The sequence below is a fragment of the Luteibacter sp. OK325 genome (assembly GCF_003050935.1).
Taxonomy (GTDB): domain Bacteria; phylum Pseudomonadota; class Gammaproteobacteria; order Xanthomonadales; family Rhodanobacteraceae; genus Luteibacter.
This window is the reverse complement of sequence record NZ_QAOX01000003.1, coordinates 340,964-398,008: the sequence shown is the minus strand read 5'-3', so window position 1 is coordinate 398,008 and position 57,045 is coordinate 340,964. Positions and strand designations below refer to the sequence as shown.

Here is a 57,045-nt window from a genome sequence, read left to right as displayed (position 1 = left end):
CCCGATGTGCGCGCGCTGCTGGACCATCCCTACTTCCAGGTGCGGTGGGAAGCTGCGCGCTGCCTGGGTGCGCTGGACACCGCCGTGGCGCGCGAAGCGCTGCACCTTCTGGCCAACGATCGTCATCCCCACGTCGCCGCCGTCGCAGTGGATACGCTGCGGCGCATGAACGCCTGAGGTTACTGCCCTTGGTTATGTCAGCACGTCACGAGCATGGTTCTTCCATCGACTTGCAGGAGTTCCGCCGCCGTGTGCTTGCGCACGTGGATCCGTTGCGGCCCGAAACACTGATGAATGTTGCCGGTGATATCGCGTCGTTGGCACGGCATCCTTCGCTGCTGGCCGAGACGCTGCGCGAGGACCTTTCGCGTGATGGTGGCCCGGTGCGGATGCATTCGCGGCAGACCTGCGTGCTGGACGCCTTCGGCCCCTTCGTGGTGCGGATCAATCTCTGGCCCGAGGAGGCTGACACCCGCGAGGACAACGAGAACCTCAGTTTCTTCGCTTACCACGATCATGGGTTCTCGTTCCTCACCACGAACTACTACGGGCCCGGGTACCGGACACGTACCTATACCTACGACAGGGCAGGCGTGCGCGGCGACATTGGCGAGCATGTGCCGCTGACCTTCGCTGGCGAGGCCACGCTTTCGCCCGGCACGGTGTTGATGTTTCTCGAGGGGCGGGATGTCCACGCGCAGTTTCCTCCTTCAGCGCCTACCGCCTCTTTGAATCTGCTGTTGAGCCAGGACGGTTCGGGGGTTCTGTCGGACCAGTATTACTTCGACATCGATACGTCGACGATTTGCGGGAAACCGGCGAACGACCTCATGCGGCGGAGGATGGCGCTGTCGCTGGCGGATTTCTTTCGTAATGAGGCGACTGATGAGCTTCTGCGGTCGATTGCGGATGGGCATGTTTGTCCGCGGACGCGGGTGGAGGCTGGGCGTGTGCTTGAGAGATTGGGTGGTGGGGTCTTCACCGGGTAGCACCAGTCCTTCCGAGGATGACATCGGAGACGACTGGCTGGGTCGAGGCATCGCGCGCCGGAATCTATCCATCACCAATCGTTATTTGTTCATAACTATATGAATATAAAGGTTCTTGACGTAATAAATCTATTCATGTATCTATTCAATAATGTCAGATCCTTCTAGCCATGCTGCGCGACTGATCGACGCCCTGCGCCTGCGGGGCCCGTCCACCTCACGCGAGTTGAGCTCGGCACTGGAGATCAGCCAGCCGAGTGTCTCGCGCGCACTCGCGGCCACTGGTGATCGTGTGGCACACATCGGTCGGGCGCGTCGTACCCGGTACGCTGCGATACGCGATGTCCGCGGCCTCGGCACGACATGGCCGGTGTTTCGCATCGACATACACGGCCGTCCGCATGAATTCGGCTTGCTGACAGCGCTTTATGGGGCTGGGACGCTGGTCTCGCCAACGGAGTCCACCGACTGGCTGCGCGACGACTTCCTTGACGGCCTCTTTCCCGGTGTGCCCTGGTTTCTGGATGACCAGCGCCCTCAAGGATTTCTTGGCCGCCAGTTCGCGCAGCGCTGGTCACGAGAGCCTGGCTTGCCCTCCGACATCCTTCGTTGGAGCGACGATGCTGTCCTTACGGCCCTTTTACTGCACGGCGAAGACGCGCCGGGAGATTTCGTACTGGGTAAGGGCGGACTCGAACGTGCCCTACAGTCGGAGCTCGATATCATTCCAGTCGCGGGTCGAGACAATCGCTACGGAGAGTTGGCGATCGCGGCACTCACCGGAGAATCAGTGGGTTCGTCGGCGGCGGGCGAGCAACCGAAGTTCACCGCCACGGTAGATCATGGCAATGGTGATATTTGCCATGTCATCGTCAAGTTCAGCGAACCAGTCAACAACCATCCAGCCGCACGTCGATGGGCCGACCTGCTCATCTGCGAACACCTCGCAAGCCAGGTGCTCGCCGAGAACGGTAACGCCAGTGCCCGCACCGAGCTGATCTGGTCACAAGGTCGGCTATGTCTGGAGGTCACGCGTTTCGATCGCGTGGGTGCCCACGGCAGGCGAGGGTGCGTGACGTTGGCTGCATGGAGCGATGCGCACGATGGCGAACGCGACGAATGGCCGAACGCGACGGAGCGTATGCGTCAGGGCAGCTGGATTAGCGCCAGCGCGGCGGAGCAGGTCAGGCTCCGTTGGTGGTTCGGGCGCATGATCGCGAATACCGACATGCACTTCGGCAATCTTTGTTTCTTTCTTGACGAGTCGCTTCCGCTGGAGCTTACCCCGAGCTACGACATGTTACCGATGTTGTATCGACCGGCCAGTAGTGGAGAACTCGTCGCGCGTGAATTTCGTGTGCCCACGCCCACGCCGGCCGACTCGTTCTACTGGAATGCTGCCGCCGCATGGGCCGAGGTGTACTGGCAGCGCGTGGCCGAGCACGACGAGATCAGCGCTGACTTCCGTCAAATAGCTGAATTCAACAGCGAGGCGATATCCCGTATGCGTCGGCGCTTCGATCCAGAAGGCGTTTCGTAGGGCCGGGTTTCCAAAACCCGCCGTTTCTCATTGAAGCGACGGCGTTGTCTTCTCCAGAATCCGCATCGACTCGGCGTTCTTTTTGTCCCACGCTTCGGCTTCTTTCTTGCTGAGGTTCGTGAAAGCGGACTGAGCTGATGACGTTGGGTTGGCGGGCTGGTTGCCACTTGCCGTTGGCTGGCCCGCTGTCGCGGGATCGCCGGCGATAGCCGGCTCCCACAGGGGATGGGCTTCCGGCTCCCACAGGGGGTGGGCTTCCTTCTCCCCGTCGTCTGCCCCAGGTGCGCGGAGATTGGTTTCTGCGTCGACGCGTGTCGGCCAACGAAGCGAGGATGTCGTCCGTCCAATGCGCGGTGGGTAAGTCGCCCGTTTCCGCGAGCATGCGCCGCAGCTTCAGACCGTCGATAAGCTCGATCTGCGGAAACTCCGCCGCCGCGACGATGGCGGCGGCGCTGAACTCGCCCGTGTTCACGACGATCGCGCGAGTAGCGTGCTGCGTGTGCATGACGCCGATCAGCTCATGGACGACGTTGTGCGTAACCTCGAAGACGTTCTCGCGCTTGCACTGCACGACGATGTACTCGCCGTCACGGAAGAGCTTGAGGTCGATACCGCCATCGAAGTGGCGCCTCGATGTCTGCGCGCCCGTGCCGACATGTTCCACCTGGTAGCCGCGCGACGCGTAGTGCCTCGCCATCAGCCGTTCGAATTCATCCCAGGGCATGTTGGCCAGCGCGTCCGCGTGGCGGAATGTGACCTTCCTGTATCCCATGGTCTGGCTTACTGGTCTTTCAGTGCGGCGGCTACCGGAGGCTTGTCGTTCCACTCCGCGATGACGTCGCGCCCGGCCGGCGCGCCGTGGACGATCGCCGGTTTTGCCGGTGCGCCTTCGGCCGGTCTTAGAGTGGAAGTCAGCCCGGGAAGCACCGAGGGCAATGACGCTTCTGTTCTTTGTTGCGTCGCCGCCGGCACCGGTGCTTCGCGCAGCTTCGCCATCTGTGCCTGTTGAATCTCACGTATGTATACGGTGTAAAGCATCACCAGTGCACCGGACATCACCACCACGGCCGCGACGGCCGCGATGGCGGCTGCTCGGTCGGTGCGTTGCTGGCGCGTGTGCCTTATGGGTGGCCTCGCTGCGCCCGTCCAGGTGGGAAGATCCGGCAGCGTCGGCGCGTCGACCACAGGCTCGGCGATCGGTCCGAGCATGGCCCGGATGGTCTTGCCGTCGATCAGCCGGATATGCCGGAACTTGGCCGCCGCCTCCATGGCCGAGGTGGTGAATTCACCCGAGGTAATGACGATGGCGCCGGTGGCACCGACGGTGTGCATCACACCGATGAGTTGGTGGACGTCGTTATGCGGCACCTGGAAGGAGTTCCAGTGTTTGCACTGGACGACGACGAGCTCCTGTTCGCGATGGAGCTTGAGGTCGATGCCGCCGCCGGTGAGGTTGGGTCCTTCGCCGGTGCCGGTGTGCTCGACGCGGTAGCCCTGTCGGCGGAAATGTTCCGCGACCATGTGCTCGAAAGCGCCCCAGGTAACCCGGCTCAGCGCATCGTCATGACGATGGCGAACGGACGTCATGCCGGGCCTCATCGGCGCGGCTCCGCCAGGTACGGTATCGAACGGCGCGCGTCGGCGCCGGATAAGACTTCCATGACTATCCCCCCAATGGTTGCCCGTTCGACGGCCGCCAGCCCCCCGGCAGCGCGATTGGGCTGTTGGAATATAGCGGTTTTCCTTGTGGATTCCTGTAGGCCGATTCCTACAACGCACCTTGCTGCTATAGCAACCTGGTTCGCGTGGCGTCTTGGAAGAGAGGTGGTGTGCGATACGCGCGGTGCCCTTGGCGTTACCCCCGGTTTTGTTCAAAGATGCAGGCATTGCCGTCCCCGCCGGCAAGACGAAGGATCGCCTGTGTTCAAGAATTTACGAGTCGCCAGTGCCGCGCTGCTGCTTGCCGCGCCGCTGATGGCCCACGCCGCCAGCTTTGATTGCGCCAGGGCGGGCACGCCGAGCGAGAAGGCCGTGTGCGCCTCGCCCAGGATCTCGGCCCTGGACGGCAAGCTGGCCGACGCGTTCCGCGCGGCCCTGAAGAACCACCCCGACAAGGCGGACGCCCTGAAGCTCGACCAGCGTCACTGGCTGGCCAGCCGTGATGACACGGCCTGGACGTACATCAGCGGTGACTTGGCCAAGGAACTGGTCAACGTCATGGCGGGGCAATACCAGCGGCGCATCGAGTTCCTGGCGGGTCTGGACGCGGGTAAGCCGGCTCGGCCGTTGGCGGTTATCGCCGATGCGCTGCCGAAGCTTCCGGCCGGTTCGCGGGACATCCTCAATGACCTGAAGGCCCAGGGCGCGCCGATCGTGCTGGCTAAAGAGATTGAGATGAAGGACGCCTCTGCGCTTCCCTTCCAGCCGGATGAAGCGCTCAAGAAGGCCATCGCCGAGCTCGACGACAACCTCACCAACCGCTTGCTCGCTGGTTCGCCCTTCAGCTCGGCGTATTCGATGGGTGGCACGGCGCATTGCCTTTCCGAGGCGCCTTATCGCATCGACGGCAAGAAGGCCGTCGCCATCGACGGGCCACCCGTCTGGGGCGATGACTGCATGACGAATCACCTTGTCGCGAAGCTGGGTGACGATTACGCCGCGATGAATGTCGATATCGGGGATCCCAATCAGCAATCCATCGAAGCGAGCCGGTGGACAGGGAAGGATTTCGGTCCCGCTCTGGAACTGGTTTTGCGTTTCGACCACGCGCTGAAGCTCGACAGCGCCGTCTGCGCGCCGAAGCAGTCGCCTTGCGACGAGTTCGGCACGACGGCGATGACGTATGCGGTCCGATACGACCGCAACCCGCAGGGCGGTACGCTGGACCGCGCCCTGAAGGGCGGAGAAAAAGTGGCCTATGACGCTGCTGTCGCTCAAGCGAAGGCGCCCGGTGGTATCGCGTCGAAGGGCGAGACACCGACCTTGCCTGACTTCGGTAGCGACGACTTAGCCGTCGGCTCGATGACTGGCTACGACAGTGAGGCCACGATGTTCCCGCTCACTTTCCGCGGGGAGACGTTGCTCGGCTACATCGGCCATGGCCACGTGGGCTGGCGCGCCAACGACGACTGGATGGTGTCGGCATGGCGCCTGAAGAGCGGCAAGCTGGAGGCGGTGGCCTCGGCGTATGTCAACGTGGTGCGCGGTAGCCTGCTGTTGTCGGCACCCGTACCGGCACCGCCGCCCGAGTCGCACTGAGCGAGGTTCCCCATGACGACCTATTCCACGAGCATGTCCGCCAACGTCCGTTGGCTCGGGATGACGACCGTGGCGATTCTCGTTGTCGCCCTGGTCATTCTTTTCGGACGCGATGCGGGGCGTTCGGTCGGTCCAGCGCTCGGCAGTGTGCTGGTGCTGATCCTGCTGGTGACCTACCTCGTCTCCACGCGTGAGTACGCGATGGGTGAAGGCACGCTGGTCGTGCGGAAGGTGATGGGCAGCAAGTCGTTCGAGCTGCGTGGTGCGTCGGTGGGGCGCGACACCCTGGCGTTCCAGGGCATGACGCGCGTGTTCGGCAACGGCGGCTTCTTCGCGTTCGACGGGCTGTTCTACTCCGGTCGCCTTGGCTTTGTACGCAGCTATGCGCGCAATCGCGAGCACGGCGTGGTGGTGTACCTGGCCGGCGGGCGCAAGCTGGTGCTGTCGCCCGACGAGCCGGATGCCTTCGTCACCGCGGCGCTGGCGCAGGGTGCCGTACTAGCCGCACCCTGATGCTGTGGGTGTGTGGGTGCGTGGGTGCGTGGGTGTGTGGGTGCGTGGGAATGTGGGTGTGTGGAAATGTGGAAATGTGGAAATGTGGAAATGTGGAAATGTGGGAGCCGCTTCAGCGGCGATAGGGTGCTAGCGGCAGCCCGGCCCGCTGCCGCGGGATCGCCGGCATAGCCGGCTCCCACATTGCCGGCATAGCCGGCTCCCACATTGCCGGCATAGCCGGCTCCCACAAGTTAAGCCTTGCGGCGACGCAGTGCGTAACCAATCCCCAGAATCGCAAACCACACCGGGCTCGCAATCAACGCTTTGCGCGTGTCGTCTTCCAACGCCAGCAGCACCAGCACGAAGGCGAAGAACACCAGGCACGCCCAGCACATGAATACGCCGCCGGGCATCTTGTAGCTGGAGACGGCATGCAGCTCGGGGCGCTTGCGACGATAGGCGATGTACGCGGCGAGGATCAGCGACCACACGAACATGAAGAGGATGGCGGCCAGCGTCGTCACCAGCGTGAATGCGGTGACGAGGTCGGGAATGACGTAGACCAGCGTGGCGCCGCCGAGCAGGCAGATGCACGAGAACAGCAGGCCGCGCGAAGGTACCGCCTGCTTTGACAGGCGCTTGAACGCGGACGGCGCATGGTCTTCCTCGGCAAGGCCGTAAAGCATGCGGCTGGTCGAGAAGATGCCGCTGTTGGCGGACGAGGTGGCCGAGGTGAGCACTACGAAGTTGATCAGGCTCGCCGCCGCCGGAATACCGGCGAGTACGAACAGTTCCACGAACGGGCTCTTGCCTGGCAGCACCTGGCGCCACGGCGTCACCGACATGATGACGACCAGCGCCAAGACGTAGAACAGGATGATGCGCACGGGAATCGAGTTGATCGCCTTGGGCAGATTGCGCTCCGGGTCGGCCGTCTCAGCGGCCGTGGTGCCGACCAGCTCGATGCCGACGAAGGCGAACACGGCGATCTGGAATCCGGCGAAGAAGCCGCCGATCCCCGTGGGGAACATGCCGCCGTCATTCCACAGGTTGTGCAGCGAGGCGACGTGGCCGTCCGGTGAATGGAAGCTCCAGGCCACCATGCCGAAGCCGGTGACGATGAGCGCGCAGATGGCGACGATCTTGATCAGCGCGAACCAGAATTCCAGCTCGCCGAAGAGCTTGACCGTGGTGAGGTTGAGCACCAGCAGCAGAACCACGCAGAGCAGGGCCGGTATCCACGGCGCGAGGCCGGGAAACCAGAATTGCGCGTACGAAGAGATGGCGATTACGTCCGCGATGGCCGTGATGATCCAGCAGAACCAGTACGTCCAGCCGCAGAAGAACCCGGCCCATGGCCCGAGCAGGTCGGTGGAGAAGTCGATAAACGACTTGTAGTCGAGGTTGGAGAGCAGCAGCTCGCCCATCGCGCGCATGACGAAGAACAGCATCACGCCGATGATCAGGTACACGAAGAGGATGGACGGCCCGGCGAGGCTGATGGTCTTGCCCGAGCCCATGAACAACCCGGTGCCGATGGCCCCACCGATCGCGATCAGCTGCAGGTGTCGGTTCGACAGGCTACGCCTGAGGTGCTGTTCGGGTGGCGATTCCTGCGGGTGCGACATCGGCGGTAGCTCGATCGGGACGGAAGCACGGAACATACGGGGGTGGCCGCCATACGGCAAGGCAATGAGCCTCGGTAGGGCTGCTGTGGCTCGGTAGGAGCCGATTCATCGGCGATGCTCTGTGTGGGAGCCGCTTCAGCGGCGAATGGCGTCGCGACCGGGTTTCGCCGATGAATCGGCTCCTACAAGGGCGGGGCGGTCGCACTGGCTCTGTGGCTTGGCGAAGACGTGCTGGACTTGCCAGCCGTAGTCGTAGACGACGGTGCCGATGGCAAAGCACGGCCCCAGCGTATCGGCCGGAAGCTGGAGCAACTCGCCGTCTACGATGTAGCGCTGGTAGAGCGGGCTGATATCGCCGCCGCCTTCGGCCACCACGGCGGCGATCAGGGCGGGGCCCGGGTCCGGACTTGATCCGTCCATCCTTCCAAGCGCATCGGACAGGTGTTTGCGCCCCCGGGTTGCCTCGCGGATCCGTGCATCGATCAGCCAGGCGAAGAGCTCGCCCCTTGCCGCAGGCAGGTCGTGCATCTCGCGGATACGGTCGTAATCTTCTGCGACAGCCGCATTGGACGCGCGACGCAGAGGTGATCCGCCATAGGCATTGAGCGTCTGATCCACGTGGCGAGCGAATGCGGTGCGATCGAATACACCATGGGCGACGAGCGCATTGGCGACGCGGTAGCCGGTGAAGCCCCGGGTGAACCACGCGGTGTTCGCCTTGCCTGGCGTGTCGTTGCTGCTGCCAAGGTCCTCGGCCAGGCCGAACAGCCACGGGTGCGACGGGTCGTATCGCGACAGCAGCAGTGTCGCCGAGGGTCCTCCTATGCTGTATCCGTAGCCATCTCCGTTATTGAAGATGAGCAGGTTGAGGGTCACGTCCTCAGGCACATCGCCGAGGGCACTCAGCGTGGTAGCGAGAAGGGTGGCGATGGCGTCGACGTCCTGCGCCCGGCCACCCATCGATGCCACGTGGAGCGCGTTGGTCGCACCGATGGGACGAGTAACCGTAGAGAGGTCGCGGGATGCAACGAACGAGGTATACGGAAGCTTCTCGAGCGTCGACGGCCGGTTTCCCATGCTGCTTGCTCCTTGCCAGCCGGGCGGTAGCGACATCGTCTCCGTGACAAGTCGCGTGGCTGGGCCCTTCGGAATGGCGAGCAAGACGCTACCGAACGCAAACACGTTGCCAGGCTGCGCGATGACCTTCTGCCACGCGGACCAGCCGACCGAGGGCGACGGATCCGGCTTGGGGCTACGCCAGGTCAGCACGATCTCGGCGCCGGGTGCGCCGGTCACATGCCAATGGTCGCCTATTGAGGTGTCGAGGTGGCCACTTTCGGCACGCACCTCGACAGGGGGTTGCGAGGGCGGTTTGAAGTCGACGACGCCATCGTCGCCGGTCCGTACCATTGCTCGCACGGTGATGGCTTCGACTTCGTTGTTCCGCACATCGAGCCCGATGTCGTAGTGCACGGGTGGTGGTGGTTCGCTCGCATGGACGATGGGTGCGATCGCACTCGTCGCAACGAGGAGCATCCAGATCCGCTTCGATATGCCTGCCATAGCTGCTCCTTGTGTTCGGGAGCGGCATTGCAAGTGGCGAGCCAGGCGTGAGGCGTTATACTACGCGGTCGAGCGTCGTTTCCGGTGTGTCCGCGGACGTATTGCGTGGACACATCGGACGAACGCGCACTCGTAATTCTGTAGGAGCCGATTTATCGGCGATCCTGCGGCAGCGGGCGAGGTTGCATTGAGCACCCATTCGCCGATGAATCGGCTCCCACAGAGATGAATCGGCTCCCACAGAGATGAATCGGCTCCCACAGAGATGAGTCGGCTCCCACGGAAACTAGGGGCGGGTGACGCTGGCGCCGCCGCGGACGGTGTCGTGCACGCGGGGCAGGAACGAGTGCGGGAAGATCGGGGTGATGGCGCTGGCTTCGTCGAGTTGGCGGATCTGTTCGGCGGTAAAGGTGACTTCCAGTGCCGCGAGGTTTTCGTCGAACTGCGCGGCGGTACGTGCACCGAGGATCGGGATGATCGTCGGCGCCTGCTTCGCCAGCAACCAGGCGATGGCGGTCTGCGCAGGTGTGTGGCCCACCTCTTCGGCGACGCTCTTGAGCGCATCGACAATATCGAGGTTGTGTTCGCTCAGTGAGCCCATGCCGGCGGCAACGGCCGCACGGCCGCCGTTGAACATATCGCCGCCCTTGTGCTTTTCGATATCCGCACGCGAGTACTTGCCCGACAGCACGCCGCTGCCCAGCGGTGACCACGCCAGCACGCCGAGGCCGAGTTCCTGCGCCATGGGCAGGAGGTCGTGTTCCACGGTGCGCTCGATGAGGCTGTGCTCAATCTGCAGCGCGACCAGCGGCGCCCAGCCGCGGAGGTCGGCCAGCGTCTGCATGCGTGCTATCTGCCAGGCCGGGGTATCCGAAATGCCGGCGTAGACGATCTTGCCGGCGCGAACGAGATCGTCGAACGCGCGCATGATTTCCTCGACCGGCACCAGGCCGTCCCATACGTGCAGGTAGTAGAGGTCGATGTAGTCGGTATCGAGGCGGCGCAGACTGTCCTCCACCGCGCGGACCATGTTGCGGCGATGGTTGCCCGAGGCATTGGCGTTGGTCGGATCGGTGGTCAGCGAGTACTTGGTCGCGATGACGGCGTGGTCACGGCGGCCGGCGAGGAACTTGCCGAGCAGGGTTTCCGAGGTGCCGCCGGTGTAGAAGTTGGCGGTGTCGATGAAGTTACCGCCGCGCTCCATATAGGTGTCGAGCATGGTGCGGGCCTCGGCTTCGCCCGCACCCCAGCCCCATTCTTCGCCGAAGGTCATCGTGCCCAGCGAGACGGGGCTGACGCGCAGGCCGGAGCGGCCGAGGGTGATGTAGTCGTTCAGACGCTTGCTCATGGGCGGACTCCTTGGGGAATGCCGCAAACGATAATCCCGGGATTGCCTCTGGATAAACGGGTGATCAGGGCATAGGCTTTGAAGCACTGCTTCATAACGGAGGGTGCGATGCCGCCCGAGCTGCTCCCGGCGATCTCCGCCTTCGCCCGCGTGGCCCACCACGAGAGCTTTACCCGCGCGGCCCGGGAAATGGGCGTCTCGCCCTCGGCGCTCTCGCAGACCGTTCGGCTGTTGGAGAGCCGCCTGGGCGTGCGCCTGCTCGACCGGACCACCCGCCGTGTCGGCGTAACCGAGATCGGTCGCCGTTTCCTCACCGAAGCACAGGTGGGTCTGGCCGCGATCGCGAAGGCGGTGGATGCCGTGGACGAGTCGCGCGAGGCGCCTGCCGGCGTGCTGCGCATCAACCTGTCACGCGTGGTGGCGGACCTTGTGGTGATGCCCCACCTGGGCGAGTTCATGGACACGTACCCGGACGTCGTCGTGGAACTGCACTGCGACAACCGCTTCAAGGACCTCATTGCCGGCGGTTTCGACGCGGGTTTCCGCCTGGGCGAAAGCCTCGCCAACGACGTGGTCGCGGTGCCGATTGGCGGCCCGCACCGGCTGGCAACGTTCGCCTCGGCCGCCTATCTGCAGCGCCACGGCGAGCCGCGCACCCCGGCCGACCTGCTTGCCCACCGCTGCGCGTGCATCCGGCTGGACCAGGAGCGCAGCCTGATGCGCTGGGATTTCGAGCAGGACGGTCGCCTTGTCGAGGTCGAGGCCACGCCGTCGATGATCAGCAACGATGCCGATCTGCTGATCGAGGGGGCGCGGCAGGGCGTCGGCATCGCTTGCCACTTCGAGGAGCTGGTCCGGGCCGATCTCGACAGCGGCCGGTTAATGCCGGTGCTGGAAAATTTCTGGCCTACCTTCAGCGCTTTCCATCTGTACTATCCCAGCCGAGTGCACGTGCCGCGGAAGCTGCGCGTGTTCATCGACTTTTTCCGCGAACGCCACGTTTCGCCACCACCCAGGGACCCGCGACCATGATCGACGCCGCACGCCACGCCCTCATCGATGCCTATATCGACGCGTACAACCACTTCGACATCGAACGCATGCTGGCCCTGGTCACCGACGACGTGCGCTTCGAGCATCACACCGGCGACGAGCTGAGCGTGTCGACCAACGGCAAGGCGGAACTGGAGAAGCTGGCCCGCGTGGGTGCGGCGCTGTTCGCTTCGCGCCACCAGAAGCTGGTGAAGATGCATGAGGAAGGTACGGTCGTTATCGCCAACATCGACTTCCACGGCGAGATCGCCGAGGACATCCCGGATGGTCCGGGCGCGGGCAGCATCATCGAGATGCAGGGCACCTCGGAATTCGGCTTCCACAACGGCAAGATCAACCGGATTATCGACCGCGGATAGGTCGCGAGATCTTGCTGCTGAAAGCCTGGAGACAGGTAAATTTCTACAAGCAACGATTCACGAGGATTGTGGCAAGCTCCGCCTCATTAACGATGAGGATTCCCACAATGCCCAAGGTATGGAAGCGCGGCGCTGTCGCATGTCTGGTGGTGTCGCTGGCGGGCTGTGCGGCCGCGCTGCCGCCGAGGGAAACGCCGCAGTCATCGAAGGTCATCAAGCAGAACAGCGATGACAAGGAAGTCGCCGACGGCATCAACATGATCAAGGACGGGAAGTTGCAGGCGGCGATCGACGGTCCCCTGTCGGATGTCGCCAGCCGCCTCGAGAGGCAGTACGCGAACAGTCCCGACCAGGTCTACTCGCCCCGCGGCCCGGCGCTGAGTGCCAACTACGCGTCGCTGGCGAAGGGTGACAAGAAGACCCCGGGGCATGGCAAGCGCATCATCAACATCGGGCCGGCCTGGGGCATGGCGTACTGGGCGCGCGGGTATGCCTATGGCGACATGGGCCGTTACCCTGAGGCCGAGACCGAACTTAGCAAGGCGCTGGCGCTTTCGCCGAAGGATTCGCAGTACCTGGGCGAGCTTGCGTTCGTGAATCAACGCCAGGGTCGCTATGACGACTCGTTCAAGCTTTACCGCGCGGCGATCAGGAACATCGACCTGATGGATACGTGGCCGGACGCCGAGAAGAACGACTTTCTCTGCCGGGCGTATGGCGGGCAGGGGTTCGATATGGCTCAGTTGAAGCGGTATGACGAGGCTGAGAAAGCCTATGGGGCGTGCCTGAGGCTCAAGCCTGACGATGCGAAGTCGAAGGCGGGGCTGGAGGGGATTCGGGCGGGGAAGGTGCCGGTTGTGGGTAAGTAGAGAGAATTTCGCGAGCACCCATCGCCGATGAATCGGCTCCCACAGGAGCAAGGGCATCGCCGATGAATCGGCTCCCACACGGATCGAAACCCGCTCCTTGTGGGAGCCGATTCATCGGCGATGCTTTCCCCTCACGCCGCGACAGCCCTCAGGCAGCAATATCCCTGACAGCCGCCAACAACGTCTTCCTGTCATACGGCTTGGCCAGATAAGCCATGTTCTCCTGCAGCCAGTCGTGCTGCTCCTTCGCTTCGCCCGAGGTCACCAGCACGTGCATGTCGCTGTGACGCGTGGCGAGGTCCTGCCCGGAAATCTTTCCCGGCATGCGTACGTCGGTGAACAGCACGTCGGTTTTGTTCTTGCCGGTTTGCAGCCACAGTTCCGCCTCGTCGCCACTGGAGACGGTGTGCACCGTCATCCCTGCGTCCTCGAGGATCATGGCGGAGATCTCGCGGATGGCAGGGTCATCCTCTACGAGCAGGATGACGAGGGGTTTATCTGTGGTCATGGACGGGCACTTCACGAGGTAGTCGACGGGAATATCGGCGAGGCAGATAGCGGGTCCGGCGTGAACCCTATGTCAAGGTGCGTCGTCCCCGCGGCACGCTTACCAGCCGGCCAGGACCAGTTTGCCCCTGGCCTTGTGGCTTGCAACGAGCTTGTAGGCCTGGCGGAGATTGGCGGCGTTGATCTTACCGACGTTCTCGCCGAGCGTGGTGCGCAGCGTGCCATCGTCGATAAGCGCGGCGACACGGTTGAGCAGTTCGTGCTGGCGGATCATGTCCGGCGTCGTGAACATGGAACGGGTGAACATCGATTCCCAGTGCAGTGAAATGGCCTTGCGCTTGAGCTTCATGGCGTCGAGCGTGGCGGGGTCGTCGATGATGCCGAACCGGCCCTGCGGCTTGAGGATCTCGACGATCTGCTCGTAGTAGTCGGCGGTGTGCGTGAGGCCGGCGACATGGTCGATGGTGGTGACGCCAAGTGCGGACAGTTGCGCGGCCAACGGCTTGCCGTGGTCGATGACATGATGCGCACCGAGCTCGCGCACCCAGCGCGCCGTGTCCTCGCGGGAAGCCGTGCCGATGACGTTGAGGCGGGTCAGCCGGCGGGCCAGCTGGACGAGGATGGAACCCACGCCGCCACCGGCACCGATGATCAGGATGGACTCGCCGTCACCGCCGCCCTCGGCAACGCCGAGCCGGTCGAACAGCAGTTCCCACGCGGTGATGGCGGTGAGGGGCAGGGCGGCTGCATGGGCGTCGTCCAGGCTTCGCGGCTTGTGGCCGACGATGCGCTCGTCCACCAGCTGGAATTCGGCGTTGCTGCCCGGACGCAGGATCGAGCCGGCGTAGAACACCTCGTCGCCTTCCTTGAACAGGCTGACTTCGCTGCCGACCGCGGCCACGCTGCCGACGGCATCGAAGCCGAGCGTGCGGGGTTCGGTCACCGGTACGCCGGCGCGGAGCTTGGTGTCGACGGGATTGACCGAAACGGCCCGCACGGCGACGAGCAGGTCGCGCGGGCCCGGTTGCGGACGCGGCAAGTCCATCTCGACCAGGGCATGGGTGTCGTCGATGGGCAGGCCGTGCTGGGTGTAGACGATGGCTTTCATGGGAGCTTCTCCGTTGGGCAGGTGACTAGGATCCCCCTCCGCAGACCGGGGAAAAACCGCCCGGGCGCGTGATCAGTTTCATTGCCACGTGGAAAATGGCCTGCCCAAAAAGCTGATATCTTCCGGCCGCTTATCCCCCTATGATGCGCGCACGATCGGCAGGCGTTTTCAGGGGAACGGGATGTCGGAAGCGAAGACAGGTACGCTGCTGGGCGACCGTCGGTTCGCCGCGGAAATGGATGCCTTGCAGCGGTTTGGCTCCCTGGAAAGGGATGCCCAGCTCGGCGACGTGCAGGCCCAGTTTCGCGTGGCCACCATGTATTTCGAGGGCGAGCACATCACCCAGGACCGCACCCGGTCCGTGCACTGGTTTCGCCGTGCGGCCGAACAGGGACACCTGGAAAGCCAGTACCGGCTTGGCGTGCACTATGCCGAGGGCACGGGCGTGCCGCGCGATCCTTTCGAGGCCGCTGGCTGGTTTCGCCGCGCTGCGGAGGCCGGATTGGTTGAAGCGCAGTGCGCGCTCGGCACCCTTTATGCGCGAGGCCACGGCGTCACTGCCGACCGCGTGCAGGCCCTGCACTGGTGGGGTCTGGCTGCCGATCAGGGCCATGTACAGGCTTGCGTGAACCTCGGGGTCTCCCACTATTTCGGTCGCGGCGTACCGCGCGATGCCGAGCTTGCGTTCGCTTTCTACAGCAAGGCCGTGGAGCGCGGGCAACCGGAGGCACGCGGTTTCGGCGACGCGCTGTGCAGCCTCGGGCGCATGTATGTCGACGGCGTCGGCGTGACCCGCGATGCCGTGATGGGGGCGCATCACTTTCGCCGCGCCGCCGAGCTGGGCAATAGCATCGCCCAGTTCACCCTCGGTACGATGTACCTCGAAGCCAGCGATCTGCCTGGTGACCGGGACCAGGCCCGCCTTTGGTTGGGTCGCGCGGCCGAGCAGGGCGACAGCGAAGCGAAGCAGCGCCTGGCCGGGATGGGCGCCGCGGCCGCCGACGAGGTCACCGGGTCCAGCTCACGCTCCGCTTCCGAACGCATCAGCCAGATCGGCCCGCAGGACGCCTCGGCCCAGTTCCTCCTCGGCCAGCGCCTGGCCTCGGGCGACGGCGTGGCCCGTAACGAACCCGAAGCCGTGCGCTGGCTGGGCCTGGCCGCCGAGCGCGGCCACGTGCCTGCGCAATACGCCCTGGCACAGATGATCGACAACGGCCGCGGCGTGCCCCGCAACCTCGGCGAGGTCGTGCGCCTGTATCGCTCGGCCGCCGGCCACGGCCACACCGACGCCCAGTTCGAACTGGGCCTGCTGCACGAGCGCGGCGAAGGCGTGCCCCGCAACGGCGCCATCGCCCGTGCCTGGTACCGCAAGGCGGCCAAGCGTGGCCACCTGAAAGCCATGCGCCGCCTGGAAAAGCGCAGCTGGTGGAAGCTCTGGTAACGCCGGTCCCCCGCTCCTCTGCCCGGTAGGGGCCGATTCATCGGCGATGGGTGCTTGTCGTGGACCGGCCCGCTACCGCGGGATCGCCGATGAATCGGCTCCCACAGAAGCCCCGTCGCCCCCTTGTGGGAGCCGCTTCAGCGGCGATGCTCTCCAGCTCGCAAAATCCTGCGCCCATGACTTCCGGCGCTTCTCCGGCCCCGCCGGGTGCCCCAGCATCCGGGTAATCGACTCCGCCGGAGCTGCCGGCCGGGCGACGCACCCCTGGGACCCCCACCATGCGTACACCTCTCGTCTCCGCGATCGCCCTTGCGCTCGCTGGCCTGACCACCGCGGCCTTTGCCGCGCCGGTCGCCGACACCAGCGACCAGCTCGCCACCACCCAGCTGCCGCGTAGCGTGCGTCCGACTCACTACGACGTATCCGTGGTGCCGCATGCCAAGGAGCTGACCTTCGACGGCAAGGTCGCGATCGCCGTGGACGTGCTCGACGCGACGCCGTCGATCACGTTGAACGCGGAAGACATGACGTTCGCCAACGTCACCCTCATGCCGACCAAGGGCAAGGCGAAGTTCGCCGCGCCGAAGGTGGCCATCGATGCCGAAGCGCAGACGGTGACCTTCACCTTCGACCACGCGATTCCCGCCGGCAGCTACCGCCTGGCCATGGATTACACCGGCAAGATCGGCACGCAGGCCAACGGCCTGTTCGCGATCGACTACGACACCAAGAGCGACGGCAAGAAGCGCGCGCTCTATACGCAGTTCGAAAATTCCGATGCCCGTCGCTTCATTCCCTCGTGGGACGAGCCGGCGTACAAGGCCACCTTCACGGTCGATGCCACCGTGCCGGCCGCCGACATGGCGGTGAACAACATGCCGGTCGCTTCCAGCAAGGATCTCGGTAACGGCCTGAAGAAGGTGACCTTCGCGCAGACGCCGAAGATGTCGACCTATCTGTTGTTCTTCGGCGTGGGTGAGTTCGATCGTGCCACGACGATGTCCGACGGCGTCGAGATCGGCGTGATCACGCAGAAGGGCCTCACCTCGCAGGCGCAGTTCACGCTCGATACGGGCAAGGATGTGCTGAAGGAATACAACGCGTATTTCGGCGTGCCGTACCCGCTGCCCAAGCTCGACAACATCGCGTCGCCGGGCCAGAGCCAGTTCTTCAGTGCCATGGAAAACTGGGGCGCCATCTACACCTTCGAATACGCGCTGCTGCTCGACCCGTCCATCTCGACGCAGGCCGACAAGCAGGAAGTGTTCAACACCGCCGCCCACGAAATGGCGCACCAGTGGTTCGGTGACCTCGTGACCATGCGCTGGTGGGACGACCTCTGGCTCAACGAAGGTTTCGCCTCGTGGCTGGCGTCGCGCACCACCGAGCGCCTGCATCCGGAGTGGCACACCAACCTCGAAGCGGTGTCCACCCGCGAAGTCGCGATGAATCGCGACGCCGTGGCGACGACGCATCCGGTGGTGCAGAAGATCGACACGGTGGAGCAGGCCAGCCAGGCCTTCGACCAGATCACTTACTCCAAGGGTGAGTCCGTGATCCGCATGCTCGAAGCCTATGTCGGTCCCGATGCATGGCAGAAGGGTGTGCAGGCATACATCAAGGCGCATGCGTACTCGAACACGGTATCCAACGACCTGTGGAAGGAAATCGACAAGGCCGCCGGCAAGCCGGTGAGCACGATCGCGCACGACTTCACGCTGCAGCCGGGCATTCCGCTGGTGCGCGTGGAATCGGTCACCTGCACCAACGGTTCGACCACGTTGAAGCTGTCGCAGGGTGAGTTCACCCGCGACCGCCCAGACAAGAAGGCGATCGCCTGGCACGTGCCGGTGATCGCGAAGACCGTCGGTGGCACCGCCTCGACCACGCTGCTCGAGAATGGCGCGGGCACGATGACGGTCGCCGGCTGCGCGCCGGTGCTCGTCAACGCCGGCCAGACGGGTTACTTCCGCACGCTGTACCAGCCGGCGCAGGTCAAGGCGCTGACCGGCACGTTTGCGAAGCTCGAGCCGATCGATCAGCTCGGCGTGTTCGCCGATGTCTGGGCGCTTGGCATGGCCGGCCTCGAGCCGGCTTCCGACGTGCTCGACCTCATCAAGGTCGCGCCGCTCGACGCCCCGCCGCAGTTGTGGGACGACATCGCCCACGACTTCACCGCCCTCGACGCCTATTACCAGGGCGATGCCAAGCGCCAGGCCGTGCTGCGCAAGTACGCCATTGCACGGCTGTCGCCGAAGTTCGCGCAGGTGGGTTGGGATGCGAAGGCGGGCGAAGAGGCTCCGGTCGCGATCCTGCGCTCGACCCTCATCGCTTCGCTCGGTAGCCTGGGTGATGCGAAGGTCATCGCCGAGGCGCGTCATCGCTACGAAGCCAACCAGATGCCGGCCGAGCTGCGCAAGGTGATCCTTGCCGTTGTTGCCCAGCATGCCGACGCGGCCACGTGGGACAAGATGCATGAAGCGGCCAAGGCGGAGAAGACCCCGCTGGTGAAGGACCGCCTCTACGGCCTGCTCGCGCAGACAGATGACGCCGCCCTGGCACAGCGTGCGCTCGACCTGGCCCTGACCGGCGAAGCCGGTGAGACCAATAGCGCCGGCCTGATCTCGGGTGTGGCCCGTCGTCATCCGGAACTGGCTTTCGACTTCGCCGTGGCGAATAAGGACAAGGTCAACACCTTCGTCGACTCGACCTCCTCATCGCGCTACTACCCGCTGCTCGCCGCCAGCTCGCTCGAACTCTCCACCATCGACAAGCTGCAGGCCTTCGCTGAGAAGAACATCGCCCCGACCTCGCGTCGCGATGCCGAAACGGCTGTGGCCAACATCCGCTACCGCAACATGGTGCGCACGCAGCGCCTGCCGGCGGTGGACGCGTGGTTGAAGAAGAACGGCTGATCAACGTTTGAGGTAACGACACCGCCGGCCTTCGGGTCGGCGGTTTTTTTATGCCTGAAAGGAAAGCCGCTGCGCGGCCATGTCCCAGCGGCTTCGCCGCAAGAGGTGGGGGTTGCTCCCTGTGGGAGCCGCTTCAGCGGCGAAGGGTGCTCGCGCCTACGTAAGGGAACAGCGATAAATCACCCCGCTGTAAGCCCCGCCCACACGTAAGTGTGAGCCACGCCCGCGTATCAGCGTTCGGTCGAATTTTTCAGAATCCTTCCATATCCCTGACGACCACCCGACCCCTACCGTGCGCCCTCGCCATCACATGTCGGGCAGGTCATGTCGCATATTCAAACATCTCGCAAGCGCCGCAACGCGCTGGCTATCGCCGTTCATTTCGCACTTCTTTCGGGTGCCGCGTACGCGGCGGAGCCACCTCCGCCTGAGCCGTTTCCTGCGTTTCTTGACGGGCAGCGGGTTCCCGCCACGTTCGACGGTCCGGCTGGTGAGGGCGATGTTCATCACGACAGTGCTCGTCTGGATAACGACATCAGGTTGGCGGTGGAAAAGCACTGCGCGAACCACTCGAGTCTGATGAGCTGCGAGCTAAAAGGCCATGTCGCTCGTGAAGTTAAGGGTGAAGATGGTAAGCAGAGTGCCTATTCCGTCCTCGATATCACGGTGGTCGAGACGAGTTCTTCAAATCAGTCGACTGAGCACGTCGTCCAAGGCGGCATATTCCTCGTCCGCTCATGTCCGACCGATGCCGTTGTTGTCACTGACAATGGCTACTATCTGGAGAACCGCGACCGCACCACGGGTGAGCAAGCCGTCGCCTGCTTGTCACCCGATGCACTTCCCAAAGGCGCCTCACTGGGTGAGCCGGCGGAGAGCGGCGCCAATCAGTGCCCAATAGGCAATAGTCCTACGGTCGGCAACCCCATCAATCCCCTTACCATGAGTAAGATCGAGACGGTGGTCGATTACGCAGGTCCGGCGGCCTCCGGGCTTGTGTTCGCCCGCACCTACCACAGCGGTGCTTTTTCGCTGGACAGCACGCTGGGCAAGGCAGGTGTTCGGTACCCGGCCGGCGCGCGCATAGGGGCTCGGTGGCGTCACTCCTGGGATCGTGCCTTTGTACGTCGTCCTTATTACGATACTAGCGGCCTCATTTACTCCACGGCGCTGCATCTGGTGCGCGAGGACGGCAATGAAACGCGATTTGTCAAACAAGGCCAGGCCTTCATTCCCACAGAAGGTGAGCGCGGCACCCTGACGGAGCATCCGGACGGAGGCTGGGCGTATACCTGGTCCAACCTCACGGTGGAGCGTTACGACGACAAGGGCCGCTTGCGATCGCGTACCGACCCGAATGGCAACATGGTCTCCCTGCAGTACGGCGAGATTACCGTGGGAATTGGCCTGAAGGCCACGGTGTTGGTGGGTGTCACCGACCGGCAGGGTCGCGCGTTGGTTCTCAGCTACGACCGGCTCGGTCGCCTGGAGACCGTCGACCAGCCCGACGGCGGCCGGTTGCGCTATAACTACAGTGGTGACTTGCTCGAGGGGTTGGACGCCGACCTGGTCAAGGTCACGTATCCGGATGGCCGCAGCGCAAGCTACCTCTACGATGAGGCAGCGATGGGCGGCACACCGAGCCATAAGCTCACCGGGATCGTCGCCGGCGACGGCAAGCGCTTCGCAACCTTCCACTACAGTTCGAGCAACCACGCCATTCGCTCCTCCCACGGCGGCGGCCTGGAGGAGACCAGGGTCGCTGGTAATCGCGACACGATCACCATTCACAGAAAAGACGATGTCATTGGCGAAACCTGGTCGCCTCGCTACGTGAGCGGACAGGCGCGGCTCGGCGAACGCAAGGAGTATTTTCGTGACAATGACATTGTCCGCACGTTCGACTACCTCGGCGGTGGCCTCGTCACACGACAAACCGACTATCTCGGCGTGCCGACCACGTATCGCTACGACGCCGACCGGCAACTGGAGATCGAACGCACCGAGGCAGATGGAACATCCGTCGCGCGTACCGTAAAAACCACCTGGCATGTCGCGTTCGCCAAGCCCATCCGTATCAACAACGGGGTGCAATGGACGACGTTCGACTACGACGCAAAGGGTAATCTTCTTGAGCAGCGGGAGGGTGGTCTTGCTGACGCGGCCGATGCTTCGGCAGGGCCCTGGCCGGCGGAACGTGTTACCCGCTACACCTATGACACAGCTGGGCGCGTGGTGACGATAGATGGCCCATTAGCCGGCAGCGATGACATCGTTCGCTACGCGTATCACCCGAGTGAGGCCCCGGGTTGCGCGACCGGTCCCGCGGTCTGTCCATGGCGCCAGGGCGACCTACACACCGTTACCGATGCGTTGGGCCACGTCGTCACCGTGGCGGCTCGCGACGGCGCGGGGCGCGTGCTCAGTAGCACCGATGCCAACGGCGTGCGCACCGACCAGAAGTACGATGCGATAGGCAGGCCGACGGAAGTTGCCATTCGCGCCCATCGCGATGGCCACCCCTCGGCGCAGGACATCATCACGCGAATCGCTTACAACGCCAACGGCGATATCGAAACTCTGACGGACGCGGATGGCACAACACTCACTCATCACTACAATGCCGCCCATCGACTGATCGAGCAGACCGATGCGCTCGGCAACCGCCGCGTGATGGAGCGTAACGGCAAGGGTCTCATCGCTAAGGAAACCTACCTCCGCGCCGATGGCACGCAAGATCAGACTCACACCTACGAGTACGACGAGCACGACATGCTTAGTCGGGTCGCCAGTCCTGTCGTAGGTTCAACGTATTTCACCTACGACCCCAGTGGGCGCTACCTGGGTCGCCATGGCAACGCGTTTTACCAGGAGACCGTGCGCCGAGATCCGCGAGGCCGCGCGAGCGAGATCGAGATCGGATACGACGCAGTTGGCAAAACCCAAGTGACTTATGACGGTACCGACCAGGTGAAGACCGTCATCGATCCCAAGGGGCTGTCCACGGCTTACCTTCGCAACGGCCTGGGTGACCTACTCTGGCAGCGCAGTCCCGATACGGGTGACACGGCATTGGAGAACGATGCTAACGGGCAGCCAGTCAAGGAGACCCCGGCGGACCAGCGTCAAGTGCAGCGTGCGTACGATCCGCTTGGTCGCCTTACCCAGGCGACCTACAGCGACGCCACGAAGGCAGTCTTCTCCTACGACGCGCCTGCGACGACCTGCGCGGCCGACGCCAATTTCTCCATGGGTCGCCTCAGCACGGTCACCGACAAAGACGGCGGCACCAGCTTCTGCTATGACTTCGCGGGACGCGTCGTTCAGAAGACCCAGGTCACGCGCGGCGTGCGCCTGGATCTGCACTATGCCTACACCGCCGCCGGTCGGCTTGCCGCAGTGACCTATCCTGATGGTCGACGCGTTACCTACACGCGCAACGTGGCGGGTCAGGTGACCGGGATTGACACCCAGCTCACAGGCAGTGCCGCGCAGCCGATCCTCACGGAAGTGCAGCACGACGCCCCAGGCCACCTCGTCGGCTGGACCGCTGGCACCCGCGTGGTGCAGCGGCTCTACGATGCGAGTGGCAATCCAAGCGACATGCACGACGACCGGCCTGACGGACTGAAGGTGAAGCTGACCTATGAGGGTCCGGATTTCATCACCGAGGTCAAGGCGGGCGACATCGTCTCCCCGATCTTCCCCGATCGTGCCTCGCGTGTCGAAACAGCGGGATCGCTTGAGCCCACGCCCGAGAATCCCTATGGGAAGATGGAGCAGTACACCTACGACAAGACGGGCAATCGCACGTCATGGACGAGCTTGCCGTTCACGGTCCGGCGCTACGAGTACGCGGTGGACAGCCATCGCCTTCTCATGGCAAACAAGGTGGTCCGCGAGTACGACCCCACTGGGAACACCACCCGAATCGGAGAGCGCGAATTCGTTTACGACACCAGCGGCCGCATGAGCCAGGCTAAGGTCAACGGCGTTGTGGAGATGAACTACGCCTACAGTCCGTTCGGGCAGCAGGTCGCACGTTACATCGCCGGCCAAACGACTGTCTCCCTGCACGACGAAGCCGGTCACTGGCTCGGTGACTACGACGGCGCGGGCCGTCCGATCCGACAGGTCGTCTGGCTTGATAACTTGCCGGTGGCCGCGCTCGACGGCGAGCTCATTCGCGACATCCAGGCCGATCATCTGGGCACGCCACGCGTTGTCATCGATCGTGCGACTGACAAGGCAATCTGGCAATGGCGCATTGTCGACGACTCCTTTGGCAACGACGCGCCGATCGAAGATCCGGACAAGGACGGTACGAAGTACGTCTTCGACATGCGCTTCCCGGGGCAGCGCTATGACGCTGTGACGGGGCTCTTTCAGAACGGGTGGCGTGACTACGATCCGACCAGTGGGCGGTATGTTCAGAGCGACCCGATTGGTTTGGCGGGTGGGATATCGACATACGGGTATGTCGGGAACAATCCGTATATGCGAGTCGATCCTCTCGGCTTGTGCGACTGCGAATCGGTCGTTCCGTTGGCTCCTTCGAACGTGGATATCAACAGCAATGTGGCTGCGATGCTCAATCTAAAAGCCATATCGAGCGTCACTGGCGGTATAGGTGCTGCGTTGAAGTACCGAACGTTCTACGAACTTGTTCGAAATAACGGTGCATGGGACATGAAGCAACAAGGTCGGGAATTTACCGACTATGGCAACTTTCATTATGGTGTTGTCGGAAGTGCAGTTGGAATTCCGTCGGAAGTACTTCAGCGAGCCGCCGGCTGGGCACAGACCCGGTCCGGCAATCATAAGGCTAAGGATGGTGGTCCCTTTGGAAGTACACCGTATGGCGATGACCCTTTCGATCAGCAGCAGATTTACAATGGAATATGGTGGTACGACAACTGCTATTGGAAATAGCTTCAGTTGAACGGGCTGTGATGACCGCACTTGTTTTGCTACCGCGACGACTTACATGGGGTACGAAGAAACATGATCATTCGACGATTAATGATTGTCGTAGTCGTCCTTGCAGGAGGTTGCGTCGACAAGGGTGACGAAGTCGTGCGGATTGCCTCCCCGGACGGTCGTCACGAAGCTGTTGTCGTTGAGCGGGGTGCTGGTGCAACGACGTCCTATTGGTACGATGTCTGTGTTGTCGCAGTGGGAGAGGGATGCACCTCGCCCATGGTATCGGCCACCCTCTACGACGCGTCAAGAAATTCCAGCGCTTTCGGTGTAAATGTGCGTTGGGTAAATTCTTTCCAAGTGGTGGTCGAATATGCCACCGCTGCGAATGTGCAGCGGAAGGTTCCGGAAGGAATTCCACGCGATGAGGTGCGTGTTGAGCTAAGGAACGGAGTCGTCGATGCGAATGCACCCCCTGGATCGATGCTTCGAGAGCTCAATGATGGTCGCTGAGAACCTTCCGGGTTACGTTAGGCAATAGAAGGCAATGAATGAGCGGTATGATCCAGGGCGTGAATGGAAGTTATTCCGTCACATTACGCCATTGACAGCATTTGTATCGTCGTTGATTCCTAACGGATACACGATCGCACCGACGCCAACCATTGGTATTGAAAAGGAGTTCAATAAAGTTGGTGTGCGATTCGGTGTGTCATTTAGCGCTGAAGCGGGGAGTTACTCGAATTGGTAAGGATCCATTTGAAACGGATCCTGCGATTCATGCTTTGGGCGCTATTGTCAGGCGTGATAGTGGCGTCGTCGCTCAAGATCTACTACCTCTTTGACCCGAAAATGATAGCGGTCAAACAGGCGATCGTTGGAGACAAAGGTGTTCTTGATGCTTTCGGGATCGTTAACGACGAAGACATTAAGGTGTTCCACATACTTGAGACGGTCGACGCCTCAAGGGCGTTCACGCGCGTCGAATACACCGCGAGCTTGACCGGCTCGAAGAAGGGAGGGCGTGTGAAGGTGCTTCTTAAGAAGTCGAGTACCGACGGTGCTCAACTCGGTAACCCGACAGTGTTCGAACTGAGGCTTCGCGATTGACGCTTCTAGGTCGCTTCGCCAGTTCTACTCGATTTACTTTCCTGCGAACGGAGAGCATCGATCGGGCGTCGGACAATGTCGTTTGGAACTGGTTGCTGGTAGGCAGTGACGAGAAGGGTGTAGTGCACGAACGCCATATCGTTTCCGTTCGTGTGGCGAAGGGCGATGAAATTTTCAATGTCGTCACTGCTCCTTTTGATTGCCAAAACGCAATCCGTCAGCGAGCGCGAGTTCGTCTACAAATGGTGCGGCGGCACGGATCAGGGAGGGAGAGTTTGAAGAGTGAATGACATCATTGAGTCGCTACGAAGAGATCTGGCCATCTTGCATCGCAAGGGCATAATCGACGAAGCGACGCTGCACCAGTTCTACGCCATCTGTCCTCCGGCGGACGGAGGGCCCGACGTCGAGGTGAAGACGGACGACCAATCCGTCTAAACTGCTCACCACCGAACGCCGGACCCTTCGCAATGAATCACCCCGTCGCCCGCAAAACCTTGTGGGCCTGCCTGTCGATCGCTCTCGTCCCAGCCGCCTGCGCCCACACCGACAACATCCCCATCCACCCCTACCGCATCATCCACACCTACCCCCACGACCCCACCGCCTTCACCGAAGGCCTCTTCTACGAAGACGGCTACTTCTACGAAAGCACCGGTGAGTTCGAAGGCGCGGGCGTGCGCAAGGTAAAGGCGGAAACCGGCGAGGTCGTCCAGCGGCGCGACACGCCGGCAGGCTACTTCGGTGAAGGCATCATTGCCTCGAACCAGCGCATCCTGCAGCTCTCATGGCAGCAAGGTGTCGGCTTCATCTACGACAAGGCGACCTTCAAGCTCATCGACCAGATTCGCTATCCCGGCGAAGGCTGGGCGATGACGCGCGATGCCGACCACATCTACATGAGCGACGGGACGCCGGTCATTCGCATTCTGGATCCGCAAACCTTTACACAGACCGGTTCGATCAGCGTGACGGCGAATGGCGTGCCGTTGCAGCAGATCAACGAGCTGGAGTGGGTGAAGGGGAAGATTTACGCCAACGTGTGGCAGACGGCGCGGATTGCGGAGATCGATCCGAAGTCGGGGCACGTGGTGGGGTGGATCGATATGACGAAGCTGGTGCAGGCGCAGACGGTGGGGGATCCGGAGAACGATGTTCTCAACGGGATTGCTTACGATGCGGGGCGGGATCGCCTCTTCGTTACCGGGAAGCGGTGGAAGGCGGTTTATGAGGTTAGGGTTGGGCGGTAGGTTTTGGTGGGGAGGGCATCGCCGCTGAAGCGGCTCCCACAGGAAAGCGGTTACGCTACGCAAGCCGCGGTCAGGGCATCGCGGAAGCATTTGGCGTTGACTAGTTTAGCGGCGAGGGTGCCTTTGAAGGTGTCGCCAAGGCCGCATGAGCCGGCGCGGTAGACATCCGCGTTGTCGCCGTGGCGGTCGGTGCCGTGGGAGACCAGGCAGCTCTTGTCGAGGGAGACGACCACCGTGCCGGCGCAGAGGCGGCGGGCGAGGGCGTTGATGGTGGTGTCGTCCATGCCGGTCACCGTGGTCGCGGTGATGTCGATGGAGAGGAAGCGGCCGACGCAGCGCGCGAACTCTTGCAGGCTTAGCAGCAAGACATCGGTGCTCGCGAATTCGCGGACCGAAAGTGCGGGCGGGAGCGGGCCCGGATCGAGAATCCGCAACAGGCGTTTCGAGCCGGCGAGTTCCAGCGTCGCCGCTACCGTATCGATGTTCGCCTCGGCAGAAATCAGCAGCACTTTCGCCACATCGAAAAGATCCGACTGCGTGGCAACGAACTCCATCGAAAGATGATCGTTGGCGCCCGACGAAAGTGCGGAAATCGTCTGTCCCTTCGCATCGACGATCAGCGCCGTACGCCCGGTACGCACGCCCGGTGTCATCTGCCAGCGCGCATCGACCAAGGGCGGCAAGCCGGCGGGATCGATGACGTCATCGCCGATGGCGGCGATAAGTCCGACAGCAACACCCGCATGGGACGCCGCCACGGCCTGATGGAAGGCTTTTCCGCCTGGCCGACGCTCGAAAGCATCGGCATACGCAGGTTCACCATTGCGCGGAAGCTGCGCTGTCTGCCAGCGCTCTTCTTCGCTGTAACCGCCGACGACAACAAGACGTACGGCGGTCATGCCTCAGAACTGCTCGAGCACGCCAGCGATGGTCGCCGTCATGAATGTGGCGATGGAGCCGCCCAGCACGGCACGCAGGCCGAGGCGGGCGAGGTCGCCACGACGGTTCGGGGCAAGGCCGCCGATGCCGCCGATCTGGATCGCGATGGACGAGAAGTTGGCGAAGCCACACAGCGCATATGTAGCGATGAGGCGGCTATGCGGCAGCAACTGGTCGAGATGCTTGGCGAGGTCGGCATAGGCGACGAACTCGTTGATGACGACCTTCTCGCCGATGAAGCTGCCGACGAGAGTCGCATCCTGCCAGGGCACGCCGATCAGCCAGGCGATGGGTGAGAGCACCCAGCCGAAGATGGTCTCGAGGCTGAGCTTGATTTCGTGGCCGTTGACGGCGCTGAGCCATGCGTTGAGGCTGTGCTCGCCGCCGAGCGTACCGAACCACTGCACCGGACCGTTCACCAGCGCGATGAGCGCGATGAAGGCGAGCAGCATGGCGCCGACGTTCATGGCCAGCTTGAGGCCGTCGCCCGCGCCGGTGGCAGCCGCATCGATGATATTGGCGGTGGTCTTCTCGACCTCGATCTTCACGGTGCCGCGGGTGAGCGGCTCCTGCGTTTCGGGTACGAGGATCTTGGCCAGGACCATCGTCGCCGGCGCGGCCATGACCGAAGCGGTGAGCAGGTGCTTGGCGTAGAACATGCGCATCGCCGGATCGTCGCCGCCGAGCATCGCCACATAGGCGGCCATCACGGAGCCGGCGATGTGCGCCATGCCGCCGATCATGACGGTCATGAGCTCGGCCTGGGTCATGCGCTCGATATAGGGCTTGATGGTCAGCGGTGCTTCGGTCTGGCCGATGAACACACTGGCGCAGACGCTGGTGGTTTCCGCGCCGGACACGCGCATCACCTTGGTGATGACCCAGGCCATGCCCTTGACGATCTGCTGCATCACGCCGATGTGGTACAGCACGCCGGTAAGCGAGGCGAAGAAGACGATGGTCGGCAGCACCTTCACGGCGAAGATCACGCCGAACCTGGAACTGTCGAGCAGGCTGCCGAAGATGAAGCGCGAACCCACGTCGACATAGTCGAGCAGGTGCACGAAACCGGTGGCGATGGCGTCGAAGACATCGCGGCCCAGCGGCACCTTGAGCACGACCGCCGCGAAGGCGATCTGCAGGGTGATGCCGGTCGCGACCAGCTTCCAGTCGACGACCCGCTTGTTGTTCGAAAAACAGAAGGCGATGGCGATAAGCATCGCCAAACCGAACAGGCCAAACCCTACATGGCCCAACAGACCCAGCATCGTGACTTACCCCTATGAAGGCCGGGGGTAGCCCCGTGACCGCTTTTCGTGAACTCGTTGAGAGACGGGAGGTTACGGGAGGTGGACTTATCGGGCAAGGTAGCCCGCGAAATTGGCGCCGGGACGGGCCTGAGCTACCCTTCGGGGATGAGCCTCTTCCTGACCATCGCCCTCGTCCATATCGTCGCCCTGATCACGCCGGGGCCCGATTTCTTCTTCGTTTCCCAGCTGGCGGCGAGCCGCTCGCGACGCGAGGCCCTGGCCGGCGTCGTCGGCATCGCCCTGGGCGTTGCCGCCTGGGCGGCCCTGGCCTTGCTGGGCCTGCACGTACTGCTGCAGCGGCTGGCCTGGCTGCAGCGGGGCATCGCTATCCTCGGTGGCGCGTACCTGTGCTGGATGGGCTTCCAGTTGCTCCGGGCCGCCTGGCGGACCAAGCCCGGCGCCGTGGCGCCCACGGTGGATGTGCGGGATTCCAGCCCCTGGAAGGCGCTGATGCGCGGTCTGGCGACGAACCTGGCCAACCCTAAGGCGGCGGTCTACTTCGCGTCCATCTTCTCGGCCTTCGTCGGCGATGCGATGACCGCGGGAGCGCGCTGGGGTCTGTGGGCCATGGTCACCGTGGAAACGATGCTCTGGTTCGCCGTGGTCGCCGGGATCTTCGCCCTGCCGGCCATGCGCCGCGGGTATGTGCGAGCGAGCCGTTGGATCGACGGCGGGGCAGGGGCGATCTTTTCCCTGTTCGGGCTGTACCTGATCTTCGGGCGTCGCGCGGCCTAGTCTTTCTCGAGGTTCTTCGTCACCTGGGCCAGGCTTTCCGCGAGGACGGCCAGGTCGGGCGTGCCCAGGCCTTCGAGCGCACTGCGGGCGAGGTCGGCAACGAGGGCGCGAACCCTTTCGGCCATGCGCTTACCGGCCACGGTCAGGCCGATGTCGACCAGGCGGCGGTCCGCTTCGTTGCGCACGCGGCGCATCAAGCCGCGCTCGATGCCGGCATCCACCGCATGCGTCACCGTGCTGGCGTTGACGCCGCAGGCAGCCGCCAGTTCGGTGGAAATCATGCTGCCGCGTGTGGTCAGCAGCAGGAGCATGTCGCTCTGCAGGGCGGTGATGCCGAACTCGCGCTGGGCGCGGCGGCCGACGGCATCGCGTAAACGCGAGCCGGCCAGCATCAGGTCGCGGCCCAGACCGAGCGCGGCCCCACTGTTGTCATCGTCGACGCTCATGAGCCTGCCGGTACCGCGGTCATACGTGGTTTCCTGCCGCGTGATGTCGAGACCAGCATACGCAGCGGATGAAATGATGGATTGACTGAAAGCACAATCGTTTGGCGTTTCCGGCCCGTGTTTGCATGGATCAATCGGCGGAACGACGCCACGCGCCGGGCGGGATGCCGACCGTGCGGGTAAACACGCGGGTGAAGTGACTCTGCTCGGCGAAACCGCAGGCCAGCGCGATGTCCGCCAGCGAGAGGCAGTTGATCCGGAGCATGTCCTGCGCTTTCTGGATGCGCCGGTCGAGCAGCCAGCGGTGCGGCGGCTTGCCGATGCTGCGGCGGAACGCGCGTGAGAAGTGGTTGACCGAGAGGCCGCAGGCCTCCGCGACGTCCGCTACCGGAAACGACTGATCCAGCCGCTCTTCCATGAAGGCGATGGCCCGGCGTTCCTGCCAGCTGGCGAGGCCGCCGCGCTGCGCGCCGGGATCGTCCCGCGCCGGCGCGCAGGGAAGGATGGCCCTCAGGGCAAGGGCGACATGGGCGAGCAGGGGCACGTTCGGCGCTTCGGCACGAAGGCTGTCGAAGAGGACCTGGGCCAGGGTGTGCACGGCCGGCGGGTGCACCGCTTCGAGGCCGGCGGGGCGCTGCCGGCGAAAGAGAATGGCGCCGGAGCCTTCGTCCGAGGCCCGGTTGGCGCGATACACCAGCAACAACTCGTCTTCGAGGCCATCGACGGCGTCGAGCAGGATCTCCGTGACTTCGTCGCGCTGGCGTAGCTCGTCGAGCAGGCTGTGTCGTCCTCGGGGTCCGTCGCCGCGCTGGAGGGCGGCCGAACGCTGCGCGAGGTCGACGATGACGGTTGAAGTACGCGGGGACGTGGCGAGACAGGCTGCTTCGGCGCGATACATGAGCCGACCCTCGTAGGAAATCGGATGTGGATTGAAGCATTGCGCACGCAAGGATCGGCGACTACCCCCTAATGGGGTATGTCACCTATGCAACACATGGATATCACACCCCGTCGACTTCTTTTCGCCGGAGGATGTAGCCCAGCCCGCCCTCGCGGAACCAGCGGTAACCATAAGGTTCCAGCAGGATCCGGTGCTTTCCCCGCCCCTCGGGTTCGCTGTGATCGTCCGACAAAACGTTGATAAGAGGCTCGGGGAGGGTGAAGGCTGCCTCGCAGGGCGCGTCGGAAAGGTTGTGCAGGAAAAGCACCGAATTTCCGCGCCATGTGTAGCGCATCATCAGGATCGCGTTGTCGTCCAGGGGGAGCACCTCGAAGTCGCCCCAGGACACCTCGAGGATCTCCTTGCGCATGCGGATGACACGTTCCATCCAGTTCAACAGGGAACCGGGATCGCGACGCTGTTCGGCGACGTTTACATGGGCGAAGCCAAAGGGACCCTCGCCGATGACCTTGCTCACCGCGCGCCGTGCATCGGTGAAGCCGGCCAGGCGCTCGGTGGACCACTGCATCGGGGTGCGCGCGCACTCGCGTTCGGGTAGCGAGAGGTCGTCACCCATGCCGATTTCGTCCCCATAGCGGATCACCGGCGTGCCCGGCAGGGTCAGCATGAGGCTGTACGCCAGCTCGAGGCGACGACGATCGTTGCGCAACATGGGAGCAAGACGCCGGCGTATGCCCCGGTCGTAGAGCTGCATGTCCTTGTCGGGGCCAAATTCGGCAAAGACGCGCTCGCGCTGACGCCTGGTCAACCGCCCGAGGTCGAGTTCGTCGTGGTTGCGCAGGAACATGGCCCATTGTGCCGTGGCCGGCCTGGGCCTGGTCTTCTCCAGCGCGCCGACCAGGGGCCGCACGTCGGCGGCGGCCAGTGCGTAGAACAGGTTCTGGTTCACCTGGAAGTTGAACATCATCTGCAAACGGTCGCCGTCGTCGCCGAAGTATTCGAGGTCATCCTTTGGCAGTACATTCGCTTCGCCCAGGATGATCGCGTCGCCCTGGCGCCACTGCAGCAGCTCACGGAACGAGCGCAGCATGTCGAACTGTTCCTGTGACTTCTTTACGTCGGCGCCCTTGGTCGAAATGACGAAGGGCACCGCATCCATGCGGAAACCCGATACACCCAGTTGCGTCCAGAAGCCCATAATCTTGAGGATCTCGGCCTGCACATACGGGTTCGAGGTGTCGAGGTCGGGCTGGAAATTGTAGAAGCGATGGAAGTACCAGGCCTTGGCGCGTTTGTCGTAATTCCAGGTACTTTTCTGCACGCCGGGGAAGACCATGCCTTCATTCGCGTTGGCAGGTTTTGTCTTGGACCACACGTACCAGTCGCGGTATTTCGAGTCGGGATCGCGACACGCTTCACGGAACCAGGGGTGCTGGTCCGAGGTATGGTTCACCACCAGATCGATCAGCACGCGCATGCCGCGCTGATGCGCCGCGTGGGTGAATTCGACGAAGTCGCCAAGCGTGCCGTAGCGGGGGTCGACGTTGTAGTAATCACTGATGTCGTACCCACCGTCCTTGCATGGCGAGGTCTGGAAGGGCATGAGCCAGACGGCCGTGATGCCCAGGCCCTGCAGGTAATCCAGCCGCCGGCCGAGGCCCTGGAAATCGCCGATGCCATCGCCGTTGGAGTCCTGGAAGGTGCCGACGGAAAGGCAATAGATGATCGCGTTCTTGTACCAGAGGTCGTTGATCATGACGGCAGCCGGTCCACGAGGTTGGAGCAAAGCCTACGAGCTTCAGCGTGAAGGCGTTCCCTACACATTCGCCCCAACACTCTGTGGACACCGGCTCCTTGTAGGAGCCGATTCATCGGCGATGTCCCGCAGCGACGCACTCACCGACCAACAAGGTACGGGCATGACACAACCCCTCTGGTGGCAAGACGGCGTCATCTACCAGATCTACCCCCGCTCCTTCGCCGACGCCAACGGCGACGGCATCGGCGACCTCGAAGGCATCCGCGCCAAGCTCCCCTACCTGGCCGGCCTGGGCGTCCGCGCACTGTGGATCTCGCCGATCTTCCCCTCGCCCATGGCCGATTTCGGCTATGACGTAAGCGACTACCGAGGCATCGACCCGCTATTCGGCGATATGGAGAGCATGGACGGCCTGATCGCCGACGCCCATGCACTCGGCCTCAAGCTCATCCTCGACTTCGTCCCGAACCACACCTCCGACGAACATCCCTGGTTCCGCGAAAGCCGCCGTTCGCGCGACAGTGCTTTCCGCGACTGGTACCTCTGGCGGGACCCGGCGCCCGGTGGCGGTCCGCCGAACAACTGGTTGTCGAACTTCGGCGGCAGCGCCTGGGCCTTCGACCCGCCCACGGGCCAGTACTACCTGCACCTCTTTCTCGACAAGCAGCCCGACCTCAACTGGCGCAACCCCGTCGTTCGCGAAGCGATGTACGACGCCATGCGCTTCTGGCTGCGCCGCGGCGTGGACGGCTTTCGCGTGGACGTGCTGTACCACGTTATGAAGGACGCGCAGTTTCGCGATAACCCGATCAACCCGGCGTACCGCGAAGGCGTCGATTCGCAAGCGAACCGGTTTCTTCCCGTGTACACGTCTGACCTGCCGGAAGTGCTCGGCATCGTCTCCGCCATGCGTGAGGTAATCGACGAGTTTCCGGAGCGCGTGTTGATCGGCGAACTCTATCTGCCACTGGAGCGGATCGTCGCTTACTACGGCGAGAACCTCGATGGCGCCAACCTGCCGTTCAATTTCCTGTTGATCGGCGCGCCGTGGGACGCGCGCTACATCGCCAGCCTGGTGGAGCGTTACGAGGCCGCGCTGCCGCCGGGCAGCTGGCCCAACTGGGTGCTCGGCAATCACGACAAGCCGCGTATCGCTTCGCGGGTAGGCGATCTTCAGGCTCGCGTCGCCGCCGTGCTGTTGCTGACCTTGCGCGGCACGCCAACGATGTACTACGGCGACGAAATCGGCATGCACGACGTGGTAATCACCCCGGAGCGGGTGCGTGATCCCTTTGAGATCAACGAGCCCGGCAAGGGCCTCGGTCGCGATCCGCAGCGCACGCCGATGCGCTGGTTCCCGCGTGAAGGTGCGGGCTTCACCCGAGGCATCCCCTGGCTGCCGGTCGGCGATCATGTCGCCACGTGCAATGTCGCCAGCGAAGCGGACGATCCCGGTTCGTTGTTGTCGCTCTACAAGACCTTGCTTCGGTTGCGTCGCGAACATCGTGCGCTGAGCGTCGGCAGCTTCCAGCTTCTCGCCGTTGACGATGCGGTGATGGTTTACGAACGTAGCGACGGTAACGAGCGCTATGTCGTAGCGCTCAATTTCACCGGTGCCGACAGCAAGTTGCCCGTAGCCGCGCCCGGCACCCTGATGATTTCTACTGTGACAGGTTCGTCTCCAAACGTACTTCGTGCAGGAGAGGCTCGCGTTTACCGGCGTTGACCTCAAGGCTGGCAGTCGATGTTCTTCGAAATCTCAGGCTGCCATTCGGGATGGTCGCTCGCTGGACGGAGCAGGCTTCGATTGATCCAGATTCGCAAGGTGTTGCTGCTTGTCTGCCCGGGCGGATCGTCCTCCCCGGCCGACCTGCCCTGTGGCCGGTCGAAGAACGACTGCGGTGAATACCTGATGTCGACAGGGCCGTCCGGAAGTGCGTAGGCGTAGTCCAGATCGACCGTATTGCGCAATTCGCCACGTGGGTCGATGCGGACGAAGGCCTCGGGTTCGTAGACCAGGTGGCCGGGGTTGATGCGTTGCTCGGCAGCGCGGCCCGACGCATCGCGGATGCATAGAACGTTTACGAATGACATGTGGTCCAGCGTGACCGGCCCGAACATGTAGACAGGCGTCGTGCCTTCGTTGCGAATACGCACCTGGATAAAGCCGCGTTCTGCATCCTGTGCCTTGGGCGGCGGACTGATCGTGACGATGACGGGCCCACTGGCGAAGGCAACGCCAGAGGCAAGGAGGAAGGCGGAGAGCAACAAGCGGGAGATGAGGCGATGCATGGAATCCTTTCCCTTCGATCAGTCAGGGTATCTGGCGGAGGATGGCGACTCAATCGCCCACTCGCGAGGTGTTCTTCAGTTCCTCTAGGATCTCCGGGCCACGTACGTCGATGTGATCGAGATTGTTCACGTAGAAACGCACGAAGGGCTTCTCGGAATCCTTCGGCATCCAGGGTTTTGCCCAGACGAAGACAACACAGTAGCCGTCCGCTTCCGCGATGATCTTATCCAGCCTTGCACGCAACAGCTTGCGTACGGGATAGGCGTCGATATCCTTCGCCGTGAGCGTAATGGTGGGCTTGAGCTCGGCGTCTTCGTGGCGGAAGGGGCGCGAGAAGCGCAGGTAGTAACCGCCTTCCTTCGTCGCGCGCAAGGAAGCGGTGCCCCACCAGATAGCACGCGTGTTGAGCTGGTCCGCGACCTTTTGCCGGTAGATATTGCGAAACAGCGCTTCGTACGTGCTGGTCTCCCCGCCGATCTCCACCGTCGCTTCGGCAAGGTCCTTGTCACGACGATGCTCGAGGAATTTCTGCACGAGCGAAGAGAGCCGGTAGTAATGACTGGCCCGCGGCTTAAGCCCAGCAGCGGGACCTTTCCCTGTAGGAGCCGATTCATCGGCGATCGGGTGCTCGCCTTGCCCTTGCCCGCTGCCGCGGGATCGTCGCGGAAGCGGCTCCCACAAGGTTTCGCCTGCGGCTGGGTCGGGCTTCGATACGGCGGGGAGGGAACGGAAGTGGTCGGCGGGGCGTTCGGCTTCGAACACGTCCGGCCGTTTCTCCGCTTTTGTTTCACCCTTGCCGTGGGCCACCTCGCAGGTAGCTGCATGGTCTTCCACCCGGCGCGAGCGGAAGTAGGGACGGATACGAAGGTTCTGCTCGGGTTTGTCGAGGCAGGCGCAGATGAGCGGCGCACTGCAGCCGTGGCCGACGCAGGTGAACGTCGGGGCCTGGCCGAGCAGTTCGGCCCAGTAGAGCTCGTAGGCACGCTCGGCAGTGAGGCGTTCGTTGCGTTCGGCGGTGAGCGCTTCTTCGATCGACACGATAGGGGTTCCGGCTTCCCTGGCTGGGTCACACTCTACCCTGTGGGAGCCGATTCATCGGCGAGGGGTGCTTGCCGAAACCCGGCCCGCTGCCGCGGGATCGCCGCTGAAGCGGCTCCCACATCACCGCTGAAGCGGCTCCCTCACGTCAGAACGCGCCGAAACCGTGGGGAATCTCCAGGCCCAGATCGACTTTCACCCCGCGCAGGAAGGCGAGAACCTCTTCGTAACGGCCGGAGGCCACCAGGACTTCGGCGGTCTGCAGGTCCAGGAGTTCGATGGGATCGTTTCGATACCAGGCGATGCGGCGGCTTTCGTCGGGTTCGACGCGCGCGGCCTCGCGCAGCACCTGCCAAGCGTGGGACTTCCGCGCCGGCCCTTCGGCGGCGGAGCGGATATCGACAATTCGTGCGTACGACATACCAATAACCTCACCTGGACAGACAGCGTGCCTATCTTTCCCTTCCTGATTCTTTCGCAGAGGAGTTACCCCGATGGCAAAAGTTCTCGTTCTCTACTACTCGGCCTATGGCCATATCGAAAAAATGGCCACCGCCGTCGCTGAAGGTGCCCGTGAAGCTGGCGCGCAAGTCGATATCAAGCGTGTGCCGGAAACCGTTGCGGAAGAAGTTGCCAGAAGCGCGCATTTCAAACTCGACCAGGCGGCGCCCATCGCGCGAGTGGACGAGCTGGAATCGTATGACGCGATCATCATCGGCACCGGCACCCGTTACGGCCGCATGACCTCGCAGATGGCCAGCTTCCTCGACCAGACCGGTCCGCTGTGGGCGCGTGGTGCGCTCAACGGCAAGATCGGCGGCGCCTTTGCCTCGACGGCGACGCAGCACGGCGGCCAGGAAACGACCCTCTTCTCGATCATTACCAACCTGTTTCATCTGGGGCTGATTCCGGTGGGCCTGCCCTATAGTTTCCAGGGGCAGATGAAGCTGGACGAGGTCACGGGTGGTACGCCCTACGGAGCTACGACCATCGCCGCCAGCGACGGTTCCCGTCAGGTCACCGAAAACGAACTGGCCGGCGCACGTTTCCAGGGCAAGCATATTGCCGAGGTCGCCACGAAGCTGTTCGGTTAACGATTAAGCTTCCTGCCACTGCGAACGCCGCCAATGGCTCGGGCTCTGTCCGACCAGGCGGCGGAACAGGTTGCACAGATGGGCCTGGTCGGAAAGGCCACAGGCCAGGGCAATCTGGCTGAGCGGTTCACGGGTCTGCAGCATCAGGGTCTGCGCGCGTTCCACGCGGCGACGCATGATGTAAGCGTGCGGCGGATCGCCGAAGCTGTCCTTGAAGGCGCGACAGAAATAGCTGCTCGACAGGCCGGCGATGGTGGCCAGGTGGTCGATGGTGATGGCAAAGCCGAGGTTCTCCTCGACATGGCTGGCCACGCGACGGGCCTGCCACGGGGCCAGGCCGGCACCGACGCGACGGCGTGCCGCGGTGGCCGCCGTTTCCGCGTGGGTTTCTTCGCGATCGAGCAAGGCGGCTACCCGCGCGACACAGGCTCTGGTGGTGGCGAGATCGGTTTCGACGGCGGTCAGGGCCTGTTCGAGCAGGCGGGCCACCGTGGGTTCCTGGTCCGGTTCGTACGACGCAAGGGCGTGCATGGCTTCGGTGGCACGTGCGCCACCGGTCCCGGCGAAGGTGTTGGATTCGTATCGCATCTGCGTGAGCTCCACGGCAACGGACGTGGACGGTCTGCCCACGGTTGCAGCCTAGTCGCGATGCGGGGGTGTACTGAATTCTACAAAGGGACTGTAAAGCCCATACCAAAGGGTTAAACCCGCCCCGAAGGAATATCTTGTAGCTGTCGTGCCGTAACGGTCAAAAACCATCACCGGCGTGCAAGACGGTCTGACGTCATTCGGACACGCTTCAGGCCGAATCTGCACAAGACGCACGGGCCGAGCCACCTTCAATGCCGCCTTACCGCCCTCTACAAGCCAGCGCTGGCGCGTCCCTCATCGGGCCACGCCGGGCCGTGGCCGGCCTGTTGATGACGACGGGCGCCTTGCTGGCGCTGGCGGTGTTCCTGGTCGACACCTTTACCGCGCTGCAAGGCGCCGTGGCGGTGGTCTACCTGGTCGTGGTGTTGCTGGTAGCCGCCAGCGGCAGCCGTCGCGCCATCGGCGGCGCGGCGTTTGGTTGCATGGGGCTGACCATCGTTTCCTTCGTCCGTGGCCACGGTTTTCCGGTCCTCGACGCGGCCATGCTGCGCTGCCTGGTCAGCCTGGCGGCAATCGTCATCACGGCGGTGCTCTCATTGCGCGCGCGCGACCGCCTGGCGACTATCGCCGGCCAGGCCCGGCTCATCGAGCTGACACACGATTCGATCTACGTACGCGACATGGACGACGTCATCGTGCTGTGGAATACGGGCGCCGAGCAGCTCTATGGCTGGACAGCCAGCGAAGCCATGGGCCAACGCGCCACCCTCCTTCTGGCTACCGCGCTGCCCGGTCACCACACCGTGGTGGACGCCGCGCTGTTCAGCACCGGACGCTGGGAAGGCGAGGTGACCCAGAAGCACCGCGATGGCCGCACCGTGATCGTTGCCACGCGTTGCGCGCTGTTGCGCGACGATCGCGGCAAGGCCCGGGTGATCCTCGAGGCGGGCACCGACGTCACCGCCCGTCGCGCCGCCGACGCTGCGCTGAGTGAAAGCGAGGGCCGTTACCGAAGCATGTTCGAAAAGGCACGGTTCTCGTTCTGGGAAGAGGACTGGACCCTTGTCATGGCCCGCATCGCGAAGCTGCGCGAGCAGGGCGTCACCGATCTGGCCGCCTATCTCCAGGCCAATCCGGCCTTCAGTCGCGAATGTTGCACGCTCACCCAGGTAACCGACGTTAACGACGCCACCGTGCGCATGCTCGGCGCGGATCGCCGCGAGGACTTGCTCGGTCCCCTCGATCGGTTCCTGCCGAAGTCGGATACGACCTTCAGCCGCGTGATACTCACCATCACGCAGGGCGGTGGCGTCGCGGAGGGTGAGACGCATATCGTCAACCTCAAGGGCGAACGGCTTACCGTCCTGTTTGCCCTGAACATGCCGCTGGGGCCGACGCGCTTCGACCGCGTGCTGGTCAGCGTGGTCGACATCACCGACCGCAAGCGGGCCGAGCGCGCCCTGATGGCGGTGCAGTCGGAGCTGGCCCAGGCGGCCCGCATCACCGCGCTGGGCGAGATGAGCGCCTCGATCGCGCATGAGGTAAACCAGCCGCTGGCCGCTATCGTCACCCATGGTGAAGCCAGCCTGCGCTGGCTGCGTCGCTCCGTGCCGGATCTGCACGAAGCCTGCGATGCGATCGAGCGGGTGGTCCGCGATGCCCGGCGAGCCAGCGAGGTGGTCCATCGCGTGCGCAGCCTGGCCAGCAAGGAGCCGCGCCAGCATGTGCGCTTCGACCTGGCCACCCTGGTTGCCGAATGCGCGTTGTTGCTGGAGGGCGAGATGGCCCAGCATCACGTCGTGCTCGGCGTCGACATAGCTCCGGATGCGCCCTTGCCGCGCGGGGATCGCGTTCAATTACAGCAGGTGGTGCTGAACCTGATGGGCAATGCGATCCGCGCCATGGCCGATGTCCGGGGTGCTCGCACGCTTGTCCTGCGCGCCCGCGCGGACGACGAGGAAAGCCTTATTGTCGAAGTGGAAGACAGCGGTACCGGCATTCCCGAGGACATTGCCGCCCACCTGTTCGATGCGTTCGTGACGACGCGCGGCGGCGGCATGGGCATGGGGCTTGCCATTTGCCGTTCCACGGTCGAGTCTCACGGTGGACGCCTCTGGGCGACAAACCGACCGGAAGGCGGGGCGACCTTCCATTTCACGCTGCCCGTGACGGTGGCCGAGGAGGCTGGCGCGTGACCCGGATGCCACCCCCCATGACGCCGTCGCTGGCGCCGGTCGTGTGTATCGTCGACGACGATGCCGCCGTTCGCGAAGCGCTGGATTCCCTGTTCCGCTCGGTGGGCCTGAACGTGGCCGCCTTCGGCAGTGCCGCCGATTTCCTTGCCCGCGAAAACGCCAGCGCACCTGGCTGCCTGGTGCTGGATGTACGCCTTCCCGGGGTCAACGGGCTGGATTTCCAGGCCCAGCTGGCGGCCATGGACAACCGCCTGCCCATCGTCTTCATGACCGGTCACGGCGACATTCCCATGTCGGTGCGGGCGATGAAGGCCGGGGCGCTCGACTTTCTCTCCAAGCCGTTTCGCGACCAGGACATGCTGGACGCAGTGAGCATGGCGATCGAGCGTGACGCGGCCGAACGCCGCGAGGCCGACGCGATTGGTGCCCTGCGCCGGGCCTATGCCTCGCTCACCCCCCGTGAGCGCGAGGTCATGCACCACGTCACCGCCGGGCTGATGAACAAGCAGGTGGGCGGCCTGCTCGGCTTGTCCGAGATCACCGTGAAGATCCACCGCGGCAACGTCATGCGCAAGATGGCGGCCCGCTCGCTCGCGGAGCTGGTGCGCCAGGCCGAGGCCCTCGCCGCCCATTCGTGATGCGAGGGTGTGGCAGACCGCACACCTCCGTATGATTCCCATCGCGGGGCGGGGGGCGCACTGTAACCCCGCACGATGGTGCTGGATGAGGACGACAGCTTGGCCGCGAACAGGATTGTGGCGATCGTTGACGACGATGAAGCGGTTCGCCTGGCGACCGCGAGCCTCGTGCGATCGCTGGGACACGAAGTGCGAGGCTTTGCTTCCGCTGAAGATTTCCTCCGCCCCGGTGGCGATGATGGGATCGACTGTCTCGTCTCGGACGTCCACATGCCCGGCATCGATGGCACCGCCCTGCAGCGCCGTCTGATCGAACGCGGGCGCACCTATCCGATCGTCTTCGTCTCCGGTTTCCTCGACGACGCCGTGCGCGACAGCGTGATGGCCGCCGGCGCCTTCTGTTACCTCGGCAAGCCTTTCCAGGGCGATACGCTGGTGGCTTGCCTGGAGCAGGCGTTGTCCGGGTCAAGGAACTGACTGCAGATATTCGGGTTTATGACAGACCTGTGGGAGTCGGCTATGCCGGCGATGGGTCTTGCGGCAACCTGGATATCGCCGCTGAAGCGGCTCCCACAGGGATAGTCACCACAGGGATGTCCCCACAGCGATATCCCCACAGGGGTAGAGCGGTCATCGGCATCCGGTTACGCTCCGCGGCATGACACTCATTCTGTTTCTCCTGCTGCTGCTCATCGCCATCGTGCTGCTCTGGCGCCGCCGGTCACGCGCCGCCTCGGCATGGCTCCTCATTGGCATTGCCTGGCTGTTCTTCGCCGGCTGCGGTCCGCTCACCGGCATGCTGCTGGGCAGCCTGCAGTCGGGCTTCGCACCGGATGTGTCCCAATGGGGCCAGCGCAACGTGATCATCCTGCTCGGCGCGGGGACCGTGCGCAGCGGTGCGGGAGCGATCGAACCCAGTCTCTACGCGAACGGACGAATCCTGCGTGCCGCCGAACTCTACCGTTCGTGCAAGGCCACCGGCGGCGACTGCAAGGTGGAAGTGAGCGGCGGCGACGCGATGAAGCTCAAGCAGGCCGAGGCGGATGTGTATGCCATTTCGCTGGACCGGCTCGGGGTGCCGCGCGCGGACCTGATCCTCGAAGCGCAGAGCATGAACACCTTTCAGAATGCGCAGTTCAGCAGGCCCCTGTTGATGACCTACGGCGCCGACAAGGTCGTGCTGGTCTCATCCGCCGTGCACCTGAAGCGAGCCGTGCTCTATTTCTCGCACTTCGCCATCCACGGTGAGCCGGTACGCGGCGACTACGTCACGGCGCGCTACGACTGGCTCCCCGGCTCGGATAATCTCTCCTACGCGGATTTTGCCATTCACGAATATGTCGGCATCGCCCGGTACCACGTCTACAACGCCATGGGCTGGAATGTGCCGAAGATTCCTGAAGAAAACGTGACCACGCAGACACATACGTAACAATTGCCGCTTTATGCTTCCTCACCGTCCGACACGGACAGCGAACCCCAGGAGATGCCCGTGAAGTCTCGTTACATGCTTGCCGCACTGCTCGCCACCGCCGCTGTCGCCCCGGCAGCCGTCTTCGCCCAGCAGGCCGCTCCCGCGGACCAGTCGGCACCGGCTGCCAATCCGGCTTCGCAGATTCCGGCGGCGGACAAGCAGGCCATCCAGAACTACAACCTCAGTGATGACGTGTTCAACCGCATCGTCAAGGTCTCGCAGGAAGCGAAGAAGGAAGGCATCAAGCCGAAGGACGCCAAGACCGATTTCTCGAAGATCCATTCGCTCGACGACCTCGCCGCGCAGATCACCGCCGCCGATCCGCGCATCGAGCCACTGATCAAGAAGTACGGTTTCACCCCGCGTGAGTTCCTGCTCGCCAATCTTGCCGTGACCAATGCAGCCATCGCGTCGGAAGCGAAGAACAACCCGCAGATGGCCGCCTACGTGGACCAGTCCAAGGTCAACCAGAAGAACGTGGCTTTCTACGAGTCGCACAAGTCGCAGATCAACGCGCTCATGAACGAAGACGCGACCGGCAACTGATCGCAGTTCCTTGAAAGAGCTCCCTGTGGGAGCTCTTAGTGGGAGCTCTTTGTGGGAGCCGGCTATGCCGGCGAATGTGGGAGCCGGCTATGCCGGCGATCCCGCAACGAAGAAAAGGGCGAGACCTCCCGGTCCCGCCCTTTTTTTACCTCAGTGCCAGGGCCCGCACGAGCCCTCGGCCTCAGTGCGTACCATGCAGCGCATGCTTCAGATCACGCATCTGGTCATGGCCGCTCTTCACCGAGATATACGCTTCGTTGATCAACGAACGCGTGCCGGCGGTGACATCGGTATCCTTCAGGGCATCCTCGTACTTCGCCTTGATGTGATCTTCGCCGCGTTCGACTTCGTCGACGATGGCGGTGTCGTCCTTCGAACTCATCTTGGCGCGCAGTTCGACGAACATGCGATGGGCCTTGGCCAGCACGGTGCCGTCGTCTTCCGGCTTGCCGCCGAGTGAACTGACCTGCTGCTGCAGGCTCCGGGCAACCTGGCGACGTTCTGCAGCGCGGCTCTGGAACGACGCCGCATAGCGGGTGTTCTCAGCGTCCTTCGCCGCCTCGCCATAGCCCTCGGCGCTGTCGATCGTGGTCTCGATGAGGTTATTGAGGACCTTGATGTCGTGGTCGGTGCTGGTCATGGTGGTGGCTCCTTGGGTGACTCGCGTTGAGTCGTTCGGGGACGTCAAGCTTCGCTGCGTGGGGGTGCACGGATTCGTGAAATAGGCGTCGCGCGCATCAACACATGAAGGCCGCTGTTCACGGTCGGGCGGTGCATACTCGACCTTCACGACACACACGGAAATACCGTTCATGGCATCGAATCGTCGTCGCGCGCTTGTCACCGGCGCCTCAGCCGGTATCGGCGAAGCATTCGCCCGGGAACTGGCCCGTCGCGGCCACGACCTGGTCCTCACCGCGCGTCGCGCCGACCGTCTCGAAGCGCTCGCGACCGAGCTGCGCGACAGCCACGGCATCGAGGCCATCGTTGCGCCGCTCGACCTGGCGCGTACCGACGGCGTCGAAGCGCTCGTCGGCGCACTCGACGCGCAGGGCCTCACCATCGACGTGCTGATCAACAACGCCGGCTACGGTGTCACCGGCTATCTCGAAGAACAGCCCTGGGCCACGCATGCGGCGTTCATCCAGGTACTGATGACAGCGCCCACCGAGCTGGCCTACCGGCTCATTCCCGGCATGAAGGCTCGCGGTTACGGTCGCATCGTCAACGTCGCTTCGCTGGCCGGTCACGTGCCTGGCTCGGCGGGGCACACGCTCTATGCGGCGTCCAAGGCCTACCTGATCAAGTTTTCGCAGTCGCTGGCGCTCGAAGGCAAGGCAAGCGGGGTGCATGCGACGGCGGTCTGCCCCGGCTTCACCTATTCGGAGTTCCACGACGTGACCGGCTCGCGGAACCTGGTGTCGAAGATGCCCGGCTTCATGTGGATGGACGCCCCGACCGTGGCCCGGCAGGGCATGGACGCCGTGGAGGCCGGCAAGGCGGTTTACGTGAACGGCGCGGTGAACCGGGCGATCAAGGCCATGTTCAAGCTGATGCCGGACGCCCTGGCCCTGAAAATGATCGAACGGCAGGGCAAGCGCTACCGCTCCGGTCCACACGCCGGCTAACTCGCCGCCAGCTTTTGTGGGAGCCGATTCATCGGCGAATGAGACCTTGTGGGAGCCGATTCATCGGCGAAAACCAGGTCGCCGCCGCCCAATCGCCGGCAATAGCCGGTTCCCACAAGTCGCCGCTGAAGCGGCTCCCACGGCAGGCCCCACAAGGGGCAGGCCCCACAAGGGGCAGGCCCCACAAGGGCTGGCGCCCGCAAGAATCCGACCCGTGACCTCTGGCATAGGCCTCCAGCCCCGCCGGGGGCTAGCCTCGTCCGGTTTGCGGCGCTTTCCGCGCCGTTGCCGTCACGGGGACCATCGATGTCGATCAAACGTAACGCGGCGCTTTCCGGCGCTGTTCTCCTTGGCCTGATCGGGGCCAGCGCCTCGGCGCAGACCGTCACCACCGACGATTACCGCCGCGCGGATTCGTTCCTCGTCACCAATACGGTGCCCCTGGTGGACCATTCGGTCTCCAAGGTCACCTGGGTCGACGACACCCATTTCTGGTATCGCGACCACGACAAGGACGGCGACCAGTTCATCACCGTCGACGCCTCCACCGGCCAGGCCACCCGCGCTTTCGACCGCGACAAGGTTGCCGCAGCGCTGACTACCGCGACGGGCAAGAAGGTCGACGCGGCCAAGCTGCCGGTCAGCAGCTTCGTGGTCCGTCCGGACGGCTCGCTGGATATCACCTCGCACGGCAAGCATTACCTCTGCGACAGCGCAGCGAGCAAGTGCGAGCTGGCTGCGGCCAAGAAGGACGCCAGCGGTAAGGCCTACGGTGACGAGCCGGGCCTGGCTTCGCCGGATGGCAAGTCCGAGGCTTTTGTTCGTGACTGGAACCTGTGGGTACGCGACGTGGCCAGCGGTGCGGAAACGCAGCTGACCACCAACGGCGTCAAGGATTACGGCTACGCGACCGACAACGCCGGCTGGAAGCACACCGCCGACGCGATCGGCGTGTGGTCGCCGGATTCGACGAAGTTCGCCACGTTCCAGCAGGACCAGCGCAAGACCGGTGAGATGACCCTGGTCAGCACCAACGTGGGCCATCCCAAGGTCGATACCTGGAAGTACCCGCTGCCGGGCGACAAGGACGTGACCATGATCGAGCGCGTCGTGATCGACGTGCCGACGAAGAAGACCGTGCGTTTCAAGATGCCCGCCGACCAGCATCGCTCGACGATCTGCGACGACGTGTCGTGCAGCCCGGGCCTGTGGGACGACGTGCGCTGGTCTGCCGACGGCAAGAGCATCGCCTTCGTCTCCACCTCGCGCGACCACAAGCAGGAATGGTTCCGCGTGGCGAATCCGGAAACCGGCGACGTGCGCGACGTGTTCGGCGAGAAGGCGAAGACGTATTTCGAAAGCGGCAACGAAATGGTCAACTGGCAGTACGTGCCCGAGACCGACCAGGTGATCTGGTTCTCCGAGCGGAGCAACTGGGGCCACCTCTACATGTACAGCCTGAAGACGGGCAAGCTCGAGCACCAGATCACCAGCGGCGACTGGAACGTCACCCAGGTGCTGCACATCGATGCGAAGACCAGGACCATCTGGTTCCGCGGTGTCGGTCGCGAGAAGGGCGTCGACCCGTATTACCAGTCGTTCTACAAGGTGGGCTTCGACGGCAAGGGCCTGACCCTGCTCACCCCCGAGAAGCTGGATCATTCGGTCTCGATGTCGAAGGACGGCACGTTCTTCGTCGATTCGTACTCGAGTCTCGATACGCCGCCGGTTGCCGTGGTTCGCCGTGCCGATACGGGTACGACGGTGAAGGAAATCGCCCGCGCCGATATCTCGCGTCTCAAGGCCAACGGCTGGGTGCCGCCGACCGCGTTCACGGTGAAGGCGCGTGACGGCAAGACCGACCTCTACGGCCAGATGTTCAAGCCGACGAAGTTCGATCCGTCGAAGAAGTATCCGCTCGTCGTCTACATCTATCCGGGCCCGCAGACCGGCTCGGTGCGCTCGCGCAGCTTCCTGCCCTCGCATGGCGACAACCAGGCGTTGGCCGAACTGGGCTTCGTGGTGATTGCGGTCGACGGCATGGGTACGCCGTTCCGCTCGAAGGCCTTCCACGATGCGTACTTCGAAAACATTGGCGACAACACGCTGCCCGACCAGGTCGCGGCGGTGAAGGAGCTGACCAAGAAGTACAACTGGCTCGACGCCGACAAGGTCGGTATCTGGGGTCACTCCGGCGGCGGCAATGCCACGGCCACCGCGATGTTCCGCTACGCGGACGTGTTCAAGGTGGGTATTTCGGAGTCGGGCAATCACGACAACCGTAACTACGAAGACGACTGGGCCGAGAAGTGGCAGGGCCTGCTGGTCACCGACAAGGACGGCAAGTCCAACTACGACGACCAGGCCAACCAGAAGTGGGCCGAGGGCCTGAAGGGCCACCTGATGATCGCCCACGGCACCTTCGACGATAACGTGCCGCCGTACGAGTCCCTGCTCGTCGTCGACGCGCTGATCAAAGCGAACAAGGACTTCGACCTGGTGTTGATCCCGAATGCGCACCACGGTTACGGTGCAGCGACCACGTACATGACCCGCCGCCGCTGGGACTACTTCGTGCGCAACCTCGCCGGTGGTACGCCGCCGAAGGAATACCAGCTGACGCCAATGACGCCGCCCGGCGGTTGATCGGCAGCGCAGGTTGGTGAATGACGAAGGCCCCGCTGCGAAGCGGGGCCTTCGTCATTGGCACTTGCCAAGAAAATGTGGGAGCCGCTTCAGCGGCGATACCCGTCCGCGACACTTCTGCCATGCGCCCGCCGTGCCCGCTCTGACAGCCTGTCGGCAGAGAGCCGTGCGCCGCATCGGCACGCCCCCGGGTCCACGACGCGGGCGGCGGCGACTGATTGTCAAAGAAGCACCTCGCGACGATGAGTGGGCCGCAATTCGCCGCTTTACGAGGCACTTCAATGAACTCGTTGCAAGCAAATGCAGAACTGAGACGGCGCAAGCTTGCCTCGGTGCTCTTCGTCTTGGTTACAGCATGTATCTCGGTAGACGTGGGTGCGGCCACTTTGGCCGAGATGTCCCCAGACGAGCGGGCTGCTCTGATCAATGAAATGAACGTTTCGGCGAACGAGGTCGGTCGCAAAGGTCTCTTCTACGATGACGACCCGCTTCCCGTGATGATTTCCGTCAGCCTCGATGTCGATAAGAATTATGTCGTGGTGGACATGGATGAGCGGATCGGCCCGCGAGCCGAGCAAGCCGCAACCGAAGACCTTCTCGATGAGATCGTCGGATCAATCTTGGAACGTCACGAGAAAATCGAGGGGCTTGGGGTGAGATTTCTGTTTGGCGGAAAGCCCTCGACCCATTGGTTCCCCGACCCGGAGCGGGATGAACCACCAGACGAAGAGCGCATGTTCGAACCGACACAGGCGAACGTTGCGCCTGTGGTGGCCATCTCGCCCGGTCACGGCCTCTACTATCACCGCACCGGCGTGACGGTTCACGATTTTCGCCCGGACCAGAATGTGTTGATCCATGCGCCCAGTGGTCAGCCACGCTGGCGGCTCGGGGTCAGGTGCTTGCTTGAGGAAAAACTGCCGGACCATCCAGAGATTTGGCATGCCTTTGCAAGTCATGCGCGAGCTCATCCATACGAAGGAGGGATTTCGAAGTTTCCCGTTGCTTCGCAACCAACGCCTCGCGACGACAAAGGCGAGAACAAGCACGCCAAGATGCCGTCCGTCATCGTGGAGGTCGGTTTCCACACCAATCCGCAGGACGCGTTGCTCCTGCGCAACCGAGAGTTCCAAGGCCTTGCGATGCGAGGCGTCGCCAAGGGATACGGCTTGTTCCGCGAAGGCAAGCCTTGCGAAGATTTCTCCGTGAAGCCTGTGCTGCCAGCCTTCGGTCGCGTGGGCTACGACGTGCATCTTCCCGTCGAGCTGAAGGGCAACCCCGCCTTTCCGATCCACGTATCACGGGCTCTGAACTGCTCCGGCCGCTATTGCCACTCAAAGTCAGCAACCCTTTTCAGTCAGGCAGATATCGCAAAGCACAGAGTCCAGTATCTGTGCACACGCAACGACCTTGGCAAACGGCCTGTAGAACTCTTGGTTGAGGCGAGGGACTCTGATGGCGTGGTTGCGAAGCCTGCCGTGTACAAGGTTGCTTGTGGCCAAGGAGCACTACACGTCAGGGGGCGCGCCCATCCCTACACCAGTCGTGATGGACAAAAAAAGGGCATCGCTGTGAAGCGTGGCCCTTCTTTAGAGATTTCTCATATTGACCCGTTCTTAACCGAAGGCGTACGATCCCGTCGCCGACCGTGTGGTCGGTCTTTCACTCAAGTGGAACCCATGGATAGTTATCCGAGTCGTCAGGCGATCGCGAATCTCGCGTTTGTGATCGCCCCCAACGTGAATGTCCGCGCGCAAGGCGTGGGCGAGATCCGTCACGGGTAACTCGCTCAGCTCCGGCCGTGGGCTGGAGGTGTGCCATGTTCAAGATATTCGTTTCCTTCTTTGCCCTGCGGGCGGCTTTCGGTAGCGTCGCAGCCAAATCCTTTTCCGTGCACGTCCCGTCTCGTAGCGATGGTCTCCGTCGCAGCGGGCTGCATTGCGTGTGGCGGCGCGATGCATCCTCAGGGCAGCTTCGTAGCTACTGGTCGGGGTTGGATTGACCTGGAGTGATCGGCTTCGCGGGGATCGCCGATGAATCGGCTCCTACAAAGTAAGCATCGCCGATGAATCGGCTCCTACATAAAGCCGCTTCAGCTCTGTGTGGGAGCCGCTTCAGCGGCGATTGCCGTTCGCGATTACGCCGCGTAGGAAACAAACGTCATCGCCACCGCATTCATGCAGTACCGCAACCCGGTCGGATCCGGACCGTCGTCGAACACGTGGCCAAGATGCGCATCGCATCGCGCACACTTCACCTCGGTGCGCTCCTCGATCAGGCTGCGATCCGTCGCTTGCGCGATGTTCCGCTTCGAAATCGGCTGATAAAAGCTCGGCCAGCCCGTGCCGGATTCGAACTTTGTCGCCGAGTCGTACAGTGCCGTATCGCAACAGATACAGCGATACAGCCCATTGGCATGGCTTTCGTAAACCTTGCCGCCGCTATACGGCGCTTCGGTGCCGGCCTCGCGGGTAACGTAGTACGACTGCGTGCTGAGCTTCTCCTTCCACTGCTCCTCGGTCATGACGACGCGAGGCACGGAGCGGGTGTCGATCAGCTTCTTGTTCGCGCCGAACTCGTCCAGCGTGACATTGCCGCCCTTGGGCGGCGGCGCGTCGGCGGCCATCGCGGGTCGCATGCCGCGGAGAATGAGGGGCAGGGAGATCGACGCGACCGCAGTCGCGGCGAAAACACCCAGGAAGCGGCGGCGGTCGGGATCGGTGCTGCGCATGGAGCCTCCGTAAACAGGGAAGGGCGCAAGGTTGCGCCCTTCCATCAGAGACCGGGATTCCGGCCGAAGGCTTACAAAACCCCTCAGTCGTCCACCCAGTGGCACTCGCGGTGGGTCTCATAGGTGGCATTGTTGTTCTGGTGGGCCTTCTGGACCTGGTTGCCCACGACGCCGCCGGCGACAGCGCCGCCCACGGTGGCCACCGTCTTGCCCTTGCCGTGACCGACCTGGTTGCCAAGCAGGCCGCCGGCTACCGCGCCGATAGCCGTGCCGGCCACGCGATGGTCGTCACTGGAGTTGATCTGCTTGGTTTCGACGTCGCGGCACACCTGGTGCTGGCTGCGGTGCTCCTGCGCCTGGGCGGTCGGAGCGGACACGGCGGCCCCGGTCGCGAGCACGAACGCAGCGGCGAGCAGATGGGTCTTCATGGCAGGTCCTCCTTCTCGGTGGCCTTCAGGGATACCGCCGCCGCCGTGACGGGTGGGTCAACATTTTGCCTGTCCGGGGACTTGGTCGACATCGCGTATGGCCGCGGTTTAATCGGCGTGCCACGGGCCTCCGCCACGGCCTCGGTCAGTTCGGCGCCGAGCAGCAGGATCAGCGCCGAGTAATAAACCCAGACCAGCAGCACCACCACGCCGCCGGCAGGGCCATAGGGGCCACCGACATTGCTACGTTCCAGATAGATGCCGATGGCGAACTTGCCGACGACGAAAAGCAGGGCCGTGAGGCTGGCGCCGATGATGGCGTCGCGCCATTCGATCACCGCGTCCGGCAGCACCTTGTAGATGGCGCCGAAGATGAGGACGAACACGCCGAACGAGATCACCGTCTCCAGCACGTGCCAGCCCGTCGTGCCGCCGCGGACGAACACGGCGATCATCGCGCTGGCCGAAAACGAGATAACCAGAAGGAAGGCCAGTGAGAGCAGGAGACCTAGCGCATGGATGCGGGCGCGCAGCCAGCCGAGAATGGCGTGCGAGGCCTTCCCCGGCCGGGGCTGCAGGCTCCAGACGCGATTCAGGGCGCCCTGGAGCTGGGCGAAGACGGCCGAGGCACCCACGAGGGTCACGCCCAGGCCGATCACGCCGGCCATGCTGCCCACGCTCGGCTTCTGCTTGGCGTTCTCGATGACCAGGCGTACCGCTTCGGAGGCTCGTGCCCCGACCAGGCCATTGAGACTGTCGATCAGCTGCGCCTGCCATTCCGGGCGAAGCGAGGCGACTACCCAGAGCAGGAGCACCAGCAGGGGCGCGAAGGACAGCGCCGAGTAGAAGGCCAGGGCGGCGGCACGGGTCATCAGCTCGTCGTCGCTGAAGCCTTTGGCGGTGGTGCGGACGACGGTTACGCCCAGTTTGAGCCTTGAATGCACGAGTCGGTCTCCGTTATTCGCCAGCCAGGCCAGCTTCGCGGGGGGCACGCGAAAATCGCGTGGACTAAGGAGGCCAGGGGCGACCTTACCTGTGGGAGCCGATTTATCGGCGATGTGGGAGCCGCTTCAGCGGCGATGTGGGAGCCGCTTCAGCGGCGATCCCGCGGCAGCGGGCCAGGTTATCGCGAGCAGCCAATCGCCGATGAATCGGCTCCTACAAGGAGCTATTCATGCGGGTGATGGCAGCTGGGATCCCCTCTGCGCCTTTGACCTCGACCACCTGCTCGTTCACGGCGAAATCGGTGTCCGTCTCATACGACCAGGTGCTGTGATACGGCATGTACACGCCCCATCCGCCCAGTTCCACCACCGGTGCGATGTCCGAGCGCAGCGAGTTGCCGACCATGGCGAAGCGGTCCGGGGTGACGTCGAACTCGCGGAACAGCCGGACATAGGCCGCCGGATTCTTCTCCGAGACGATTTCGATGCGGTGGAAAACGTCGGCGAGGCCACAGCGCGCGACTTTGTATTCCTGGTGGAAGAGGTCGCCCTTGGTGATCAGCACCACGCGGTGCGCGCGAGCGACCGCCTCGACCGCTTCACGGATGCCGGGCAACAATTCCACCGGGTGGGCGAGCACATCCTTGCCCAGGCGAACGATGCGGTGGATGTCCTGTGCTTCGACCCGACCCTCGGTCAGCTCGATAGCCGATTCGATCATCGACAGGGTCATGCCCTTGGCGCCGTAGCCGAACAGCTTGATATTGCCGCGTTCGGTGTCGAGCAACGCCTCGCGCAGGCCGTCGCGGGCGAGGTCGACGTAGCGACCGAGGATGGCCTCGAACTCGTCCTGCGCGCGGTCGTAGAACTCCTGGCTGTGCCAGAGGGTGTCATCGCCGTCGAAGCCGACCAAATCGATCATGGGTGCAATATCCGGTTTTCGCGGTGAGTTAGGATAGCGCGAGCACCCATCGCCGATGAATCGGCTCCCACAAAGAGCCGCGCCCATGAATCGGCTCCCACAAAGAGCCGCGCCGATGAATCGGCTCCCACAAAAGAGTCAGGGTGTCGTGCCAGGGTCTCGTGCGAAGCGGCAGTATGTGGGAGCCGATTCATCGGCGATGCTCTTACGACACAACGAGAACCATCATGCCCGGCTACGAATTCACCGACATTGCCTGCCCCTACTGTGGCGAAACCATCGAGGTAGCCGTCGATACATCCGGCGGCAGCCAGACGTATATCGAGGATTGCCAGGTTTGCTGCCGGCCGATCGTGATGCGGCTGGCGGTGGATGAGGGGGATGACAGTTTCGATCTGACTGCGTCTGCTGAAAATGACGGGTGATGTGAAGGGCTATCGCCGCTGAAGCGGCTCCCACAGGGGGCCTGGCGTAAGGAATCGCCGCTGAAGCGGCTCCCACAGGGGGCATCGCCCTATCGCCGATGAATCGGCTCCCACAGAAAGCGTGGCTGCCTTCTGTGGGAGCCGATTCATCGGCGAATAAAAGCATGGCCCGGATTCATCCGGGCAACCGATAAAAAAGGCCCGGGTTTCCCCGGGCCTTCCATCGAAAACAAGCCGAAGCTTCTCTTCTTAGAACGCGACGCTGGTCTTCAGGCCAAGCACGAACGCGTTGTTGCGCTGACTGCTGCCACCCGGATCCTGGATGTACTGGAGGTTCGGGCGGAGCGCGATCGAGGGAATCGGCGACCAGCTGTAGAACACTTCAGAGACACGCTCGTAGCCGCGGTTGACGATGGTGTCCGAACCGGTGAGCTCGTTGATCAGGCGCTGGTTCTTCGCGGCGTAACCACTGGCGTACGAACCACCGAAGGCGGCGCCGATGAAGTCGTTCGGGCGACCGAAGATGCCCTTGTACTCCATGCCGAGCGCGAACTGGTTGTTCGTGGGCGAGGTAGCGTGGTCGGCGGAGGTGATGTTCAGGAACACCGTCGCACCTTCGCCACCAGCCGTACCCGTGACCTGCTGCGAGAACGTGATCCACGCACCCTTGCGGCCGTCGTGCTGTAGCGCCGTGTTGCCGGTGAGCGCGATCGGCTGGTGGTTCACGTCGAGGTAGAGATCGTTACCCTTCGAGGTGTTGTACCAGACGCCTGCACGGTACGAACCCGGCAAGCCGTTGACGGTCGGCTTCCAGCCGAACTCCAGCGGAATCAGCGCGCCGGTGGTGCCGCTCGGGAAGCCGGGCACCAGACCGTTGTGCGATGCGTAGGAGTCGTCGACATACTTCGGGTTCACCTGGTAGCCAGCGATCTGCACCCAGGTGTTTTCTGTCGTCGCATACTTCACCACCGCGGCCCACTGGCTGGTCGGCCAGTTGACCCAGTAGTCGCCCACGATGTTACCCGGCTGGGCACCGCAGAACGTCAGGTTCTGGAAGTCGCACGAGAACTGGTTGACGTCTTCGCCTACCGGCAGACGACCCAGCTTCAAGGTCAGGCGATCGTCCAGGAACTTCTGCTCGAGGGCGAAGATCGTCAGATGCCAGGTCTGGCCACGACCGTAGACTTCCTGAATGAGCTGGTTGTTACCGATGTTCGCATCGGCACCGATGTTGCGGCCGTTACGGTCGGTGACGACGATAGTGAACTTGGCGCCGTTCCAGCCCCAGAGTTTCTGGAGATCGAACGCGGTGCCGAGCTTCCACTGGTCGGTGTAGCGAGTGATCTCACGATCACCGCCGGAGTAGTTGTGCGCGAGTTCCGAGCCGTAGCCCAGATCGAAGGTGACGCCTTCATCGGCGAGACGCGAACGCGTGCCGCCCCAGTCACCGAAAAGATATTTGCTGGTCGACATGTCGCTGAAGTCGGACTTCATCGTGTCGTCTGCGTGAGCGGCGGTAGCGCCGAGACCGAGGCAAGCGAGCATCAGACCGGCGAGGGGACGCTTAGAAAAATGAATGAGCATTTACCCTTCTCCCTGAAAAAAATTAAGCTTTTTAGTTTGTGGCTTTTGATTATTTAAGTTGCAACGCACAAGACTCCCCGTGCATTCAACCGCCGCATTCTAGTGTTTTTGTCTTACTAATGCGTGGGCATTGCGAATTCTGCGCCAGCGCTTTCATCGTGGTTCAGCCAACGCTGTGTAACGGCCTTCTGTTTTGTATAAAAGCGCACAGATTCCGGGCCGTGAGCGTGATGATCACCCATGAGACTCTTCTTCCATCCACCAAAACTATGGAATGCCATGGGCACGGGGATAGGAACATTCACGCCAATCATGCCAACCTGAACACGATGCGCAAATTCTCGCGCTATTTGTCCATCGCGCGTGAAGATGGCGGTGCCATTACCATATTCATGTTCATCGACCAGCTTCAATGCGCTGGCGAAATCCGGCACGCGAACGACACACAGGACAGGCCCGAAGATTTCTTCTTTGTAGATACGCATGGCCGGCGTGACGCGATCGAATAGTGTGCCGCCGACGAAGAAGCCCTGCTCGCACCCGGCTACCTGGTAGCCGCGGCCGTCGACGACGAGCTCGGCACCGGAGGTCACGCCGTCGTCGATATAGCCGGTGATGCGATCCTTGTGGACGCCGGTGACGACCGGGCCCATTTCCACGCTTTCATCCATGCCGTTGCCGATACGCAGCGCCTTGACGCGCGGCGCGAGCTTGGCGACCAGTGCGTCGGCCGTCGCTTCACCGACCGCCACGGCGACGGAGATCGCCATGCAGCGTTCGCCAGCCGCGCCGTAACCTGCACCGATCAGTGCGTCCGCTGTCTTGTCCAGATCGGCGTCGGGCATGATCACCATGTGGTTCTTCGCGCCGCCCAGCGCTTGCACGCGCTTGCCCTGGGACGTGCCGCGGGCATAGATGTATTCGGCGATCGGCGTGGAACCGACAAAACTCACCGCGCGCACGAGCTCATGGTCGAGCAAGGCGTCCACGGCGGTCTTGTCGCCGTTTACCACGTTGAACACGCCGTCAGGCAGGCCGGCTTCCTTAAGCAGCTTCGCCAGTTCCAGCGCGAGCGAGGGATCGCGTTCGGACGGCTTCAGCACGAAGGTATTGCCGCAGGCGATGGCCATGGGGAACATCCACATGGGTACCATCGCCGGGAAGTTGAATGGCGTGATGCCGACGCAGACGCCGATGGCCTGGCGCATGGTCCATGCGTCGATGCCGTTGGCGATCTGCTCGGTGTATTCACCCTTGAGCAGTTCGGGGATACCGCAGGCGTATTCGACCACTTCGAGGCCGCGCACGACTTCGCCTTTCGCGTCGGAAAGCACCTTGCCGTGTTCAGCGACGATAATGCGCGAGAGGCGATCCATGTCGCGTTCGATCAGTTCCTTGAGCCGGAACATCACGCGCGCACGCTTCAGTGGCGGTAACTGCGACCAGGCAGGGAAGGCGGCGTGCGCAGCGCGCACGGCATGATCCACATCGGCGACAGAGGCGAGATCCACTTCAGAGGCGACGACACCGCGCGCGGGATCGTAGACCGGCGACGTGCCGGAGGGCGTGCCGGCGTACGGCTTGCCGGCGATGAAGTGACCGATGCGGGGGAGGGTGTTGCTGGAGGGCTGGGCGGACATGGCGTGGTTACTCCGATCGCGGCGCCTTTAGCGCGCGATCATCCATTCGTGGGCGGGGTCGTTGCGGAAATGCCATTCGCGGCGGGGACCGGCCATGACATTGAGGTAGTAGCCGCGGTAGCCGTGTGGCATCACCACGGGGTGGTAGCCGCGCGGCACCATCACGACGTCGTGGTCACCGACGGCCATCGACTCGTCGATATCGCGATCGTCGGTATACACGCGTTGGAAGGCGAAGCCCTGCGGCGGGTCGATGCGGTGATAGTAGGTTTCTTCAAGCACGCTTTCTTCCGGCAAGGCGTCGGTGTCGTGCTTGTGCGGCGGGTAGCTGGAGGAATGCCCGGCGGGGGTGAGCACTTCGACCACCAGCAGCGATTCGGCCTGCTCGGTCTCCGGCAGCACGTCGCACACGTAGCGTGTGTTGGCGCCGGTGCCGCGTACGGAGCGTTTCATCGAGCCCGGCTCGATCAGGCGGACATCAAGGCGGCCGCTGGCTGGTGCCGAGGCGATGGCGAGCTCAGCATCGGATTGCGCGGTAACTTTGTAGACCGACGACGGTGGCGCGTAGATAGCATGCGTGGAGCGATCTTCGAACACGCTCTGGCGGCCACCGAGGCCTTTCCAGTCGTGCCCACCGACGATGACGTCGACCGTGCCGGTGAGGATGACCAGGCAGCCTTCACGGTCAGCGGGCAAGGTGATCTCCGTGGTCTCGCCGGCGACGAGACGGCGTGCTTCGAAGCCGACGTGTTTCCAGTGGGCGGACTCCGGGGTGACGCGGACGATGGCCTCGCCCTTGGCGGCGGCCTTGACCAGCAGGCTCATGCGACCTCCCGCACCGGCACGCCGTCCAGCAGCGAGCGCAACGTGTTGTAGCCTTTTTCGGCAAACTCGTAGCTGGGGGCGACGGAAGGGTCCTGTTCGGCCTCGACCACCAGCCAGCCCTTGTAACCATGCGCCTTGAGCCGGTCGACGATGCCGGCGAAGTCGATGCAGCCATCACCCGGCACGGTAAAGGCACCGTTGAGCACGGATTCGAGGAAGGTCCAGTGACGGTTGCGCGCCATGCGCACCACGCCCGGCCGCACGTCCTTGCAGTGCACATGGCAGATGCGGGCGATGTGTTTGTTCAGCACGGTCAGCGGATCGCCGCCACCGAAATACGTGTGGCCGCTGTCGAACAGCAGCCCCACTTCGTCGCCGGTGTGGGCCATTAGCTGGTCGACATCGTCGGGCGATTCAACGTAGGCACCCATGTGATGGTGGTACGCAAGGCGCACGCCGCGGGACAGCGTGAACTTCGCGAACTCCGTGAGGTTGTCGCCATAGCGTTTCCAGGCGTCGGCCGAACGGAAGCGCGGGCGTTTGTAGAGCGGATGCGGTTCGCCCTGGATGGCGTCGGCCACTTCGCCGTAGACCATGACCTTGCAGCCGTTCTCGGCGAGCAGGCGCAGATGCGTTTCGACGGCAACGATCTCTTCCGTTGCCGCGCGGCCGGCGACACGACCGCTGTACCAGCCGGAGACGACGTCGAGGTCGTAGCCGGCCATGAGCTCGCGCAGCGCGGCGGGATCCTTCGGGAACTTGTTGCCGAGCTCGAAGCCTTCGTAACCGATCGCCTTGCCTTCGCTGAGCGCGGTGGAAAGCGGCGTCTCGCCGCCGAGCGAGGGCAGGTCGTCGTTGCTCCAGGAGATCGGGTTGATGCCGATGCGGATGGGATCGTTCTTCATGCTGGCGTGTTCCTGGCCTTGCGGCCCACGGTGGCGGTCTCGTAGCCCGCGCGCG

Annotated in this window: 52 protein-coding genes (2 of these 52 only partly in view); 26 read left to right on the top strand and 26 right to left on the bottom strand. The window is 63.3% G+C overall.

Translation table 11 applies throughout. From position 1 onward, the window contains the following. From C8J98_RS09550 to yjjJ, 3 genes are all read left to right on the top strand, one after another. On the top strand, positions 1-177 hold the 3' portion of the coding sequence (locus C8J98_RS09550; RefSeq protein WP_107912956.1) for a HEAT repeat domain-containing protein. It extends 705 nt beyond the left edge of the window; the window shows 177 of its 882 coding nt (coding positions 706-882); the start codon falls outside the window, past its left edge; the stop codon is at positions 175-177. A 17-nt stretch (positions 178-194) separates the two neighbouring features. Next, positions 195-989, top strand: coding sequence for a hypothetical protein (locus tag C8J98_RS09545; protein WP_146171612.1), 795 nt, complete (start codon positions 195-197; stop codon positions 987-989). A 151-nt stretch (positions 990-1,140) separates the two neighbouring features. Then, on the top strand, positions 1,141-2,529 hold the full coding sequence (yjjJ, locus tag C8J98_RS09540; protein ID WP_107912954.1) for a type II toxin-antitoxin system HipA family toxin YjjJ: 1,389 nt from the start codon (positions 1,141-1,143) through the stop codon (positions 2,527-2,529). Here the strand turns inward: yjjJ and C8J98_RS09535 are convergent. Together C8J98_RS09535 and C8J98_RS09530 are read right to left on the bottom strand one after the other, a co-directional pair. Continuing rightward, a complete protein-coding gene (locus tag C8J98_RS09535; protein WP_107912953.1) occupies positions 2,471-3,301 on the bottom strand; it encodes a restriction endonuclease in 831 nt (276 codons plus the stop codon). The genes yjjJ and C8J98_RS09535 overlap by 59 nt on opposite strands. An 8-nt stretch (positions 3,302-3,309) precedes the next feature. After that, on the bottom strand, positions 3,310-4,116 hold the full coding sequence (locus C8J98_RS09530) for a restriction endonuclease (protein ID WP_158272662.1): 807 nt from the start codon (positions 4,114-4,116) through the stop codon (positions 3,310-3,312). A 333-nt stretch (positions 4,117-4,449) separates the two neighbouring features. Between C8J98_RS09530 and C8J98_RS09525 the strand changes: the two genes are divergently transcribed. Both C8J98_RS09525 and C8J98_RS09520 read left to right on the top strand, forming a co-directional pair. Continuing rightward, a complete protein-coding gene (locus tag C8J98_RS09525) occupies positions 4,450-5,787 on the top strand; it encodes a lysozyme inhibitor LprI family protein (protein ID WP_107912951.1) in 1,338 nt (445 codons plus the stop codon). Between the two features lie 12 nt (positions 5,788-5,799). Further along, positions 5,800-6,300 carry a PH domain-containing protein gene (locus C8J98_RS09520; RefSeq protein WP_107912950.1) on the top strand — a complete coding sequence of 167 codons (501 nt, stop codon included), beginning with the start codon at positions 5,800-5,802 and terminating at the stop codon, positions 6,298-6,300. 233 nt (positions 6,301-6,533) lie between these two features. Here the strand turns inward: C8J98_RS09520 and cycA are convergent, their stop codons facing one another. The 3 genes from cycA to C8J98_RS09505 all read right to left on the bottom strand — a co-directional run bounded on the left by cycA (position 6,534) and on the right by C8J98_RS09505 (position 10,821). After that, positions 6,534-7,910, bottom strand: a complete 1,377-nt coding sequence (cycA, locus tag C8J98_RS09515; RefSeq protein WP_107913066.1) for a D-serine/D-alanine/glycine transporter — start codon at positions 7,908-7,910, stop codon at positions 6,534-6,536. A gap of 135 nt (positions 7,911-8,045) precedes the next feature. Further along, positions 8,046-9,473, bottom strand: coding sequence for a hypothetical protein (locus tag C8J98_RS09510; RefSeq protein WP_107912949.1), 1,428 nt, complete (start codon positions 9,471-9,473; stop codon positions 8,046-8,048). A gap of 286 nt (positions 9,474-9,759) precedes the next feature. Continuing rightward, complete coding sequence (locus C8J98_RS09505) at positions 9,760-10,821, bottom strand: aldo/keto reductase (RefSeq protein ID WP_107912948.1); 1,062 nt, start codon at positions 10,819-10,821, stop codon at positions 9,760-9,762. Between the two features lie 108 nt (positions 10,822-10,929). Between C8J98_RS09505 and C8J98_RS09500 the strand changes: the two genes are divergently transcribed. From C8J98_RS09500 to C8J98_RS09490, 3 genes are all read left to right on the top strand, one after another. After that, positions 10,930-11,853 (top strand): LysR family transcriptional regulator, encoded by a 924-nt coding sequence (locus tag C8J98_RS09500; protein ID WP_107912947.1) that lies wholly within the window; start codon positions 10,930-10,932, stop codon positions 11,851-11,853. Beyond that, positions 11,850-12,233: a nuclear transport factor 2 family protein gene (locus C8J98_RS09495; protein ID WP_107912946.1), complete on the top strand. Its 384-nt coding sequence runs from the start codon at positions 11,850-11,852 to the stop codon at positions 12,231-12,233. The genes C8J98_RS09500 and C8J98_RS09495 overlap by 4 nt, the downstream gene beginning before the upstream one ends. A 107-nt stretch (positions 12,234-12,340) precedes the next feature. Then, complete coding sequence (locus tag C8J98_RS09490) at positions 12,341-13,102, top strand: tetratricopeptide repeat protein (RefSeq protein ID WP_158272661.1); 762 nt, start codon at positions 12,341-12,343, stop codon at positions 13,100-13,102. A gap of 148 nt (positions 13,103-13,250) precedes the next feature. On the opposite strand, the gene C8J98_RS09485 is transcribed toward C8J98_RS09490, so the two are convergent. Then, positions 13,251-13,610 carry a response regulator gene (locus C8J98_RS09485; protein WP_107912944.1) on the bottom strand — a complete coding sequence of 120 codons (360 nt, stop codon included), beginning with the start codon at positions 13,608-13,610 and terminating at the stop codon, positions 13,251-13,253. 99 nt (positions 13,611-13,709) lie between these two features. Next, positions 13,710-14,717 carry a zinc-binding alcohol dehydrogenase family protein gene (locus tag C8J98_RS09480; protein WP_107912943.1) on the bottom strand — a complete coding sequence of 336 codons (1,008 nt, stop codon included), beginning with the start codon at positions 14,715-14,717 and terminating at the stop codon, positions 13,710-13,712. A 181-nt stretch (positions 14,718-14,898) separates the two neighbouring features. On the opposite strand from C8J98_RS09480, the gene C8J98_RS09475 reads away from it, so the two are divergent. The 6 genes from C8J98_RS09475 to C8J98_RS09455 all read left to right on the top strand — a co-directional run bounded on the left by C8J98_RS09475 (position 14,899) and on the right by C8J98_RS09455 (position 26,353). Continuing rightward, positions 14,899-16,158, top strand: a complete 1,260-nt coding sequence (locus tag C8J98_RS09475) for an SEL1-like repeat protein (protein WP_107912942.1) — start codon at positions 14,899-14,901, stop codon at positions 16,156-16,158. 278 nt (positions 16,159-16,436) lie between these two features. Continuing rightward, positions 16,437-19,073, top strand: a complete 2,637-nt coding sequence (locus C8J98_RS09470) for a M1 family metallopeptidase (RefSeq protein WP_107912941.1) — start codon at positions 16,437-16,439, stop codon at positions 19,071-19,073. Between the two features lie 324 nt (positions 19,074-19,397). Beyond that, positions 19,398-24,005: an RHS repeat-associated core domain-containing protein gene (locus C8J98_RS09465; RefSeq protein WP_107912940.1), complete on the top strand. Its 4,608-nt coding sequence runs from the start codon at positions 19,398-19,400 to the stop codon at positions 24,003-24,005. Positions 24,006-24,077: 72 nt separating this feature from the next. Further along, positions 24,078-24,506: a hypothetical protein gene (locus C8J98_RS21935; protein ID WP_146171610.1), complete on the top strand. Its 429-nt coding sequence runs from the start codon at positions 24,078-24,080 to the stop codon at positions 24,504-24,506. Positions 24,507-24,752: 246 nt separating this feature from the next. Continuing rightward, positions 24,753-25,103, top strand: a complete 351-nt coding sequence (locus C8J98_RS09460) for a hypothetical protein (protein WP_146171609.1) — start codon at positions 24,753-24,755, stop codon at positions 25,101-25,103. Between the two features lie 470 nt (positions 25,104-25,573). Then, positions 25,574-26,353, top strand: a complete 780-nt coding sequence (locus C8J98_RS09455; RefSeq protein ID WP_107912938.1) for a glutaminyl-peptide cyclotransferase — start codon at positions 25,574-25,576, stop codon at positions 26,351-26,353. A 50-nt stretch (positions 26,354-26,403) separates the two neighbouring features. Here C8J98_RS09455 and C8J98_RS09450 read toward each other — a convergent pair whose 3' ends face one another. Further along, complete coding sequence (locus C8J98_RS09450) at positions 26,404-27,252, bottom strand: PfkB family carbohydrate kinase (RefSeq protein WP_107912937.1); 849 nt, start codon at positions 27,250-27,252, stop codon at positions 26,404-26,406. 3 nt (positions 27,253-27,255) lie between these two features. After that, a complete protein-coding gene (locus C8J98_RS09445) occupies positions 27,256-28,560 on the bottom strand; it encodes a nucleoside transporter C-terminal domain-containing protein (protein WP_107912936.1) in 1,305 nt (434 codons plus the stop codon). 147 nt (positions 28,561-28,707) lie between these two features. On the opposite strand from C8J98_RS09445, the gene C8J98_RS09440 reads away from it, so the two are divergent. Then, the gene (locus C8J98_RS09440; RefSeq protein WP_107912935.1) at positions 28,708-29,337 is read left to right on the top strand and encodes a homoserine/threonine efflux transporter; all 630 of its coding nucleotides are present in this window, start codon (positions 28,708-28,710) and stop codon (positions 29,335-29,337) included. Here C8J98_RS09440 and C8J98_RS09435 read toward each other — a convergent pair. From C8J98_RS09435 to C8J98_RS09425, 3 genes are all read right to left on the bottom strand, one after another. Beyond that, on the bottom strand, positions 29,334-29,783 hold the full coding sequence (locus C8J98_RS09435; protein WP_107912934.1) for a MarR family transcriptional regulator: 450 nt from the start codon (positions 29,781-29,783) through the stop codon (positions 29,334-29,336). The two genes, C8J98_RS09440 and C8J98_RS09435, sit on opposite strands and share 4 nt — an antisense overlap. 130 nt (positions 29,784-29,913) lie before the next feature. Continuing rightward, the gene (locus tag C8J98_RS09430) at positions 29,914-30,681 is read right to left on the bottom strand and encodes a helix-turn-helix transcriptional regulator (protein WP_107912933.1); all 768 of its coding nucleotides are present in this window, start codon (positions 30,679-30,681) and stop codon (positions 29,914-29,916) included. Between the two features lie 103 nt (positions 30,682-30,784). After that, on the bottom strand, positions 30,785-32,440 hold the full coding sequence (locus tag C8J98_RS09425; protein WP_107912932.1) for an alpha-amylase family protein: 1,656 nt from the start codon (positions 32,438-32,440) through the stop codon (positions 30,785-30,787). Positions 32,441-32,603: 163 nt separating this feature from the next. Between C8J98_RS09425 and C8J98_RS09420 the strand changes: the two genes are divergently transcribed. Further along, positions 32,604-34,169 carry an alpha-amylase family glycosyl hydrolase gene (locus C8J98_RS09420; RefSeq protein ID WP_107913065.1) on the top strand — a complete coding sequence of 522 codons (1,566 nt, stop codon included), beginning with the start codon at positions 32,604-32,606 and terminating at the stop codon, positions 34,167-34,169. Positions 34,170-34,171: 2 nt separating this feature from the next. Here C8J98_RS09420 and C8J98_RS09415 read toward each other — a convergent pair whose 3' ends face one another. The 3 genes from C8J98_RS09415 to C8J98_RS09405 form a co-directional block, all read right to left on the bottom strand. Then, a complete protein-coding gene (locus tag C8J98_RS09415) occupies positions 34,172-34,735 on the bottom strand; it encodes a hypothetical protein (RefSeq protein ID WP_107912931.1) in 564 nt (187 codons plus the stop codon). Between the two features lie 49 nt (positions 34,736-34,784). Further along, the gene (locus C8J98_RS09410; RefSeq protein WP_107912930.1) at positions 34,785-35,774 is read right to left on the bottom strand and encodes a hypothetical protein; all 990 of its coding nucleotides are present in this window, start codon (positions 35,772-35,774) and stop codon (positions 34,785-34,787) included. A 148-nt stretch (positions 35,775-35,922) separates the two neighbouring features. After that, the gene (locus tag C8J98_RS09405) at positions 35,923-36,195 is read right to left on the bottom strand and encodes a hypothetical protein (RefSeq protein WP_107912929.1); all 273 of its coding nucleotides are present in this window, start codon (positions 36,193-36,195) and stop codon (positions 35,923-35,925) included. A 73-nt stretch (positions 36,196-36,268) separates the two neighbouring features. On the opposite strand from C8J98_RS09405, the gene wrbA reads away from it, so the two are divergent. Continuing rightward, positions 36,269-36,868, top strand: a complete 600-nt coding sequence (wrbA, locus tag C8J98_RS09400) for an NAD(P)H:quinone oxidoreductase (protein WP_107912928.1) — start codon at positions 36,269-36,271, stop codon at positions 36,866-36,868. A 3-nt stretch (positions 36,869-36,871) separates the two neighbouring features. Here the strand turns inward: wrbA and C8J98_RS09395 are convergent, their stop codons facing one another. After that, on the bottom strand, positions 36,872-37,498 hold the full coding sequence (locus tag C8J98_RS09395; RefSeq protein ID WP_146171608.1) for an AraC family transcriptional regulator: 627 nt from the start codon (positions 37,496-37,498) through the stop codon (positions 36,872-36,874). Between the two features lie 212 nt (positions 37,499-37,710). On the opposite strand from C8J98_RS09395, the gene C8J98_RS09390 reads away from it, so the two are divergent. The 5 genes from C8J98_RS09390 (at position 37,711) to C8J98_RS09370 (ending at position 42,312) form a co-directional block, all read left to right on the top strand. After that, on the top strand, positions 37,711-39,654 hold the full coding sequence (locus C8J98_RS09390; RefSeq protein ID WP_107912926.1) for a PAS domain-containing sensor histidine kinase: 1,944 nt from the start codon (positions 37,711-37,713) through the stop codon (positions 39,652-39,654). A 17-nt stretch (positions 39,655-39,671) separates the two neighbouring features. Next, positions 39,672-40,292: a response regulator transcription factor gene (locus tag C8J98_RS09385; protein WP_199229863.1), complete on the top strand. Its 621-nt coding sequence runs from the start codon at positions 39,672-39,674 to the stop codon at positions 40,290-40,292. Between the two features lie 75 nt (positions 40,293-40,367). Next, a complete protein-coding gene (locus C8J98_RS09380) occupies positions 40,368-40,769 on the top strand; it encodes a response regulator (protein WP_199229862.1) in 402 nt (133 codons plus the stop codon). 181 nt (positions 40,770-40,950) lie between these two features. Further along, entirely contained in the window at positions 40,951-41,724 is a 774-nt protein-coding gene (locus C8J98_RS09375) for a YdcF family protein (RefSeq protein WP_107912924.1), read from the top strand. Positions 41,725-41,784: 60 nt separating this feature from the next. Next, on the top strand, positions 41,785-42,312 hold the full coding sequence (locus tag C8J98_RS09370; protein WP_146171607.1) for a hypothetical protein: 528 nt from the start codon (positions 41,785-41,787) through the stop codon (positions 42,310-42,312). A 181-nt stretch (positions 42,313-42,493) separates the two neighbouring features. Here C8J98_RS09370 and C8J98_RS09365 read toward each other — a convergent pair whose 3' ends face one another. Then, positions 42,494-42,952 (bottom strand): PA2169 family four-helix-bundle protein, encoded by a 459-nt coding sequence (locus tag C8J98_RS09365; protein WP_107912922.1) that lies wholly within the window; start codon positions 42,950-42,952, stop codon positions 42,494-42,496. Positions 42,953-43,124: 172 nt separating this feature from the next. Here C8J98_RS09365 and C8J98_RS09360 point away from each other — a divergent pair, with 172 nt between their 5' ends. From C8J98_RS09360 to C8J98_RS09350, 3 genes are all read left to right on the top strand, one after another. Then, positions 43,125-43,940 (top strand): SDR family oxidoreductase, encoded by an 816-nt coding sequence (locus C8J98_RS09360; protein ID WP_107912921.1) that lies wholly within the window; start codon positions 43,125-43,127, stop codon positions 43,938-43,940. A gap of 306 nt (positions 43,941-44,246) precedes the next feature. After that, the gene (locus tag C8J98_RS09355; RefSeq protein ID WP_107912920.1) at positions 44,247-46,586 is read left to right on the top strand and encodes a S9 family peptidase; all 2,340 of its coding nucleotides are present in this window, start codon (positions 44,247-44,249) and stop codon (positions 46,584-46,586) included. 281 nt (positions 46,587-46,867) lie between these two features. Further along, the gene (locus tag C8J98_RS09350; RefSeq protein ID WP_158272660.1) at positions 46,868-48,370 is read left to right on the top strand and encodes an N-acetylmuramoyl-L-alanine amidase; all 1,503 of its coding nucleotides are present in this window, start codon (positions 46,868-46,870) and stop codon (positions 48,368-48,370) included. A 353-nt stretch (positions 48,371-48,723) separates the two neighbouring features. Here the strand turns inward: C8J98_RS09350 and msrB are convergent, their stop codons facing one another. The 4 genes from msrB to C8J98_RS09330 form a co-directional block, all read right to left on the bottom strand. Further along, on the bottom strand, positions 48,724-49,317 hold the full coding sequence (msrB, locus tag C8J98_RS09345) for a peptide-methionine (R)-S-oxide reductase MsrB (RefSeq protein ID WP_107913063.1): 594 nt from the start codon (positions 49,315-49,317) through the stop codon (positions 48,724-48,726). Between the two features lie 83 nt (positions 49,318-49,400). After that, the gene (locus C8J98_RS22520) at positions 49,401-49,745 is read right to left on the bottom strand and encodes a glycine zipper 2TM domain-containing protein (RefSeq protein WP_107912918.1); all 345 of its coding nucleotides are present in this window, start codon (positions 49,743-49,745) and stop codon (positions 49,401-49,403) included. Then, positions 49,742-50,689, bottom strand: a complete 948-nt coding sequence (locus C8J98_RS09335) for a YihY/virulence factor BrkB family protein (RefSeq protein WP_233260177.1) — start codon at positions 50,687-50,689, stop codon at positions 49,742-49,744. The genes C8J98_RS22520 and C8J98_RS09335 overlap by 4 nt, the downstream gene beginning before the upstream one ends. 214 nt (positions 50,690-50,903) lie before the next feature. Next, entirely contained in the window at positions 50,904-51,611 is a 708-nt protein-coding gene (locus C8J98_RS09330) for an HAD family hydrolase (protein ID WP_107912917.1), read from the bottom strand. 227 nt (positions 51,612-51,838) lie between these two features. Here C8J98_RS09330 and C8J98_RS09325 point away from each other — a divergent pair, with 227 nt between their 5' ends. Continuing rightward, positions 51,839-52,036 carry a CPXCG motif-containing cysteine-rich protein gene (locus C8J98_RS09325; protein ID WP_107912916.1) on the top strand — a complete coding sequence of 66 codons (198 nt, stop codon included), beginning with the start codon at positions 51,839-51,841 and terminating at the stop codon, positions 52,034-52,036. 249 nt (positions 52,037-52,285) lie between these two features. Here the strand turns inward: C8J98_RS09325 and C8J98_RS09320 are convergent, their stop codons facing one another. The 5 genes from C8J98_RS09320 to iolD form a co-directional block, all read right to left on the bottom strand. Continuing rightward, on the bottom strand, positions 52,286-53,620 hold the full coding sequence (locus C8J98_RS09320) for a carbohydrate porin (RefSeq protein ID WP_107912915.1): 1,335 nt from the start codon (positions 53,618-53,620) through the stop codon (positions 52,286-52,288). Between the two features lie 116 nt (positions 53,621-53,736). Beyond that, positions 53,737-55,260 carry a CoA-acylating methylmalonate-semialdehyde dehydrogenase gene (locus tag C8J98_RS09315; protein ID WP_107912914.1) on the bottom strand — a complete coding sequence of 508 codons (1,524 nt, stop codon included), beginning with the start codon at positions 55,258-55,260 and terminating at the stop codon, positions 53,737-53,739. A gap of 27 nt (positions 55,261-55,287) precedes the next feature. Beyond that, entirely contained in the window at positions 55,288-56,085 is a 798-nt protein-coding gene (gene iolB / locus C8J98_RS09310) for a 5-deoxy-glucuronate isomerase (protein WP_107912913.1), read from the bottom strand. Beyond that, positions 56,082-56,990, bottom strand: a complete 909-nt coding sequence (gene iolE / locus C8J98_RS09305; protein WP_107912912.1) for a myo-inosose-2 dehydratase — start codon at positions 56,988-56,990, stop codon at positions 56,082-56,084. Before iolE ends, iolB begins: the two co-directional genes overlap by 4 nt. Beyond that, positions 56,987-57,045, bottom strand: the final stretch of a protein-coding gene (gene iolD, locus C8J98_RS09300; protein ID WP_107912911.1) for a 3D-(3,5/4)-trihydroxycyclohexane-1,2-dione acylhydrolase (decyclizing). 1,825 nt of this gene lie beyond the right edge of the window; only the last 59 of its 1,884 coding nucleotides appear in the window; the start codon falls outside the window, past its right edge; it ends in the stop codon at positions 56,987-56,989. The genes iolE and iolD overlap by 4 nt, the downstream gene beginning before the upstream one ends.

Excerpts from the sequence above, each read along its gene's own strand:
- C8J98_RS09545 (WP_146171612.1), top strand. The coding sequence starts at position 195 with ATGTCAGCACGTCACGAGCATGGTTCTTCCATCGACTTGCAGGAGTTC.
- yjjJ (WP_107912954.1), top strand. The coding sequence starts at position 1,141 with ATGTCAGATCCTTCTAGCCATGCTGCGCGACTGATCGACGCCCTGCGC.
- C8J98_RS09535 (WP_107912953.1), bottom strand. The coding sequence starts at position 3,301 with ATGGGATACAGGAAGGTCACATTCCGCCACGCGGACGCGCTGGCCAAC.
- C8J98_RS09530 (WP_158272662.1), bottom strand. The coding sequence starts at position 4,116 with ATGACGTCCGTTCGCCATCGTCATGACGATGCGCTGAGCCGGGTTACC.
- C8J98_RS09520 (WP_107912950.1), top strand. The coding sequence starts at position 5,800 with ATGACGACCTATTCCACGAGCATGTCCGCCAACGTCCGTTGGCTCGGG.
- cycA (WP_107913066.1), bottom strand. The coding sequence starts at position 7,910 with ATGTCGCACCCGCAGGAATCGCCACCCGAACAGCACCTCAGGCGTAGC.
- C8J98_RS09510 (WP_107912949.1), bottom strand. The coding sequence starts at position 9,473 with ATGGCAGGCATATCGAAGCGGATCTGGATGCTCCTCGTTGCGACGAGT.
- C8J98_RS09505 (WP_107912948.1), bottom strand. The coding sequence starts at position 10,821 with ATGAGCAAGCGTCTGAACGACTACATCACCCTCGGCCGCTCCGGCCTG.
- C8J98_RS09500 (WP_107912947.1), top strand. The coding sequence starts at position 10,930 with ATGCCGCCCGAGCTGCTCCCGGCGATCTCCGCCTTCGCCCGCGTGGCC.
- C8J98_RS09495 (WP_107912946.1), top strand. The coding sequence starts at position 11,850 with ATGATCGACGCCGCACGCCACGCCCTCATCGATGCCTATATCGACGCG.
- C8J98_RS09490 (WP_158272661.1), top strand. The coding sequence starts at position 12,341 with ATGCCCAAGGTATGGAAGCGCGGCGCTGTCGCATGTCTGGTGGTGTCG.
- C8J98_RS09485 (WP_107912944.1), bottom strand. The coding sequence starts at position 13,610 with ATGACCACAGATAAACCCCTCGTCATCCTGCTCGTAGAGGATGACCCT.
- C8J98_RS09480 (WP_107912943.1), bottom strand. The coding sequence starts at position 14,717 with ATGAAAGCCATCGTCTACACCCAGCACGGCCTGCCCATCGACGACACC.
- C8J98_RS09475 (WP_107912942.1), top strand. The coding sequence starts at position 14,899 with ATGTCGGAAGCGAAGACAGGTACGCTGCTGGGCGACCGTCGGTTCGCC.
- C8J98_RS09470 (WP_107912941.1), top strand. The coding sequence starts at position 16,437 with ATGCGTACACCTCTCGTCTCCGCGATCGCCCTTGCGCTCGCTGGCCTG.
- C8J98_RS09465 (WP_107912940.1), top strand. The coding sequence starts at position 19,398 with ATGTCGCATATTCAAACATCTCGCAAGCGCCGCAACGCGCTGGCTATC.
- C8J98_RS21935 (WP_146171610.1), top strand. The coding sequence starts at position 24,078 with ATGATCATTCGACGATTAATGATTGTCGTAGTCGTCCTTGCAGGAGGT.
- C8J98_RS09455 (WP_107912938.1), top strand. The coding sequence starts at position 25,574 with ATGAATCACCCCGTCGCCCGCAAAACCTTGTGGGCCTGCCTGTCGATC.
- C8J98_RS09450 (WP_107912937.1), bottom strand. The coding sequence starts at position 27,252 with ATGACCGCCGTACGTCTTGTTGTCGTCGGCGGTTACAGCGAAGAAGAG.
- C8J98_RS09445 (WP_107912936.1), bottom strand. The coding sequence starts at position 28,560 with ATGCTGGGTCTGTTGGGCCATGTAGGGTTTGGCCTGTTCGGTTTGGCG.
- C8J98_RS09440 (WP_107912935.1), top strand. The coding sequence starts at position 28,708 with ATGAGCCTCTTCCTGACCATCGCCCTCGTCCATATCGTCGCCCTGATC.
- C8J98_RS09435 (WP_107912934.1), bottom strand. The coding sequence starts at position 29,783 with ATGAGCGTCGACGATGACAACAGTGGGGCCGCGCTCGGTCTGGGCCGC.
- C8J98_RS09430 (WP_107912933.1), bottom strand. The coding sequence starts at position 30,681 with ATGTATCGCGCCGAAGCAGCCTGTCTCGCCACGTCCCCGCGTACTTCA.
- C8J98_RS09425 (WP_107912932.1), bottom strand. The coding sequence starts at position 32,440 with ATGATCAACGACCTCTGGTACAAGAACGCGATCATCTATTGCCTTTCC.
- C8J98_RS09420 (WP_107913065.1), top strand. The coding sequence starts at position 32,604 with ATGACACAACCCCTCTGGTGGCAAGACGGCGTCATCTACCAGATCTAC.
- C8J98_RS09415 (WP_107912931.1), bottom strand. The coding sequence starts at position 34,735 with ATGCATCGCCTCATCTCCCGCTTGTTGCTCTCCGCCTTCCTCCTTGCC.
- C8J98_RS09405 (WP_107912929.1), bottom strand. The coding sequence starts at position 36,195 with ATGTCGTACGCACGAATTGTCGATATCCGCTCCGCCGCCGAAGGGCCG.
- wrbA (WP_107912928.1), top strand. The coding sequence starts at position 36,269 with ATGGCAAAAGTTCTCGTTCTCTACTACTCGGCCTATGGCCATATCGAA.
- C8J98_RS09390 (WP_107912926.1), top strand. The coding sequence starts at position 37,711 with ATGCCGCCTTACCGCCCTCTACAAGCCAGCGCTGGCGCGTCCCTCATC.
- C8J98_RS09385 (WP_199229863.1), top strand. The coding sequence starts at position 39,672 with ATGACGCCGTCGCTGGCGCCGGTCGTGTGTATCGTCGACGACGATGCC.
- C8J98_RS09380 (WP_199229862.1), top strand. The coding sequence starts at position 40,368 with ATGGTGCTGGATGAGGACGACAGCTTGGCCGCGAACAGGATTGTGGCG.
- C8J98_RS09375 (WP_107912924.1), top strand. The coding sequence starts at position 40,951 with ATGACACTCATTCTGTTTCTCCTGCTGCTGCTCATCGCCATCGTGCTG.
- C8J98_RS09365 (WP_107912922.1), bottom strand. The coding sequence starts at position 42,952 with ATGACCAGCACCGACCACGACATCAAGGTCCTCAATAACCTCATCGAG.
- C8J98_RS09360 (WP_107912921.1), top strand. The coding sequence starts at position 43,125 with ATGGCATCGAATCGTCGTCGCGCGCTTGTCACCGGCGCCTCAGCCGGT.
- C8J98_RS09355 (WP_107912920.1), top strand. The coding sequence starts at position 44,247 with ATGTCGATCAAACGTAACGCGGCGCTTTCCGGCGCTGTTCTCCTTGGC.
- C8J98_RS09350 (WP_158272660.1), top strand. The coding sequence starts at position 46,868 with ATGAACTCGTTGCAAGCAAATGCAGAACTGAGACGGCGCAAGCTTGCC.
- msrB (WP_107913063.1), bottom strand. The coding sequence starts at position 49,317 with ATGCGCAGCACCGATCCCGACCGCCGCCGCTTCCTGGGTGTTTTCGCC.
- C8J98_RS22520 (WP_107912918.1), bottom strand. The coding sequence starts at position 49,745 with ATGAAGACCCATCTGCTCGCCGCTGCGTTCGTGCTCGCGACCGGGGCC.
- C8J98_RS09330 (WP_107912917.1), bottom strand. The coding sequence starts at position 51,611 with ATGATCGATTTGGTCGGCTTCGACGGCGATGACACCCTCTGGCACAGC.
- C8J98_RS09325 (WP_107912916.1), top strand. The coding sequence starts at position 51,839 with ATGCCCGGCTACGAATTCACCGACATTGCCTGCCCCTACTGTGGCGAA.
- C8J98_RS09320 (WP_107912915.1), bottom strand. The coding sequence starts at position 53,620 with ATGCTCATTCATTTTTCTAAGCGTCCCCTCGCCGGTCTGATGCTCGCT.
- C8J98_RS09315 (WP_107912914.1), bottom strand. The coding sequence starts at position 55,260 with ATGTCCGCCCAGCCCTCCAGCAACACCCTCCCCCGCATCGGTCACTTC.
- iolB (WP_107912913.1), bottom strand. The coding sequence starts at position 56,085 with ATGAGCCTGCTGGTCAAGGCCGCCGCCAAGGGCGAGGCCATCGTCCGC.
- iolE (WP_107912912.1), bottom strand. The coding sequence starts at position 56,990 with ATGAAGAACGATCCCATCCGCATCGGCATCAACCCGATCTCCTGGAGC.